At 66.1% G+C, this 55156-nt stretch carries 54 protein-coding genes, 1 tRNA gene and 1 riboswitch (1 of these 56 cut by a window edge); of the genes, 23 read left to right on the top strand and 32 right to left on the bottom strand.

From position 1 onward, the window contains the following. Together polA and D6B98_RS27685 are read left to right on the top strand one after the other, a co-directional pair. Positions 1–2997: the 3' portion of a DNA polymerase I gene (polA, locus tag D6B98_RS27690; RefSeq protein ID WP_126260204.1), read on the top strand. The gene continues 84 nt to the left of window position 1, outside the view; the window shows 2997 of its 3081 coding nt (coding positions 85–3081); its start codon lies off the left edge, out of view; the stop codon is at positions 2995–2997. Between the two features lie 184 nt (positions 2998–3181). Continuing rightward, the gene (locus D6B98_RS27685) at positions 3182–3817 is read left to right on the top strand and encodes a LysE family translocator (protein ID WP_126260203.1); all 636 of its coding nucleotides are present in this window, start codon (positions 3182–3184) and stop codon (positions 3815–3817) included. 182 nt (positions 3818–3999) lie between these two features. Here the strand turns inward: D6B98_RS27685 and D6B98_RS27680 are convergent, their stop codons facing one another. Further along, positions 4000–4626 (bottom strand): glutathione S-transferase family protein, encoded by a 627-nt coding sequence (locus tag D6B98_RS27680; protein ID WP_126260202.1) that lies wholly within the window; start codon positions 4624–4626, stop codon positions 4000–4002. 183 nt (positions 4627–4809) lie between these two features. Here D6B98_RS27680 and pyrE point away from each other — a divergent pair, with 183 nt between their 5' ends. Both pyrE and D6B98_RS27670 read left to right on the top strand, forming a co-directional pair. After that, positions 4810–5373: an orotate phosphoribosyltransferase gene (gene pyrE / locus D6B98_RS27675; RefSeq protein WP_126260201.1), complete on the top strand. Its 564-nt coding sequence runs from the start codon at positions 4810–4812 to the stop codon at positions 5371–5373. Positions 5374–5619: 246 nt separating this feature from the next. Beyond that, positions 5620–6375: a DUF2865 domain-containing protein gene (locus tag D6B98_RS27670; protein WP_164718925.1), complete on the top strand. Its 756-nt coding sequence runs from the start codon at positions 5620–5622 to the stop codon at positions 6373–6375. 116 nt (positions 6376–6491) lie between these two features. On the opposite strand, the gene D6B98_RS27665 is transcribed toward D6B98_RS27670, so the two are convergent. The 6 genes from D6B98_RS27665 to D6B98_RS27640 form a co-directional block, all read right to left on the bottom strand. Further along, positions 6492–6923 carry a hypothetical protein gene (locus tag D6B98_RS27665; protein ID WP_126260200.1) on the bottom strand — a complete coding sequence of 144 codons (432 nt, stop codon included), beginning with the start codon at positions 6921–6923 and terminating at the stop codon, positions 6492–6494. A 119-nt stretch (positions 6924–7042) separates the two neighbouring features. Then, positions 7043–7741 (bottom strand): ligase-associated DNA damage response endonuclease PdeM, encoded by a 699-nt coding sequence (gene pdeM, locus D6B98_RS27660; RefSeq protein ID WP_126260199.1) that lies wholly within the window; start codon positions 7739–7741, stop codon positions 7043–7045. Between the two features lie 119 nt (positions 7742–7860). Further along, positions 7861–10437, bottom strand: a complete 2577-nt coding sequence (locus D6B98_RS27655) for a ligase-associated DNA damage response DEXH box helicase (protein WP_126260198.1) — start codon at positions 10435–10437, stop codon at positions 7861–7863. Between the two features lie 303 nt (positions 10438–10740). Beyond that, positions 10741–11106, bottom strand: a complete 366-nt coding sequence (locus D6B98_RS27650; protein WP_126260197.1) for a nuclear transport factor 2 family protein — start codon at positions 11104–11106, stop codon at positions 10741–10743. Positions 11107–11260: 154 nt separating this feature from the next. After that, positions 11261–11611, bottom strand: coding sequence for a RidA family protein (locus D6B98_RS27645; protein WP_126260196.1), 351 nt, complete (start codon positions 11609–11611; stop codon positions 11261–11263). A 167-nt stretch (positions 11612–11778) separates the two neighbouring features. Further along, complete coding sequence (locus D6B98_RS27640; protein ID WP_126260195.1) at positions 11779–13437, bottom strand: FAD-binding dehydrogenase; 1659 nt, start codon at positions 13435–13437, stop codon at positions 11779–11781. Between the two features lie 265 nt (positions 13438–13702). Between D6B98_RS27640 and D6B98_RS27635 the strand changes: the two genes are divergently transcribed. The 5 genes from D6B98_RS27635 (at position 13703) to D6B98_RS27615 (ending at position 18217) form a co-directional block, all read left to right on the top strand. Beyond that, positions 13703–14224 (top strand): hypothetical protein, encoded by a 522-nt coding sequence (locus D6B98_RS27635; RefSeq protein ID WP_164718901.1) that lies wholly within the window; start codon positions 13703–13705, stop codon positions 14222–14224. A 124-nt stretch (positions 14225–14348) separates the two neighbouring features. Further along, on the top strand, positions 14349–14543 hold the full coding sequence (locus tag D6B98_RS27630) for a hypothetical protein (protein WP_126260194.1): 195 nt from the start codon (positions 14349–14351) through the stop codon (positions 14541–14543). A 24-nt stretch (positions 14544–14567) separates the two neighbouring features. Continuing rightward, entirely contained in the window at positions 14568–15158 is a 591-nt protein-coding gene (locus D6B98_RS27625; RefSeq protein WP_126260193.1) for an SCO family protein, read from the top strand. 160 nt (positions 15159–15318) lie between these two features. Further along, positions 15319–16260, top strand: a complete 942-nt coding sequence (locus D6B98_RS27620) for an ABC transporter substrate-binding protein (RefSeq protein WP_126260192.1) — start codon at positions 15319–15321, stop codon at positions 16258–16260. Positions 16261–16573: 313 nt separating this feature from the next. Beyond that, complete coding sequence (locus tag D6B98_RS27615; RefSeq protein ID WP_126260191.1) at positions 16574–18217, top strand: lysine--tRNA ligase; 1644 nt, start codon at positions 16574–16576, stop codon at positions 18215–18217. A 235-nt stretch (positions 18218–18452) separates the two neighbouring features. Here the strand turns inward: D6B98_RS27615 and D6B98_RS27610 are convergent, their stop codons facing one another. Continuing rightward, a complete protein-coding gene (locus D6B98_RS27610) occupies positions 18453–19064 on the bottom strand; it encodes a TetR/AcrR family transcriptional regulator (protein ID WP_164718900.1) in 612 nt (203 codons plus the stop codon). A 93-nt stretch (positions 19065–19157) separates the two neighbouring features. On the opposite strand from D6B98_RS27610, the gene D6B98_RS27605 reads away from it, so the two are divergent. Together D6B98_RS27605 and D6B98_RS27600 are read left to right on the top strand one after the other, a co-directional pair. Further along, entirely contained in the window at positions 19158–19616 is a 459-nt protein-coding gene (locus D6B98_RS27605) for an ester cyclase (RefSeq protein WP_126260189.1), read from the top strand. Between the two features lie 41 nt (positions 19617–19657). Beyond that, positions 19658–20149, top strand: coding sequence for a DUF3237 domain-containing protein (locus D6B98_RS27600; RefSeq protein WP_126260188.1), 492 nt, complete (start codon positions 19658–19660; stop codon positions 20147–20149). A gap of 71 nt (positions 20150–20220) precedes the next feature. On the opposite strand, the gene D6B98_RS27595 is transcribed toward D6B98_RS27600, so the two are convergent. After that, positions 20221–20874: a S24 family peptidase gene (locus D6B98_RS27595; protein ID WP_126260187.1), complete on the bottom strand. Its 654-nt coding sequence runs from the start codon at positions 20872–20874 to the stop codon at positions 20221–20223. Between the two features lie 213 nt (positions 20875–21087). On the opposite strand from D6B98_RS27595, the gene D6B98_RS27590 reads away from it, so the two are divergent. After that, positions 21088–21432 carry a DUF952 domain-containing protein gene (locus D6B98_RS27590; RefSeq protein WP_126260186.1) on the top strand — a complete coding sequence of 115 codons (345 nt, stop codon included), beginning with the start codon at positions 21088–21090 and terminating at the stop codon, positions 21430–21432. Further along, the gene (locus D6B98_RS27585) at positions 21429–22526 is read left to right on the top strand and encodes a quinone-dependent dihydroorotate dehydrogenase (RefSeq protein WP_126260185.1); all 1098 of its coding nucleotides are present in this window, start codon (positions 21429–21431) and stop codon (positions 22524–22526) included. Before D6B98_RS27590 ends, D6B98_RS27585 begins: the two co-directional genes overlap by 4 nt. Positions 22527–22647: 121 nt before the next feature. Here the strand turns inward: D6B98_RS27585 and D6B98_RS27580 are convergent, their stop codons facing one another. From D6B98_RS27580 to D6B98_RS27560, 5 genes are all read right to left on the bottom strand, one after another. Continuing rightward, complete coding sequence (locus D6B98_RS27580) at positions 22648–24003, bottom strand: MATE family efflux transporter (RefSeq protein WP_126260184.1); 1356 nt, start codon at positions 24001–24003, stop codon at positions 22648–22650. Between the two features lie 2 nt (positions 24004–24005). Next, a complete protein-coding gene (locus D6B98_RS27575) occupies positions 24006–24740 on the bottom strand; it encodes an MBL fold metallo-hydrolase (RefSeq protein WP_126260183.1) in 735 nt (244 codons plus the stop codon). A 19-nt stretch (positions 24741–24759) separates the two neighbouring features. Further along, positions 24760–25065, bottom strand: coding sequence for a DUF6460 domain-containing protein (locus D6B98_RS27570; RefSeq protein WP_126260182.1), 306 nt, complete (start codon positions 25063–25065; stop codon positions 24760–24762). A gap of 274 nt (positions 25066–25339) precedes the next feature. Beyond that, positions 25340–27001: an ATP-dependent DNA ligase gene (locus D6B98_RS27565; protein ID WP_126260181.1), complete on the bottom strand. Its 1662-nt coding sequence runs from the start codon at positions 26999–27001 to the stop codon at positions 25340–25342. After that, complete coding sequence (locus tag D6B98_RS27560; RefSeq protein WP_126260375.1) at positions 26998–28035, bottom strand: ligase-associated DNA damage response exonuclease; 1038 nt, start codon at positions 28033–28035, stop codon at positions 26998–27000. Before D6B98_RS27560 ends, D6B98_RS27565 begins: the two co-directional genes overlap by 4 nt. A 63-nt stretch (positions 28036–28098) precedes the next feature. Between D6B98_RS27560 and D6B98_RS27555 the strand changes: the two genes are divergently transcribed. Both D6B98_RS27555 and D6B98_RS27550 read left to right on the top strand, forming a co-directional pair. Beyond that, complete coding sequence (locus tag D6B98_RS27555; protein WP_126260180.1) at positions 28099–29025, top strand: class I SAM-dependent DNA methyltransferase; 927 nt, start codon at positions 28099–28101, stop codon at positions 29023–29025. Between the two features lie 113 nt (positions 29026–29138). Continuing rightward, positions 29139–30368 (top strand): ABC transporter substrate-binding protein, encoded by a 1230-nt coding sequence (locus D6B98_RS27550; protein WP_164718899.1) that lies wholly within the window; start codon positions 29139–29141, stop codon positions 30366–30368. Positions 30369–30594: 226 nt separating this feature from the next. On the opposite strand, the gene D6B98_RS27545 is transcribed toward D6B98_RS27550, so the two are convergent. The 10 genes from D6B98_RS27545 to D6B98_RS27500 form a co-directional block, all read right to left on the bottom strand. Further along, positions 30595–31446, bottom strand: coding sequence for an amidohydrolase family protein (locus D6B98_RS27545; protein WP_126260178.1), 852 nt, complete (start codon positions 31444–31446; stop codon positions 30595–30597). Further along, complete coding sequence (locus D6B98_RS27540; protein WP_126260374.1) at positions 31443–32426, bottom strand: aldo/keto reductase; 984 nt, start codon at positions 32424–32426, stop codon at positions 31443–31445. Before D6B98_RS27540 ends, D6B98_RS27545 begins: the two co-directional genes overlap by 4 nt. A 102-nt stretch (positions 32427–32528) precedes the next feature. Further along, positions 32529–33461: a sugar-binding protein gene (locus D6B98_RS27535; RefSeq protein WP_164718898.1), complete on the bottom strand. Its 933-nt coding sequence runs from the start codon at positions 33459–33461 to the stop codon at positions 32529–32531. Between the two features lie 96 nt (positions 33462–33557). Continuing rightward, positions 33558–34640: an ABC transporter permease gene (locus D6B98_RS27530; RefSeq protein ID WP_164718897.1), complete on the bottom strand. Its 1083-nt coding sequence runs from the start codon at positions 34638–34640 to the stop codon at positions 33558–33560. After that, positions 34640–35398, bottom strand: coding sequence for an ATP-binding cassette domain-containing protein (locus tag D6B98_RS27525; RefSeq protein WP_126260175.1), 759 nt, complete (start codon positions 35396–35398; stop codon positions 34640–34642). Before D6B98_RS27525 ends, D6B98_RS27530 begins: the two co-directional genes overlap by 1 nt. Before the next feature lie 16 nt (positions 35399–35414). Continuing rightward, positions 35415–36737 (bottom strand): xylose isomerase, encoded by a 1323-nt coding sequence (xylA, locus tag D6B98_RS27520; protein WP_126260174.1) that lies wholly within the window; start codon positions 36735–36737, stop codon positions 35415–35417. Position 36738: 1 nt separating this feature from the next. Beyond that, a complete protein-coding gene (gene xylB, locus D6B98_RS27515; protein WP_126260173.1) occupies positions 36739–38193 on the bottom strand; it encodes a xylulokinase in 1455 nt (484 codons plus the stop codon). A gap of 72 nt (positions 38194–38265) precedes the next feature. Beyond that, positions 38266–39306: a LacI family DNA-binding transcriptional regulator gene (locus D6B98_RS27510; RefSeq protein WP_126260172.1), complete on the bottom strand. Its 1041-nt coding sequence runs from the start codon at positions 39304–39306 to the stop codon at positions 38266–38268. A gap of 96 nt (positions 39307–39402) precedes the next feature. Beyond that, complete coding sequence (locus tag D6B98_RS27505) at positions 39403–39867, bottom strand: GNAT family N-acetyltransferase (RefSeq protein WP_164718896.1); 465 nt, start codon at positions 39865–39867, stop codon at positions 39403–39405. A 49-nt stretch (positions 39868–39916) separates the two neighbouring features. After that, positions 39917–40498: a helix-turn-helix domain-containing protein gene (locus tag D6B98_RS27500; protein WP_126260171.1), complete on the bottom strand. Its 582-nt coding sequence runs from the start codon at positions 40496–40498 to the stop codon at positions 39917–39919. A 170-nt stretch (positions 40499–40668) separates the two neighbouring features. On the opposite strand from D6B98_RS27500, the gene D6B98_RS27495 reads away from it, so the two are divergent. After that, complete coding sequence (locus D6B98_RS27495) at positions 40669–41661, top strand: alpha/beta fold hydrolase (RefSeq protein ID WP_126260170.1); 993 nt, start codon at positions 40669–40671, stop codon at positions 41659–41661. A gap of 5 nt (positions 41662–41666) precedes the next feature. On the opposite strand, the gene D6B98_RS27490 is transcribed toward D6B98_RS27495, so the two are convergent. After that, positions 41667–41740: transfer RNA gene (locus D6B98_RS27490), tRNA-Gly, on the bottom strand. Between the two features lie 171 nt (positions 41741–41911). Here D6B98_RS27490 and D6B98_RS27485 point away from each other — a divergent pair. From D6B98_RS27485 to D6B98_RS27465, 5 genes are all read left to right on the top strand, one after another. Continuing rightward, entirely contained in the window at positions 41912–42490 is a 579-nt protein-coding gene (locus tag D6B98_RS27485) for a methylated-DNA--[protein]-cysteine S-methyltransferase (protein ID WP_126260169.1), read from the top strand. Between the two features lie 10 nt (positions 42491–42500). Beyond that, positions 42501–43340, top strand: a complete 840-nt coding sequence (locus D6B98_RS27480; RefSeq protein ID WP_126260168.1) for a helix-turn-helix transcriptional regulator — start codon at positions 42501–42503, stop codon at positions 43338–43340. 56 nt (positions 43341–43396) lie between these two features. After that, entirely contained in the window at positions 43397–43756 is a 360-nt protein-coding gene (locus D6B98_RS27475) for a VOC family protein (protein ID WP_164718895.1), read from the top strand. Between the two features lie 146 nt (positions 43757–43902). Continuing rightward, entirely contained in the window at positions 43903–44304 is a 402-nt protein-coding gene (locus D6B98_RS27470; RefSeq protein ID WP_126260166.1) for an SRPBCC family protein, read from the top strand. A gap of 112 nt (positions 44305–44416) precedes the next feature. Beyond that, a complete protein-coding gene (locus D6B98_RS27465) occupies positions 44417–44839 on the top strand; it encodes a hypothetical protein (RefSeq protein ID WP_126260165.1) in 423 nt (140 codons plus the stop codon). 95 nt (positions 44840–44934) lie between these two features. Here D6B98_RS27465 and D6B98_RS27460 read toward each other — a convergent pair whose 3' ends face one another. The 4 genes from D6B98_RS27460 to D6B98_RS27440 form a co-directional block, all read right to left on the bottom strand. Then, positions 44935–46374 (bottom strand): MATE family efflux transporter, encoded by a 1440-nt coding sequence (locus tag D6B98_RS27460; protein WP_126260164.1) that lies wholly within the window; start codon positions 46372–46374, stop codon positions 44935–44937. A 345-nt stretch (positions 46375–46719) separates the two neighbouring features. After that, positions 46720–47769, bottom strand: coding sequence for a hypothetical protein (locus tag D6B98_RS27450; protein WP_126260163.1), 1050 nt, complete (start codon positions 47767–47769; stop codon positions 46720–46722). 104 nt (positions 47770–47873) lie between these two features. After that, a complete protein-coding gene (locus D6B98_RS27445) occupies positions 47874–48290 on the bottom strand; it encodes a PAS domain S-box protein (RefSeq protein ID WP_126260162.1) in 417 nt (138 codons plus the stop codon). 260 nt (positions 48291–48550) lie between these two features. Further along, positions 48551–49672 (bottom strand): 2'-deoxycytidine 5'-triphosphate deaminase, encoded by a 1122-nt coding sequence (locus tag D6B98_RS27440; protein WP_430644561.1) that lies wholly within the window; start codon positions 49670–49672, stop codon positions 48551–48553. Between the two features lie 95 nt (positions 49673–49767). Continuing rightward, a riboswitch (SAM riboswitch) is annotated at positions 49768–49847 on the top strand. Positions 49848–49920: 73 nt separating this feature from the next. Here D6B98_RS27440 and D6B98_RS27435 point away from each other — a divergent pair. Beyond that, positions 49921–51108 carry an O-succinylhomoserine sulfhydrylase gene (locus D6B98_RS27435; RefSeq protein WP_164718893.1) on the top strand — a complete coding sequence of 396 codons (1188 nt, stop codon included), beginning with the start codon at positions 49921–49923 and terminating at the stop codon, positions 51106–51108. A gap of 139 nt (positions 51109–51247) precedes the next feature. Here the strand turns inward: D6B98_RS27435 and D6B98_RS27430 are convergent, their stop codons facing one another. The 3 genes from D6B98_RS27430 to D6B98_RS27420 are packed head-to-tail and all read right to left on the bottom strand — an operon-like array spanning position 51248 to position 54288. Beyond that, the gene (locus tag D6B98_RS27430; RefSeq protein ID WP_126260159.1) at positions 51248–52240 is read right to left on the bottom strand and encodes an SGNH/GDSL hydrolase family protein; all 993 of its coding nucleotides are present in this window, start codon (positions 52238–52240) and stop codon (positions 51248–51250) included. A gap of 12 nt (positions 52241–52252) precedes the next feature. Beyond that, positions 52253–53032: an SGNH/GDSL hydrolase family protein gene (locus D6B98_RS27425; RefSeq protein WP_126260158.1), complete on the bottom strand. Its 780-nt coding sequence runs from the start codon at positions 53030–53032 to the stop codon at positions 52253–52255. Then, positions 53032–54288, bottom strand: a complete 1257-nt coding sequence (locus D6B98_RS27420) for an OpgC domain-containing protein (RefSeq protein WP_126260157.1) — start codon at positions 54286–54288, stop codon at positions 53032–53034. Before D6B98_RS27420 ends, D6B98_RS27425 begins: the two co-directional genes overlap by 1 nt. Before the next feature lie 197 nt (positions 54289–54485). Between D6B98_RS27420 and apaG the strand changes: the two genes are divergently transcribed. Next, complete coding sequence (apaG, locus tag D6B98_RS27415) at positions 54486–54878, top strand: Co2+/Mg2+ efflux facilitator ApaG/CorD (protein WP_164718924.1); 393 nt, start codon at positions 54486–54488, stop codon at positions 54876–54878. The last annotated feature ends 278 nt before the right edge of the window (positions 54879–55156 follow it).

Here is a 55156-nt window from a genome sequence, read left to right as displayed (position 1 = left end):
GCCAAACCTGCTGCCAAACCGGTTGCAGCCAAGTCCGCCGGCAAGGGTGACCACGTGTTCCTGGTCGACGGTTCCTCCTACATCTTCCGCGCCTACCACGCGCTGCCGCCGCTGAACCGCAAATCCGACGGGCTGCAGGTCAACGCCGTGCTCGGCTTCTGCAACATGCTGTGGAAGCTGCTCCGCGAGATGCCCGAGGACAACCGGCCGACGCATCTGGCGATCATCTTCGACAAATCGGAGATCACGTTCCGCAACAAGATCTATCCCGAATACAAGGCGCATAGGCCGCCCGCCCCTGACGACCTGATCCCGCAATTCGCGCTGATCCGCGAGGCGGTGCGCGCCTTCGACCTGCCCTGCCTGGAACAGACCGGCTTCGAGGCCGACGATCTCATCGCAACCTATGTGCGGCAGGCCTGCGAGCGCGGCGCCAGCGCCACCATCGTGTCCTCCGACAAGGACCTGATGCAGCTCGTGACCGATTGCGTCACCATGTACGACACCATGAAGGACCGCCGCATCGGCATCCCGGAGGTGATCGAGAAATTCGGCGTTCCCCCGAACAAGGTGGTGGAGGTGCAGGCGCTGGCCGGCGATTCCACCGACAACGTGCCCGGCGTGCCCGGCATCGGCATCAAGACCGCCGCGCAGCTGATCACCGAATATGGCGACCTCGACCAATTGCTGTTCCGCGCCGGCGAGATCAAGCAGCCGAAGCGGCGCGAGGCGCTGCTCGAGAATGCGGAGAAGGCCCGCATCTCGCGGCAACTCGTGCTGCTCGACGACAAGGTCGAGCTCGAGGTGCCGCTCGACGACCTCGCCGTCCACGAGCCGGACGCGCGCAAGCTGATCGCGTTCCTCAAAGCGATGGAATTCACCACGCTGACGCGGCGCGTCGCCGAATATGCGCAGATCGATCCCGCCAATGTCGATGCCGACCCGGGCTATGCCCGCGGCGCCAGTGTGTTCACGCCGCTGCCGCCCTCGGACGTCGTGCCCGCACCGAGGACCGGCACGCCGGCGCAAGCCGCGCCTGGCCGCCCCAACAAGTCGGCAAGCAAGGAGGACAAGGCTGCGAGCCCGAAGGGCGCGCCGATCTCGCTCGCCGCCGCGCGTGAAGAGGCGCTGCGCAAGCTTCCGGTCGATCGCAGCAAGTACCAGGCGATCAAGACGCTTGGGGAGCTCAACGCCTTCATCGCGCGCGTCCACGATGCCGGTCATGTCGCGATCGAGATCAAGGCCAACTCGATCGATCCGATGCAGGCCGATCTCTGCGGCATCGCGCTGGCGCTGGCGCCGAACGATGCCTGCTACGTGCCGCTGGCGCACAAGCAGTCCGGCGGCGGGGCGGGCCTGTTCGACGCGGGCCTCGCGCCGGATCAGGTCAAGCATGCGGATGCGATCGCAGCGCTGCGGCCGGTGCTGGAATCGGCAGGCATCCTCAAGATCGGCTTCGACGTCAAATTCACCGCCGTGATGCTGGCGCAGCACGGCGTCACCCTGCGCAACATCGACGATGCGCTCCTGATCTCCTATGTGCTCGATGCCGGCCGCGGCTCCCAAGCGCCGGAATCGCTGTCCGAACGCTGGTTCGGTCATGCCGTGATGAAGGAGAACGAGCTGCTCGGCAGCGGCAAGGGCAAGATCACCTTCGACCAGGTGCCGATCGACAAGGCCGCCGCGCTGTCGGCCGAGGGCGCCGACGTCGCCTTGCGGCTCTGGCGGGTGCTGAAGCCGCGCCTCGTCGCCGAGCACATGACCACGGTCTATGAGACGCTGGAGCGGCCGCTGGTCTCCGTGCTCGCGCGCATGGAGCGGCGCGGCATCTCGATCGACCGCCAGGTGCTGTCGCGGCTGTCCGGCGACTTTGCCCAGACCGCCGCGCGCGTCGAGGCCGAGATCCAGGAGATCGCGGGCGAGCCGGTCAATGTCGGCAGCCCCAAGCAGATCGGCGATATCCTGTTCGGCAAGATGGGACTATCAGGCGGCACCAAGACCAAGACCGGCGCGTGGTCGACCACGGCGCAGGTGCTGGACGAACTCGCCGAGCAGGGCCACGACTTCCCGAAGAAGATCCTGGAGTGGCGCCAGGTCTCGAAACTGAAATCGACCTACACCGACGCGCTGCCGAACTATGTCAATCCGCAGACCCATCGCGTGCACACGACCTACGCGCTGGCCGCGACCACGACGGGCCGGCTGTCCTCGAACGAGCCGAACCTGCAGAACATCCCGGTGCGCACCGAGGACGGCCGAAAGATCCGCCGCGCCTTTATCGCGACGCCCGGGCACAAGCTGGTCTCGGCGGATTATTCGCAGATCGAGCTGCGGCTGCTCGCCGAGATCGCCGACATTCCCGTGCTGAAGCAGGCATTCCGCGACGGCCTCGACATTCACGCCATGACGGCGTCGGAGATGTTCGGCGTGCCGATCAAGGGCATGCCGAGCGAGATCCGCCGTCGCGCCAAGGCGATCAATTTCGGCATCATCTACGGCATCTCGGCGTTCGGCCTCGCCAACCAGCTCGGCATCGCGCGTGAGGAAGCCTCCGCCTATATCAAGAAATATTTCGAGCGCTTCCCCGGCATCCGCGCCTACATGGACGAGACGCGGGACTTCTGCCGCAGCCACGGCTACGTCACCACGCTGTTCGGCCGCAAATGCCACTACCCCGACATCAAGGCCTCCAACGCCTCGGTGCGCGCCTTCAACGAGCGCGCCGCGATCAACGCGCGGCTCCAGGGCACCGCCGCCGACATCATCCGCCGCGCCATGACGCGGGTCGAGGACGCGCTCGTCGCGAAGAAGCTGTCGGCGCAGATGCTGCTGCAGGTGCATGACGAGTTGATCTTCGAGGTGCCCGACGCCGAGGTCGAGGCGACGCTCCCCGTCGTGCAGCACGTGATGCAGGACGCGCCGTTCCCGGCCGTGCTGCTCTCGGTGCCGCTGCACGTGGACGCGCGCGCGGCGAACAATTGGGACGAGGCGCATTGATCTCTTCCTTCACCTCTCCCCGCTTGCGGGGAGAGGTCGGATCGCTCTTGCGATCCGGGTGAGGGGGTACAGGTCCCACCGCCGAATGCGTAGCGAGATGCTGAATTGTCCTCCGAGCAATTGCGCGATGGTCCGGCACGGCCTCGCATATTAGAACCAGTGCATCTCCCGCACCGGTTCAGCCATGCCCCACACCTCCGCCCTGCTCGGCTTCGCCCTCGTCAGCCTTGGCCTCGTGCTCACGCCGGGACCGAACATGATCTATCTGATCTCGCGCTCGATCACGCAGGGGCCGGCGGCCGGCATCGTCTCGCTCGGCGGCGTCGCGCTCGGCTTCGTGTTCTACATGCTGTGCGCGGCGTTCGGCATCACGGCGCTGCTGCTCGCCATTCCCTTTGCCTATGACGCGCTGCGCTTTGCCGGCGCAGGTTATCTGCTCTGGCTCGCCTGGCAGGCGGTGAAGCCGGGCGGACGATCACCGTTCCAGGTCAGGAAGCTCGCGATCGACAGCCCGCGCAAATTGTTCGCGATGGGCTTCGTCACCAACCTGCTCAATCCGAAGATCGCGATGCTGTACCTGGCGCTGCTGCCGCAATTCATCGATCCCGCCGCCGGCAGCGTGCTGACGCAGTCGATCATTCTGGGCGCAATCCAGATCGCGATCAGCGTCAGCGTCAATGCGATGATCGCGCTGGCGGCCGGCTCGATCGCGCTGTTCCTGGCGAACCGGCCGAGCTGGATGCTGGTGCAGCGCTGGCTGATGGGCACCGTGCTGGCCGGGCTGGCGGTGCGGATGGCGGTGGAGGCGAAGAAGGTGTGAGGCGCTTTCTTCACCCTCCCCTGGAGGGGGAGGGTCGGCGCGCGATCGAGCGGAGCGAGATTGCGTGACGGGGTGGGGTGACGGTCTCTCCCCGTCCAACAGTGCCCGCGTGGAGAGATCACCCCACCCCGCTCGCGCTTCGCGCGATCGACCCTCCCCCTCCAGGGGAGGGTAAGCGAAGCTCAATCCAGCTTCGCCTCCATCCCCCGCTTCACCCCGGGCCGGGCCATCAGGGCCTCGTACCAGCGCTTGACGTTGGGGAAGTCGGCCAGATCAACCTTGTGGCGAGGGTGGCGCCAGGCCCAGCCCAGGATGGCAAAATCGGCAATCGAGAGCTCGCCGGCGACGAAGTCGCGTCCGTCCAGGCGGCGGTCGAGCACACCGTAGAGCCGGCGCGTCTCCGCCATGTAGCGCTTCAGGCCGTAGGCGCGATCCTGCTCGTTCTCGAGCGCAATGAAATGGTGCACCTGGCCCGGCATCGGACCGAAGCCGCCCATCTGCCACATCAGCCATTCGTAGACGGGGATCCGCTGACCAAGCGATTTCGGCAGGAATTTGCCGGTCTTTTCACCGAGATAGAGCAGGATCGCGCCGGATTCGAAGATGCTGACGGGCTTGCCGTCCGGCCCTTCGGGGTCGACGATCGCGGGGATCTTGTTGTTCGGGGACAGCTTGAGGAACTCCGGCGCCATCTGCTCGCCCTTGGTGATGTTGACCGGGATCACCTTGTAGGGCAGCCCCATCTCCTCCAGCGCGACCGAGATCTTGCGGCCGTTCGGCGTGTTCCAGGTGTGCAGCTCGATGGTCATCCCGTTTCCTTCCCGAGGAGGCGTCGCGCCCGATCCGGGCTCTCAACTACTCCAGAAGGTCGCGGCCCCACAACCGGCGGCCGGGGATGGCCGATCCCTGTTGACGAGGGACACACCCTCTGGAATGTCGCTCCCGTCGCGGATAAATTCCGCCTCCTCCAAAAAGCTGTTCGAGGGACCGCCGTGTCGAAATCTGCCTCCCGCGCCCGCCTGTTCGAAATCATCCGCCGGCGCTCATTCGGCCGCGGCGAGGTGACGCTCGCGTCGGGCCGCAAGAGCGATTTCTACTTCAACCTGAAGCCGACCATGCTCGACCCCGAGGGCGCGACCCTGCTCGCCGAGCTGACTTACGAGGCGCTGAAGGACGACAATCTCGATTTCATCGGCGGCCTCGAGATGGGCGCGGTGCCGCTTGCCGGTGCGCTGGCGCAGATCTCCTGGATCAAGGGCCATCCGATCGCAGCGTTCTTCGTGCGCAAGAAGCCAAAGGAGCACGGCGCCAAGCTCGCGATCGAGGGCCTGCCGAAGGGCGAGACGCTCGCAGGCAAGCGCGTCGTGATCGTCGAGGACGTCACCACGACCGGCGGCTCGGCGATGAAGGCGGTGGAATCCGTGCGCGAGGCCGGCGCCAATGTGGTGCTGGTGCTGACCATGGTCGACCGCGAGGAAGGCGCCACCGACACGTTCGGCGCGGCCGGCCTGCCGTTCCGCTCGCTCTACAAGGCCTCGGAATTCTTGAAGGCGTAAGAGAGGACGATTGCTTCTCCGTCGGCATGCCCGAGCGTGCCCCGGCAGCAACGCCGTCCGTGAAGCTGCGCGCGGCCATAAAGAGATCACCGCCTCGTCTTGAAACCGCCTCCACGCAACCGCTCATTTACCATCGCGCATTACGGTGAATCGTGTGCTGGAGACATCGAACGGTCCTGACCGGTTCCGTAGCGTCGGGTGGAGTGAGCTGTGCGTACAGAGTTGTCCCATACGCGGCGTCGCGTGATGCTCGCAGCCGTCATGGTTGCGGTTCCCATGCTTGTGGCCCCGGCCCCGGTTTCGGCCGAAGGCCTGTTCGACTTCCTGTTCGGCGGAATGCAGCGGCCGCAACCACAGCAGCCGAACTCCTACTCCGATCCCTCCACAGGCCAGCAGAATCCGCAATATGTACCGCCGGCACGCTCGGCCGCAGCCGGTGGCTCGGGCCCGGCTTTCTGCGTGCGCAGCTGCGATGGCAAGTATTTCCCGCTGATGCGAGGCATGGTCTCACCAGTGCAGATGTGTCAGGCCTTCTGCCCTGCCACCGCGACAAAGGTCTATTTTGGATCCAGCATCGACGGTGCCTATTCGCAGACCGGCGAGCGCTACGCCGACAGCGAGAACGCGTTCGCCTATCGCAAGGCGCTGCGCGCCGACTGCACCTGCAACGGCCGTGATCCGGTTGGCCTCGCCCCGGTCGATCTTGCACTGGATTCGTCGCTGAAGGCCGGCGACGTGATCGCCACCACCGACGGCCTCGTTGCCTATACCGGCATCCGCGTCGGCAACGACCAGGCCGCGGACTTCACCCCGGTTGCGTCCTATCCCGGCCTCACCGCCCAGGTCCGCGCCCGCCTCGGCGAAATGAAGGTGGCCCCGGTGCGGGCAGAGACGGTGTCGGCAGATGCCCCTGCCGCAGAGATCGTGCGTGAGGCGCTGCCCGATGTGACCGTGCCGAAGACGACGGCGCAGAAACCGGCGAAGCGGGCGGGGTTGGATTAGCCCAAGCTCTCACCACGCCGTCATTGCGAGCGTAGCGAAGCAATCCAGAATCCCTCGACGGAGGCACTCTGGATTGCTTCGTCGCAAGTGCTCCTCGCAATGACGGAGGACGGCGATCACCTCCCGATGATCACCCCGATCACGTTCGGCGCCGCCAGATATTTCTCCTCGATCGCCGCGCGCGCGGCGGCGCGGTTGTCCGGCGTCAACAGGCCGCGCTTCTCGGCCAGGATCATCCAGCAGAAGCCCCACCAGTCGGTCAGCATGCCGTGATCGCCGACGAGGTCGTAGCCCTGCTCGGCCGCGAAGATGCGCGCCTCCGCTTCGTCCAGCGTGTCGAGAAACAGATGATCCTCGGTCGAGAACAGATCGTCGCTGATGTCGTCGATGGTATAGCCCCAGATCGACTGGCACACCGCGTTGAACTCGCGGTCGAACTGGTCGTCGTCGATGCGCTGGCGCCGCGCCGCCTGATGCAGCCGCGACAGCGATCGCGCGAAATCGGCGATCCGGGTGAGGGCGAATTGATCGAAGGCGATGGTGGACATCTAGTCCTCGCAAAGTCTGACAGACGCTAGATATTGTGCCGGCGATGCGCCGAATCACAATGATATATCAAAGACTTGCTAAAGTGTTCTTAATTTGTTCTGAGACGACCCGGAAAATCTCAGGAACAGCGCGAGGCGGCAATGGCGTGGACGCGGCGGTCGCCAAGCAGATGGGCGACGAAGCCATCGGCGGGGAAGATCTTCGCGAATGCGGCGTCGCGGATGCTGAGGCCGCCGGCATAGGCACCGAACGCCGGCATCACCGCGCGCATCCCGTCGGAGGCGAAGCAGCGGCGCTCCATGGAGCGGCCGCGCGCGGACACGCGCGCCTTGGGGTGAAGATGGCCGGCGATCTCGCCGTGCGCGCCGGTCGGCTCGTGACGGAAGGTGATCGGGCCGATCGCGACCTCCTCGGCGACGGTGCCGCCGAGATCAGGCGGCAGCATCGGATCGTGGTTGCCGGAGATCCAGATCCAGTCGCGGCCGCTCTGCAGCGCGCCGACGGCCTCGCGATCGTCCGGCGACAACCGTTCATGCGCCGTGCGGTCGTGAAAGCTGTCGCCGAGGGCGATCACCATTCGGGGATCGTGGCGGGCGATGACGGCGGCAAGACGGCTCAGCGTCGCCAGCGTATCGTAGGGCGGCAGCAGCACGCCGCGCGTGGCGAAGCTGGAGCCCTTTTCCAGATGCAGGTCGGAGACGACGAGCAGGCGCTGCTCTTCCCAGAACAGCGCGCCGGAGAGATCGGCGTGCAGCGCGATGCCTGCGACGTCAACGTGCCGCGTCGAAGTTATCGATACCGCCACACTCTCCGTCATGGCCGGGCTTGTCCCGGCCATCCGCGTTCTTGCCGCGAAGACAAAGACGTGGATGCCCGGGTCAAGCCCGGGCATGACGTGGAGAGAATTGAGCCCCCAAAAAACATTGCTGCAGCAGTCTACGAGATCGCCTCTTTGACGAGCTCGTCAGCCGCTTCGGCCAGGAGCTCGTCTGCAGCTTCGCCATAAACTGACTCGCGGCCGATTTCCAGCATCACGGGAACTGCGAGCGGCGAGACGTGGTCGAGTTCCCGGAGCGTGATGCGCCCCTGGATGCGCATCAGCATGTCGCTGAGGCGGCGCAGATCGAGCAGGCCGGTGGCAGCATCAGCGCGCGCGGCGCGCAACAGGACGTGATCGGCCTGGTGCTTGCGCAGCACGTCATAGACGAGATCGGTCGAGAACAGCACCTGGCGGCGGCTCTTCTCCTCGCCCGTATGCCGGCGCGCGATCAGGCCCGAGATGATCGCGCAATTGCGGAAGGTGCGCTTCATCAAGGCCGACTCGGCGAGCCAGGCTTCGAGATCGTCGCCGAGCATATCGGGGTCGAACAGCGCATCAAGGTCGATCCGGCCGTCGCGGATCATGAAGGACATGTCGCCGAGCGCCCAGACCGCGATGGCATATTCATTGGCGACGAAGCCGAGCGGCCGGGCGCGGGCGCGCTCCAGCCGCCGCGTCAGCAGCATGCCGAGGGTCTGGTGCGCGAGCCGGCCTTCGAACGGGTAGCAGACCAGATAATGCTTGTTGGCGCGCGGGAAGCTCTCGACCAGCAGCTCGCGCACCGCCGGCACTTTGCTGACGTCCTTCTGCTGCGACAGCCAGTCGCGCACCTGCTCCGGCAGGCCGCCCCAGGCGCGGCCGTCATCGAGCAGGCGGCGCACGCGTTCGGCGAGATAGGTCGAGAGCGGAAACTTGCCGCCCATATAGGACGGCACCTTCGGGTCCTTGTCATGCGCGCGCGAGACGTAGACCTGGTCCTCGACCAGGGTCTCGTAGCGCACCACCTCGCCCGAGAACACGAAGGTATCGCCGGGGCTGAGGCCCTCGATGAAGGCCTCCTCGATCTCGCCGAGCAGCCGGCCGCCGCGGGCGATCACGCCGGTCGATCCGCTACCGCCGCCGCGCGAGCGCACCAGCCGCACCTTCAGCATGTCGTCCTCGACGATGGTGCCGACATTCATCCGGTAGCTTTGCCGCACCTTGGGATTGGCGACGCGCCAGCGCCCCTCCTTGTCCTGCTTGATGCGGGCGAAGCGCTCATAGGTCTTGAGCGCGTAGCCGCCGGAGGCGACGAAATCGACGACATCGTCGAAATCCTGCCGCGACAGCTCGGCGTAAGGCGCTGCGGTGCGAACCTCGGCATAAAGCCCGTCGGAAAGGAACGGCTCGCCGCAGGCACAGCCGAGCACATGCTGGGCCAGCACGTCCAGCGCCCCGGTGCGCAGGGGCGGCGTGTCCTGCGCGTTCTCGGCAATGGCGTCGATCGCGGCGCGGCACTCCAGCACCTCGAAACGGTTGGCCGGCACCAGCACCGCGCGCGAGGCCTCGTCGAGGCGATGATTGGCGCGGCCGATGCGCTGCATCAGGCGCGAGGAGCCCTTGGGTGCGCCGATATTGACGACGAGATCAACATCGCCCCAGTCGACGCCGAGGTCGAGCGAAGAGGTGCAGACCACGCCGCGCAGTTTTCCTGCCGACATTGCGTCCTCGACCTTGCGGCGCTGGGCGACGTCGAGCGAGCCGTGATGCAGCGCGATCGCGAGGCCGTCGTCGTTCATGCTCCAGAGATTCTGGAACAGCATCTCGGCCTGGCTGCGCGTGTTGACGAAGACCAGCGTGGTCTTGTTCGCCTTGATCAGCTCGTAGATTTCGGGGAGCGCGTGGCGCGCGCTGTGGCCGGCCCAGGGCAGCCGCTCGCGCGTATCGAGCATCTCGACCACAGGCGGCGCGGCACCGCCGGCGACGACGATGTCGGCTGCTCGCTCCTTGCCGTCGGGCTGCGGCACCAGGAAGCGCGCGAGCTGCTCCGGCTCGGCCACGGTTGCCGACAGGCCGATCGCACGCAGCTGCGGTGCGAGCCGCCACAGCCGCGCGAGGCCGAGCGAGAGCAGATCGCCGCGCTTGGAGGTCACCAGCGCATGCAGCTCGTCGAGCACGATGCGCTTCAGGGAGGAAAACAGGAACGGTGCGTCGTCCGAGGACAGCAGCAATGCAAGCTGCTCCGGCGTCGTCAGCAGCACATCCGGCGGATAGCGCCGCTGCCGCTGCCGGCGCGACACCGGCGTGTCGCCGGTGCGGGTTTCGACCTTGATCGGCAACGCCATCTCCGCGATCGGCCGCTCCAGATTGCGCGCAATGTCGACGGCGAGCGCCTTCAGGGGCGAGATGTAGAGCGTGTGCAGGCCGCCGGTTCGTTGCACGCTGCGGCCGGTGGAGACGAGGCTTTTCTTCTCAGCCGCCTTCCGTTCGGCCGTCTCGGTCGACAGCTCCACCAGCGTCGGCAAAAATCCCGCGAGCGTCTTGCCGGCGCCGGTCGGCGCGATCAGCAGCGCGCTGGCGTCCTCGCGCGCCTTCTCCAGCAGCGCCAATTGATGCGCGCGCGGCGACCAGCCGCGGCCTGCGAACCATTGCTGGAAGCGGCTGGGCAGCAGCGCGGCGGGCTCGGCCGATGCTTGGAGGATACGGGGCGGCACGGCATGACAGGTAAGCCGTGGGGAACGCTTCGTCGAGGGGGTGCGCCCTCCCCCGCCTGCACGAGGAGGGTTATCGCATTCGAAGACTGCCTCTGCGGCCATCCTTCGAGACGCCTGCCTCTGGCGGGCCCTCAGGATGAGGACGGAGTGCGCGGTAGCAGTTTTCAACAACCCGCGATGCCGCTGAGCCTCATCCTGAGGAGACCGCAAAGCGGTCGTCTCGAAGGACGAGGCGTGCGCTCCGATGCCGCTCAGAACCGGATACGACCGCCCTCCCCGCCTGCAGGAGGCGGGCCAGCAGTCTCACGCCCCGGCCGGGACCTGATCGAGAAATCCGGTCACGCTGCTGATGCGGCCGTCCTTCAGCACGGCGAAATCCGTACCCTTGATCGGGCTGTCGCCGCCGTCGGGACCAAGCCCCCACGAGAAGCGGATGCGATCGCCGTAGCCGTTGGGCTCGCCGATCAGGTGGAATTTGAAATCGGGAAAGCGCTGCTGCACGCCGGCGATCAGGGCCTCGATGCCGTCGCGGCCGTCGCCCTTCATCAAGGGATCGACGTAGCTCGCATCACTCGTCCAGTTTTCGCTGAGCAGTTCGCGGCGCCGGCCGGCCGTGCGCTCGTTCCAGAGCTCGATGTAGCGGCGGGCGATGGTGACGGGGTCGGTCATGATGCTCTCCTTCGATGGCGCCGTGTTGTCCGGCTGACCGCACTATCGAAGGTTCACGCGCGAGGATCGATTACCTCGCAGGTCATCGTTGCGCAAAAAAGAGCGCGATGATGTTGTCATCGCGCTCCATCTCGCATGCGAGTTGTTGTGAAGACTACTTCGCGGCAGTCACCATGATCTCGACGGTGTATTGCGGCGCCGCCAGCTTGGCCTCGACGGTGGCGCGCGCGGGGGTGTTGCCGGGCGACACCCAGACGTCCCACACCGCATTCATCTCGCCGAAGGTCTTCATGTCGGTGATGTAGATCGTGGCCGAGAGCAGCTTCGACTTGTCGGTGCCGGCCTTGGCGAGATGGCCGTCGATGGTCGCCAGGATGTCCTGGGTCTGCTTCGTCACGCTTTCGCCGGCGGCCTTGTTGGCGACGACGCCGGCGAGATAGACGGTGTTGCCGTGCACGACGACCTGGCTCATGCGCGGGCCGGTTTCGAAACGCTGGATGCTCATTGGGATCTCCTCACTGGAATGGCGGCCCTGTCTAGCCCAGCACCTCGCACTCTGCCACCCCCGGCACGCATGCGTTGTCCGGCACGCATGCGTAGCCGAACGCGCATGCATTTCCGGGCAGATCTACATCCGAGTCGGGCGATGAGCGGCGCATCGCAGGGTGCGGTTCAGCCCACCGCCTTTGCTGCCGACCGGCCCGCATTGCGGCCCGAGAACAGGCAGCCGCCGAGAAAGGTGCCTTCGAGCGAGCGATAGCCGTGCACGCCGCCGCCGCCGAAGCCGGCGGCTTCGCCGACCGCATAGAGGCCGGGAATGACGCTGCCCTCGCCGCCGAACACGCGGGACTCGAGATCGGTCTCGAAGCCGCCCAGCGTCTTGCGGGTGAGAATGTTGAGCTTGACCGCGATCAGCGGCCCCTGCGCGGGATCCAGGATGCGGTGTGGGGAGGCGGTGCGGATCAGCCTGTCGCCGATATAGCGGCGCGCATTGTGGATGTTCATCACCTGCGCATCCTTGACGTAAGGATTGGCGATCTCGCGGTCGCGCGCCTCGATCTGCGTCCTGATATGCGCGAGCTTGAGGAGGTCGCTGCCGGCGAGCTTGTTCATCTCCGCAACGAGATCCTCGAGCTTGTCGCGTACGATGAAGTCGACGCCATGGCGCTTGAATGCTTCCACCGGCGCCGGCGCGCCCTTGTTGGTGGCGCGGCGCAAGGTCATGCGCCAGCTCTTTCCCGTGAGGTCGGGGTTCTGCTCCGAGCCCGACAGCGCGAACTCCTTCTTGATGATGCTCTGGGTCAGGACGAACCAGGAATAATCGTAGCCCGTCGACATGATGTATTTGAGCTGGCCGAGCGTGTCGGAGCCGGGGAAGAGCGGCGCCGGCAGCCGCGTGCCGGTTGCGTCGAACCACATCGAGGAGGGCCCGGGCAGGATGCGGATGCCGTGGCGCGGCCAGATCGGCGACCAGTTCTGGATGCCCTCGACATAATGCCACATGCGGTCGCGGTTGATCAGCCGCGCGCCTGATTTCTCGGTGATGCCGATCATGCGGCCGTCGACATGCTCGGGCACGCCGGAGATCATGAATTTCGGGGGATCGCCGAGCCGTTTCGGCCAGTTCTGCCGGACCAGCTCGTGATTGCCGCCGATGCCGCCGGAGGCCACGATCACGGCCTGTGCCTTCAGCGCGAACTCGCCGACCACGTGGCGCGAAGAGCTCTTGCCGCGCTCGACAGCGTCGGGGGCGAGGACGGCGCCACTGACACCGTCCACCGTGCCGTTGGTGATCGAGAGCGCGTCGACGCGGTGGCGGAACCTGAAGCTCAGCCGGCCGCTCCTCATCGCCTCGCGCGCGCGGCGCTCGAACGGCTCGACGATGCCGGGCCCGGTGCCCCAGGTGACGTGAAAGCGCGGTACCGAATTGCCGTGCCCCATCGCGTCGTAGCCGCCGCGCTCGGCCCAGCCGACCACGGGGAAGAAGCGATGGCCCATCGCCCGCAGCCAGGCGCGCTTCTCGCCGGCCGCGAAGGCGACATAGGCCTCGGCCCATTGCCGCGGCCAGAAATCCTCGTCGCGGTCGAAGCCGGCGGCGCCGATCCAGTCCTGCATGGCGAGGTCGAAGGAGTCCTTGATGCCGAGCCGGCGCTGCTCCGGCGAATCGACCAGGAACAGGCCGCCGAACGACCAGAATGCCTGGCCGCCAATCGACTGCTCGCCTTCCTGGTCGACCACGATGACGCGCTTGCCCGCGTCGGCAATCTCGGTGGCGGCCACGAGCCCCGACAGTCCCGCCCCGACGACGATGACGTCTGTTTCCTCAGCCATGCACTTCCCCCTCCATGAGTTTCCCCCTGTAGTTGCCCGGATTGAAGCCGGCGGTTGCAACTGAGATCAAGGGTGCGGCGCGTAAGACCTCGTTAACTTGTTCCACTTTGGGATGGTGACCCACCGGGTGCAGCGCGGACGCAACACTGGATTTGAATTTGTTTTGAGTCAGCCAGCCTGCCTAGACAAAACCTCGGTTACGACGGACGCTAGCCGTGCATCACCACCTGACACGCAGATTCGAATTCGACTGGGGCGGGGGCCAATGAAGTTTCTGACGGGGTTGCTTGCGGCGGTTCTGTTGATCGCTGGCATGGGGGCTTCTCACGCGGTGGTTCGGATCGCGGATGACCGCGGTGGCCGGATTGGAACCTACGTCGACAAGTACCAGGACCTGCGTCAATCAGGCGAGACCGTCATCATCGACGGCCTTTGCGCATCCGCCTGTACCATCGTCCTCGGTGCCATCCCGCATGACCGCATCTGCGTGACCTCGAGCGCGACGCTCGGCTTCCACGCCGCCTGGGATTTCGGCCGCAATGGCCGCGCCGTCACCAATCCCGAGGCGACCCAGATGCTCTATGCGATGTATCCCTCGCACGTGAGGCGCTGGATCAGCCAGCGCGGCGGCCTCACCCCGAATATGCTGTTCCTGAGGGGCAAGCAGCTCCAGGCCATGTACAAGCCCTGCTACATGGACGCGCAGGCCTCGACCATCAAGCCGTCGCGCCGGCCTCTCCCGCAAGCGGACCAGATCGAATCCGCCCGGGGCCAGCTGCTGCACTGACGTTCTCGACCTGACTGGATCGTTCTGGCCCGCCGGCGGCGTCTTGCCCGCAGGCGGGCCAAAGCCTATCTGAAGGCTTGGGAACCGGGGGCCTTCGCCCTCGATCGTTGTCTCGATCGTTGTCATGGCTCAACCACTGCACCCGACGCATCCGTTACAGGACAATTCGTCCACTGCCGGCCGGACGCCGTCCGTGCTGCTGTGGGCGGGTGCGGCGATCGGCGGATTGCTGGTGCTCGGCACGCTGGCGCTGTGGTTCCACTACGGCACGCAAATGTTCTTCGAAATGATCAGGACCGGCTTCGCCGCCTGCTTCTGATCCGCGACAGGAAGTTTCCCGCTCATGAGCTCCGCCACCCGTCCGCTGGTGATCGCGACCGCCTTCGCGGCAAGCCTCGTTGTCGGGCTCCTGATCATGTTCTGGGCCATGGGCGGCATCAGCAAGGTGGCGCAGCCGGCTGCGATCGGCGGCCCGTTCCAGCTCACCGACCAGAACGGCAAGGCCGTCACCGACAAGAGCCTCAAGGGCAAGCCGACCCTGATCTTCTTCGGCTACACCCATTGCCCCGACGTCTGCCCGACCTCGCTGTTCGAGATCTCGGAAGTGCTGCGCGTCATGGGCAAGGATGCCGACAAGGTCAATGCCGTCTTCATCTCGGTCGATCCCGAGCGCGATACGCCGGCGACCATCAAGGAATACCTGTCGAGCTTCGATCCGCACCTCGAGGGCCTGTCCGGCGACCCCGCCGAGATCGCCAAGGTCATCACCTCCTACCGGGTCTACGCCAAGAAGATCCCGACCAAGGACGGCGACTACACCATGGACCACACCGCGCTGATCTACCTGATGGACCGCGACGGGCGCTTCGTCTCGCCGTTCAATCTGAAGCGGACGCCGGAAGAGGCAGCGGCTGATTTGAAGAAGTATCTTTGAAGGCTGCGTTCGGGCCCAATTGCTTCCCCATCGTCATGGCCGGGACAGCCCCGGGCATGATGGCCGAGGGACCTTCACCCAGCCACATTCCGCGCTCGCGTTCCCGGCGGGATGGTCTATAACGCCCTCCGATCCCAACGAATTCGTTCATTTCCGGCCGATGGCTCCATCGCAACAGGCGAAATCGACCAAATCTGCCCGTGGCTTGCTGACCGGGCTGGCCGTGACCGCCTGCCTGCTCGCGAGCCTCCCCGCCGCCGAGGCCCAGGCTCCCGCCAAGCGCCCCCCGGCGGCACCCCAGGCCACGCCGCAGGTCCAGGCCACACCTCAGGCCGCCCCGCAGGCGGTGCCCGGCTTCTGGGACCCGCGGCGGCGGCCGGAACGGCCGGACCTGTCGCGCCTGACCGTGATCCGCTTCCTGACCGAGACCGACTATCCGCCGTTCAACTACACCGGCGCCGACGGCAACCCGGCCGGCTTCAACGTCGATCTCGCCCGCAGCCTGTGCGAGGAGATCAAGGTCACCTGCACCGTGCAGATGCGCCGCTTCGAGACACTGGTCGATGCGCTCTCCTCCAACCGCGGCGATGCCATCATCGCCTCGATGGCGGTGAGCCCGCAGCTGCGCGCCCGCGTCGACTTCACCGATCCCTATTATCGCGTGCCGGCGCGCTTCGCCTCGCGCAAGGACGCGGTGATGCCGGAAATCCGGCCTGAATATCTCGAGGGCAAGAAGGTCGGCGTCATCGCCGGCTCCGCGCACGAGGCCTATCTCAAGGCCATGTTCACCGATGCGGAGCTGCATGCCTATCCCAGTGACGAGGCGATGCGCGCCGCCTTGCGCAAGGGCGAGGTCGATTTCATCTTCGGCGACGCCATCTCGCTGGCGTTCTGGATCAACGGCACCGATTCCGGCGATTGCTGCGCCTTCTCCGGCGGCCCCTTCGTCGAGAGCCGCTTCTTCGGCGAAGGCATCGGCATCGCCGTGCGCAAGGGCAACGACGTGCTGCGCCAGGCCCTGAACTGGGCGCTGTTCCGCGTCTGGGAAAAGGGCCGCTACACCGATCTGTGGCTGCGGTATTTCTCGGTGAGCCCGTTTTAGCTGCGCGCTCTTGCGGCGCGCGAGCTGCCGTAGGGTGGGCAAAGGCGCGCAAGCGCCGTGCCCACGTCTTACGAATGGTGGGCACGCTTCTGAATGGTGGGCACGCTTCGCTTTGCCCACCCTACGATTCTAGTTTCGCTGTTTCCTCGCCGTCATTGCGAGGAGCGCAGCGACGAAGCAATCCAGACTGCTGCTGCGGAAACAGTCTGGATTGCTTCGCTTCGCTCGCAATGACGGCGGAGGTGGCTGTCGCCCCGCAAAATTGCATTCTGCCCGGAAATCGCTATTTTCCGCGGCCCGGAGGCCCGTCTTGATGTCCGTTATCGATCCCAGCATGAGTCCGAGCGATCTGCGTGCGCTCGCCGAACAATCCAACGCCTGGCCGTTCGAGCAGGCGAAGGCCATCGTCGCGCGGCTGAAGAAGAGCCCGAAGGAGGAGGTGCTGTTCGAGACCGGCTACGGGCCGTCCGGCCTGCCGCATATCGGCACGTTCGGCGAGGTCGCGCGCACCTCGATGGTGCGGCACGCCTTTCGCGTCTTGACCGAGGACAAGATCAAGACGCGCCTGCTCGCCTTCTCCGACGACATGGACGGCTTCCGCAAGGTGCCCGACAACGTCCCCAACAAGGAGATGCTGACCGCGCATCTCGGCAAGCCGCTGACGCGGGTGCCGGATCCGTTCTCCAACGAGTACCCCTCGTTCGGGCACCACAACAATGCGCGGCTGCGCGCCTTCCTCGATCATTTCGGCTTCGACTACGAGTTCGCGAGCTCGACCGACTACTACACGTCGGGCCGCTTCGACGCGACGCTGCTGAAGATGCTCGCCGCCTACGACAAGGTGATGGAGATCATCCTGCCGACGCTGGGTCCCGATCGCCGCGCCACCTATTCGCCGTTCCTTCCGATCAGCAAGACAACCGGTGTCGTGCTGCAGGTGCCGATGATCCGCCGCGATGTCGCTGCCGGCAAGGTGACCTATGTCGACCCTGATACGAACGAGGAGGTCGAGACGACCGTCACCGGCGGCAGCGTCAAGTGCCAGTGGAAGGCCGACTGGGCGATGCGCTGGGTCGCGCTCGGCGTCGACTACGAGATGGCCGGCAAGGACCTGATCGATTCCGTGAAGCTGTCCGGCGCGATCGCCAGGGCGCTCGGCGCCACGCCGCCCGAAGGCTTCAATTACGAGCTCTTTCTCGACGAGAAGGGCCAGAAGATCTCGAAGTCGAAGGGCAATGGCCTCACTATCGACGAATGGCTGCGCTATGCCTCGCCGGAATCGTTGTCGCTGTTCATGTATCGCGAGCCGAAGGCGGCCAAGCGGCTGTATTTCGACGTCATCCCGCGCAACGTCGACGACTATCAGCAATTCATCGACGGCTTCGCCAAGCAGGACGGCAAGCAGCAGCTCGGCAATCCGGTCTGGCACATCCACAACGGCAAGCCGCCGAAGGGCGACATGCCCGTGACCTTCCAGCTGCTGCTGACGCTGGTGTCGTCGTCGAATGCGGAGAATGCCGAGACGCTGTGGGGCTTCATCGGCCGCTATCGCCCCGGCGTGTCGCCGCAGACGCACCCCAAGCTGGACGCGATGGTCGGTTACGCCATCAACTATTACCGCGACTTCGTCGCGCCGACGAAGCAGTTCCGCGTGCCGACGGACACCGAGCGTGCGGCGCTGCAGGATCTACGCGATGCACTGTCGCAGCTTGCGCCGGACGCCTCGGCCGAGGAGATCCAGAACGTCGTCTACGAGATCGGACGCCGCGAGCCGTTCCTCGACCAGGTCAAGAAGGGCAAGGACGGCCGTCCCGGCGTCACGCTGGACTGGTTCAACATGCTCTACCAGGTGCTGCTCGGCCAGGAGAAGGGCCCGCGCTTCGGCTCCTTCGTCGCCGTGTACGGCGTGCAGAACGCGGTGAACATGATCGACGGGGCGCTGGCGCGGAGCGCGTGAGGCCAGCAAAAAACGCGTAGCCCGGATGAGCGAAGCGACATCCGGGTTACAGATCTCCAGCTCAAATCGACTTCAACACGTAGCGCGGTTATCCTTCTGCACCGGGCGCGCATTCATCGGATTTGCGAACCTCGATCTCGATCGGCGATTGCTGCAGGCCGACCGCGCAAGCCTTGTTGGTCGCGTCGAGATCGCCCCATTTGGCCATCGAGGGCGATCGCAGGATCGAGGGGGTTCACGCCTTGTGGCGAAAGGTCTCCAGCACCGCCGCGACGATCGTCTGTCCGTCTCTGCGCAGCTTTCTGGAATCGTCCGCGTAGGGGAGCAACAGCCCGATCTTGCAGATCATCGCGTCGATCATCCGGCTGAGCAGATCGACATCGTCCGCGTTCAATTCGCCATCGCGCTTCAGCGCCCGCAGTGTCGCGATCAGGAGCGCGGTCGGGTAGGTCTCCTCGATCTCGCGATAGCGCGGCTCGCCGAGCACGGCCTGCGCTTCCTGGATGACGATGCGCGCATAGGCCGGCTCTTCGCAGACGTCGAGATAGGCGTCGATGCCGGCGCTGAGACGATCCCAGATCTTGTGCTGGTTCCGCGCCGCGGCCTCGATCCGGGCGGCCGCCTCGCGCTGCATGGCGACCACCACGGCGTCGAACAGCGCCTTCTTGTCCTCGAAGTGATGGTAGAACGCGCCGCGCGTGACCCGCGCCGCCCGCGATATCGCCTCCATGCCCGCCGCCTGAAATCCATTGGCGGCAAACGCTTCGCGTCCGGCATCGATCAGCGCCTGCCTGGTGGCTTCGCTGTACTCTTCCCGACGACTTCTCGGAGGATCCTTCGCCCGCATCGCGCCCAACCTAAGGCTTGACGCGTTGGTATCAAACCGCATATAACATACACGATGTATGTATTATTCATGTAGAATGCTACGAGGCGGGCCATGGATGGCAAGCGGATGTTCGAACTGGCGGAAAGGCTGGCGATCGCCAAGAGCCGGCAGGATGTCGCTGCGGCGCTGGAAGTCCTGCATCCGGACATGGTGCTGGAGACGCCGGCCTTCGGCACCAGGGCGCAGGGTCTCGCCGAAAACGAGCGCGTCCTGACGCGCTTCTTCAAGTCCTTCCCGGACTATCACGTCGCGCTGGACGGCCACGCCAATTCCGCCGACACGCTGATTTGCTGGGGCACCGCCCGGATGACGATGACCGGTGATCGCTTCGGGGGCGCGCCCAATGGGCGCCGTGCCGAATTGCCCGTGTTCATCGCCTTCGCCTTCCGCGACGACAAGATCGCGCATGAACGCTTCGTCTTCGATCTCTCCGAGCTGTGCGCCCAATCCGGCCTCTCGACCGATGCGGTCAGGCGCAAGCTGTTTGGCGATGCGACACAGGCGGCTTAGCCGCCGGCAAATACCATCCAGGCATCAAGGAGTGCCAGACCATGACCGATCCCCGCGTCAAATCCGTCGGCGATCTCGAGACCCGACATCTCTTCGACATCGTCGTCGATCTCGATCCGCGCCTCAATTTCGGCGCCGGGCCGGTCGGGCAGCGCGTGCTGTTCGGCGCCGCCAAGGGCTCGTTCGAAGGCCCACGCCTGCGCGGCGAGGTGCTGCGGGGCGGCGGCGACTGGGCGTTGTTTCGCGCCGATGGCGCCATGACGCTCGATGTCCGCCTGTCGCTGCGGACGCATGATGGCGAGCTGATCTATATGACCTATGGCGGTCGCTGGGTGACGCCGCAGGCTCTGCGCGCCGAGATGGCGGATCCGGCGCGGCGCACCAGGGTCGATCCCGCCGGATATTACTTCCGCACCAATCCGCTGTTCGAAACCGGCTCGCAGACCTATGCCTGGCTCAATGACATCGTCTGTGTCGGCAAGGGTTATCTCGTCGAGGGCGCCGTCGCCTACAAGATCTTCGAAGTGCTGTGAGACTCGCCGTGGATGCGTTCACTCAGTTGCATCGTGTCGATGCAACGGAAGTCGCCTAACTGCCGCCGCAGTCACTGGCTCGTCCACACAATCCGCGCGATCCACGCCACCTCGCCCGCCGCCATCGTGCGCACGGCTTGCGATGCATTGAGCAATTGCAGCTCCAGTGCCTTCGCGGTACGGCGCTTCAGCGCTGCGATCGTCACTTCGCCCGTCCTGCTTCGCACCACGACGCGATCGCCCTTGCGGATCGGCGCGCCCGGTGAAACCAGCACGATGTCGCCGTGGCGGTAGACGGGCGCAAACTCATCGCCGGAAATCTCCAGCGCGAAGCTGTGGCTATCCTCGGTGGCCGGAAGCGCGGTTTCGGTCCAACCCTTTCCCGAGGGAAGGCCGGTCTCGTCGAAGGCCCCGCTCGCGCCGGCCAGCGCGAAACCGAGCAGCGGGACCGAGCGACCGTCGCCGGCGTCGTCGTCGATCAGCCGCGCGAAGCTGTCGAACGAGGCGTCTGCCGCCGCCAGCGCCTTGGCGATCGATTCGGTCGAGGGCCAGCGCTCGCGGCCGTCCGAAGTAACGCGCTTGGACCTGTTGAAGGTAGTGGGATCGAGCCCGGCGCGCTTGGCAAGGCCGGACGGCGACAGACCGGCGCGCGCCGCCAGCCGATCCAGCGCGATCCAGATCTGGTCGTGAGTGAGTATGCTCTGCGCTTTGGCCTGTCTGACCATGCAAGGTCCAGCCCGTCGCAACTCAGGAAAACTATCCTCAAATCAACCGGTTTTCCGATTCTCGCGCAAGGGGCGGCGATTTCACCGGACCGGAAAGGCTTGAGGTCTTGAGTTCGGCAGAGGCGGCCTTTACGGTCGCGCCGGGGTTCTTGCGGATCCGCACGAGACGAAAAAACCCAAGAGACTCAAAGAGCAAACAGGACTGCGCAAGCGGTGGTCAAGATCTACAAAATCTGTCCGGCCTCGGCCTGGCGTGAGGCGGAACGGCAGGGTGTCTACCGGGGCAGCGCAGATGATGCGCGCGACGGTTTCATCCATTTCTCGACCGCCGAACAGGTTCCCGAAACCCTGCGCAAGCACTATTTCGGGCAGCGCGCGCTGTTCCTGGTGGAGGTCGATGGCGACGCGCTCGGCAGCGGGCTGCGCTGGGAGCGCTCGCGCAATGAGGAGCTGTTTCCGCATCTCTATGGCGAGCTCGATCTCGGCGCCGTGATCGCGGTGATGAACCTCAACACCCGCTCCGACGGCGGCCACGACGTTCCGGAGCTTGCGCCGTGATCCGCGCCTTCGACGCCTTTTCCCTGCCGGTGCTGCGCTGGCTCGATCCGGAAGACGCGCATCGCCTGGCGATCCAGGGCCTGCGCTTCCTGCCGCCGGTCAAGCCGCGCGCCGACGACCCCAAGCTCGCGATGCGCGCCTTCGGGCTCAACTTTCCCAACCCGATCGGCATGGCCGCGGGCTTCGACAAGAGCGCGGAGGTGCCGGACGCGCTGCTGCGGCTCGGCTTCGGCTTCGTCGAGATCGGCTCGGTGACGCCGAAGCCGCAAGCCGGCAATCCGCGGCCGCGGCTGTTCCGGCTCGAGCGCGACGAGGCCATCATCAACCGCATGGGTTTCAACAATGACGGCGCGGACGTCGCGTTGCGCCGGCTCGCCGCGCGCGCGCAGCACGGCGGCATCGTCGGCGTCAATGTCGGCGCCAACAAGGATTCAGCCGATCGCGTCGCCGATTACGTCAAGCTGATCGAGACCTTTGCGCCGGTCGCAAGCTACTTCACCGTCAACGTCTCCTCGCCGAACACGCCGGGTCTGCGCAATTTGCAGGAAGGCGCGCTGCTCGACGATCTCCTCGCCCGCGTGATCGACGCGCGCGAGCGCGTCAGGCAGAAGGCCGGCGACACGCCGGTGCTGCTCAAGATCGCGCCGGATTTGAGTCTCGCCCAGCTCGACGACGTCGTGCAGGTCGCGCGCTCGCGCCGGGTCGACGGCATGATCGTGTCGAACACGACGATCGCGCGGCCGAGCACGCTGCGGGAGGAGACGCGCGCCAGGGAGCAAGGTGGCCTGTCGGGCCGGCCGCTGTTCCGTCTGTCGACGCGGATGGTCGCGGAGACCTATGTGCGCGTCGAAGGCGCGTTCCCCTTGATCGGCGTCGGCGGCGTGGACTCCGGCGGCGCCGCATTGACCAAGATCCGCGCCGGCGCGAGCCTGATCCAGCTCTATTCGTCGCTGGTCTACAAGGGCCTCGGCCTGGTCGACGAGATCAAGCGCGACCTGACCTCGACGCTGCTCCGCACCGGGCGGGATTCGCTGTCCGAGATCGTCGGCGCCGATGCGGCGACGCTCACGGCGGAAGACTGGCCGGGGATGTAAGGCGATGCACTTCGCCTCTCCCCGCTTGCGGGGAGAGGCGGCCGGAATTTGCGAGAGCAAATTCCGGGTGAGGGGGACTCTCCACGAGTCCAACTCTCACTTCCCTTGTCGAGACTCCCCCTCACCCCCGACCCTCTCCCCGCAAGCGGGGCGAGGGAGAAGAGAACGTCGCCCGGAACTGCGCCGGATAGCGCGCCGCCTGCAAGCCTCCGCGCGAGAGGTAGGAGGCCATCAGCGCCCACCACAGCCCGGCATTGCCGAACGATTGCAGCGCCCACCACGTGCCGAGGAAGACCGCGAGCGAAACCAGCATCAGGTTGCGCATCTCGCGCGCCCAGGTCGCGCCGATATAGATGCCGTCGAACCCGAACGCGAACACGCCGGGAATCGGCGCGAGCACGACGAAGGGCAGGAACTCGCGCGCGGCGCGGCGCACGTCATCACTCGCCGTCATGAAATCGATCAAGGCCGGCCCGAACAACGCGAACAGCGCCGCGACGACGATGGCGAAGCCGAGCCCCCAGAACAGCACCAGCCGGGTCGAGGCGGCAAAGCCTTTTGCGTCGCGTGCGCCGAGGGTGCGGCCGCAGAGCTGCTGGGCCGCGTTGGCGAGACCGTCGAGGAAGAAGGCGCTGATGAACAGGAAGTTGTTGAGCACGGAATTGGCCGCCAGCGTGACGTCGCCGGCCTGCGCGCCCTTGGCGGTGAAGAACAGGAACACGGTGATCAGCGCCGCAGTGCGGATCATGATGTCGGAATTCACCGCCAGCAACCGCAACAGCTTGTCGCGGTCGAGCAGAGTCGCGGTGGGCACGCCGAAGCCGCCGTCGGCATAATGGCGGCAGACGATCACACCGAGGGCGAAGCCGACCGCTTCCGAGAACAGCGCGGCGGTCGCGGCCCCGGCGATGCCGGTGTCGTAGACCAGCACCAGCAGGATCGTCGCCACCATGTTGACGAGGTTGACGACGACCTGAAGCAGCAAGGCTGAATTGGCGCGGGCCTGGCCGATCAGCCAGCCGAGGATGACGTAATTGGCCAGCGTGAACGGCGACGACCAGATCCGGATCTTGAAGTAGGTCTGCGCTGCCCGCGTCACACCTTCGCTGCCGCCCATGAGGTCGAACAGCACCGCGGCCAGCGGCAATTGCAGCACGATCAGCGCGGCGCCGATCAGGCCGGCAACGATGAAGCCGCGCGCCAGGATCGCGGTCGGCTCACGCACCTCGCCCGCGCCCAGCGATTGCGCGGTGAAGGCGAGCGTGCTCATGCGCAGGAAGCCGAACAGCCAGAACAGGCAGTCGAAGATGATCGACGCGATCGCGACGCCGCCAAGCAGCGCGGCATCGTCGAGGCGGCCGATCGCCGTGGTCGAGACCACGCCGATCAGCGGCGTGGTCAGGTTGGCGACCATCGCAGGACCTGCGATGGCGAACACGTCTCGCGTGCCAACCCTGGGATGGACGGGCGCGTGCATGGTCAGAATACGACGACCATGCCGTCCTCGGCCGCCATGTAGGGCAACGTCTCGAGGCGCGACAGCATGTCGTCGCTCATATGGGTGAGGACGAGGCGTTTGGCGCCGATGTTTGGCAGATGCTGTTCCAAGGTCTTCAGGCTGAGATGGTTCTTGACCACCTTCTCGTACATATAGGCCTCGGCAATGAAAAGATCGGCGCCATGCGCCAGCGGAATGAGCGTCTCCGTCCATTCGGTGTCGGCGCTGTAGGCGAGCGTGCGGCCCTCGGCCTCGATGCGGTAGGCGAGGAAGGGACCGCCGGATTCGCCGTGCACGACGGGATAGGGCGTCACCGTCACGGCGCCGAAAGTCCGGCCTTGCTCGGGCGCGAGTTCGACGACATCAAGCTCGAAGCGCTGCCTGGTCTTCGAGGAATGCTCGAACAGCGCCTCCATCACCTCGCGCAGCCGCCTCTCGATGCCTTGCGGGCCCGCGATCGTCAGCGGCCGCGTCCGCCGCGAGAACTGCGCGTCGAGCAGCAGGAACGGCAGCCCGGCAAAATGGTCGCCGTGGAAATGCGTGATCAGGATCAGATCGATCTCGTCGCACGCGATCTCCAGCCGCTTCAGCGCCGGCAAGGCCGACGCGCCGCAATCGATCAGGAAATTCGCCGCGCGCCCCGAGACGTGGAAGCAGGTGTTGAGCCTGCCGCCGGAGCCGAAGGCGTCGCCGCAGCCGACGAAACGCAGTTGCATCGGCTGCGGACTCCCAGCCTTACCGGCCGCGCGGCGTGCCGAACACGCGCGACAGCAGCCAGATCGGGATCACGATGACCGCGCCGAGCAGGAAATAGCGCCACAGCCAGTTGATGGTATCGAAGCCGAGATCCCACAGACGCTGGAACAGGAGGCGGATGCTATAGATGATGTTCCAGGGATCGAATCCGATCGCGGCCAGCACGACGCCGACCAGGATCGAGAGCAGGACCAGACGAAACGCGACCGCCAGCGGCGAGCCGCCGAGAAAACGGTTCAGCCCGTCGCTGCGGCCGGCCGGCAAATCTCTGACGTCTTGGACCATCGCAAACTCCTCAGGCGGATTCGACCCCATTATAGGGCACGGCGAGGCACATGGGGAACCCGCAAGCGAGCGTCAATCGGGTTACGGGAGTTTAATTCGGGCAGGCGCGTGCCGCGGGTTGCCAACCTCTCCCGCTTGCGGGAGAGGTCGCGCCGAAGGCGCGGGTGAGGGCTTTCTCCTCTAGGGGATTCCCAATGCGGAGATACCCTCTCCCCGGCCCTCTCCCGCAAGCGGGAGAGGGAGTGCACCGCCATCGCGGCGAGATCGAGGTGCCTCACACTTCAATCTCCGCCGCCTCCGCCTTCAGCATCCGCTCCAACGTCTCCAGCCTGTCCGCCTCCTTCGGCGGCTTGTCCCAGCGCAGGCGGCTGATGCGGGGAAAGCGCATGGCGACGCCGGATTTGTGACGCGGTGAGCGCTGCAGGCCCTCGAACGCCACCTCCAGCACCAATCCCTTGTCGCCCTCGTGCACGACATGACGCACGGGACCGAATTTCTCCGTGGTGTTGCGGCGGACGAAGCGGTCGATCTGCAGCAGCTCCTCGTCGGTGAAGCCGAAATAGGCCTTGCCGACCGGCACCAGCTCGTCGCCGCCCTCGCCCGCGGTCCAGACGCCAAAAGTGTAATCGGAATAATAGGACGAGCGCTTGCCGTGACCGCGCTGCGCATACATCAGCACGGCGTCGATGATGTGCGGATCGCGCTTCCACTTCCACCATTGGCCCTTCGGCCGTCCCGGCAGATAGGGCGCATCGCGCCGCTTCAGCATCACGCCTTCGACGGCGTCCGCATCCTCGCCGGCGCCGGCACTGGCGGGATCGGCGCGCGCGGCGGTCAATGCTTCCCAGCTTGCGAACGGCACGGTGGGCGACAGATCGATGCGGGGATCGTCGAGCTTCTTGATGAAGGTCTCCAGCCGCTCGCGCCGCTCCGCGAACGGCAGCTCGCGCAGATCGTTCTCGTCGTCGCCGAGCAGATCGTAGGCGCGAAGGTGGATCGGAAACTCCTTGATCAGCTTTGGCGAGACGACCTTGCGGTTGAGCCGCTGTTGCAGGACGTTGAAGCTCTGCACGCGGCCCTCACGCAGGATCAACAGCTCGCCGTCGATCGCACCCGGCAGGTGCAGCGACGGCACGAGGTCCGGAAAGCTGCCGGTGATGTCCTCGCCCGTGCGCGAATAGAGCCGCGCCGTGATATGGCCGCGCTCGTCGCGGCCGGCGACGGCCTGCACGCGGATGCCGTCCCATTTCCATTCGGCGATGTAGTCGGCGGGATCGAGCGCGGCGAAATCCGCGTCCTCGATCGCATGCGCCAGCATCACGGGCCGGAACGGCGCGGGATCGCGGTTGACGGGCTTGTCGGCGCGGCCTTCCAGCCAGGCGAACAGGTCGAGATAGGGTGGGATGAGACCCGGCCAGATCAGCTCGACCTCATGCGGATCCTTGTCGCCGAGCGCGGCCGCCGCGGTCTTGGCGAGGCGCGCCGAGATGCCGATACGAAGCGCACCGGTGACGAGCTTCAAGAGCGCCCAGCGTCCGGTCTCGTCGAGCTCGTCAAGCCAGCGCTCGAGCTGCTTCGGCAGCTCGGTCTTGCCGAGCGTGCGCAGCGTGGTGACGACCTCGGTGAGGGTTGGGGGTGGCGGGTTGTTGTGGGCGGCGAGCTCGGCCCGCGGCCACATCAGCGCCACCGTCTCCGAGAGATCGCCGACGTAATCGTAGCTCAATCCGAACAGCACCTCATCGGTGCGCGACGCGATGAGGTCGCGGATCAGGGCCGGCTTGGCGTGCTTGAAGCTGAGTGCGCCGGTCAGCGCGGCCAGCGCGTAGCCGCGGTCGGGGTCGCCGACCTCGCGAAAATAGCCGGTGATCAGCCGCAGCTTGTTGTTGCGGCCGGGCTCGTAGGCGAGACGGTCCAGAAGTTCGGCGAAGCGGTTCATGCCTCAGTCTCACCTTGAACAGGCGTCTCGCTCTCCTCCTCGTCGCCATAGCCGACGAGGTCGAGCGGCTGCGCCTTCAGGCCCTTGCTGCGGCACCAATGCACCAGCGCGTCTTCCTGGCCATGCGTGACCCAGATCTCGCCGGCGCCGGTCGCACCGATCGTGGCGGTGAGGCCGTCCCAATCGGCGTGATCGGAGATCACCAGCGGCAGCTCGACGCCGCGCTGACGCGCCCGGGCGCGCACGCGCATCCAGCCCGAGGCGAACGCCGTGACCGGATCGGGAAAGCGCCGCGTCCACAGGTCTGACGTCGCCGAGGGCGGAGCCAGCGTGATGGTGCCGGCGAGCGCGGCCTTCTTGACGCCCTTCACCGGCCTGAGCTCGCCGAGCTCGATCCCGCGGCTCTGGTAGTAATGCGTGATCGTCTCCATGGCGCCATGCAGGTAGATCGGTGCGTCGTAGCCGGCCCGCCGCAGCAGCTTGATCACGCGCTGCGCCTTGCCGAGCGAATAGGCGCCGACCAGATGCGCGCGCTCGGGAAACAGCGCGACGGAGGCGAGCAGCTTCCTGACCTCGTCGGCGGCATCGCCATGCCGGAACACCGGTAGGCCAAAGGTGGCCTCGGTGATGAAGACGTCGCAGGGCACCAGCTCGAACGGCGTGCAGGTCGGATCAGATGCGTCCTTGTAGTCGCCGGAGGCGACGATGCAGGTCTCCTTGCAGGTGACCGCGATCTGCGCCGAGCCCAGCACGTGGCCGGCCGGGTGAAACTTCACGCGGACATCGCCGAGCCGGATCTCCTCGCCATAGCGGATGGCTTGGGTCGATCCGGCAAAATTCTCGCCATAGCGCAGCCGCATCATGTCCAGCGTTTCCTGCGTCGCCAGCACCGCGCCATGGCCGGCGCGGGCATGGTCGGAATGGCCGTGGGTGATCACGGCGCGCTCGACCGGGCGGACGGGGTCGATATGGAAGCCGCCGGGCTTGCAGCACAGGCCGGCAGCAGCTGGCAACAGGATGTCTTGAGGTCGCATGCCTGATATATAGGCCGCGTTGCCGTCGCTTCGAGTCATTCCGCCCTGCGCTTCCTGGTTCCCATGCCCCTCCGTCTGTTCCTGACCTCTGGCGATCTCATGGCCGACCGCCGCTTCGAATTCGCGCGCGACCTCCAGCTCAAGGGCGATCTGCCCGCGGCCGCCGACCTGCTCGAGCAGGCGATCGAGCTGGCGCCTGACTTCACCTCGGCCTGGTTCACGCTCGGCGAGATCCGGCAGCAGCTCGGTGAGCGCGACAAGGCCATCGCGGCGTTTCGAGAAGCGCGGAGGTCCGATCCCGGCGACCAGCACGGCGCCGGCCTGCACCTGATGCGGCTCGGCGACGCCGAGATGGCGGAGATGCCGAAGGCCTATGTGCAGGCGCTGTTCGACCAGTACGCCCCGCGCTTCGAGCACACGCTGATCAACGATCTCGGCTACCGCGCGCCCAGCCTGATCTTCAAGGCGGTGCTGGCCGCACGCGTCGCTGCGAAGAAGCCGGCCTACTTCAAGCGCACCATCGATCTCGGCTGCGGCACCGGCCTTGCGGCCGCCGCCTTCGCCAAGCAGGTCGATCATTTCATCGGCATCGACCTCTCGCCCGGCATGATCAAGCAGGCGCGCGCCACCAACCTCTACGCCGAGCTCGAAGTCGCCGACATGATCGAGGGCCTGCGTACGAAGAGTGACGCGAGCGCGAACCTGATCGTCGCCGCGGATGCATTCGTCTATCTCGCCGATCTCGCGCCGGTCCTGACCGAAGCAAAGCGCGTGCTCGCATCGGGCGGCGTGCTCGCCTTCACGCTGGAGACGCATGACGGCAGCGGCATCGTGCTCGGCGACGGCCTGCGTTATGCCCATTCGGCGGAATATGTCCGCGGCGCCATCGCCAAAACGGGCCTGAAGCTGCTGACGCTGGAGCCGGCCTCGCCCCGCAACGAGAACAACGAGCCGGTGCGCGGTCTCGTCGTCATCGCCGAGAAAACTTGAGTCTAGGCGCTAGACTGGCGATTTAAGCGTCATTGCGTCGCAAAGCCGTGACTTCCCACTTGCGAGCCGTGCTGCGTTCCCAGCACAATGCGCGCACCAGGGAGAAACAAATAATGACGAAGAATCCATCGCGGCGCGATTTCAGCACTGCCGCGCTCGCCACCATCGCCGCATCCACCTTGCCCGCGCCCTATGTCTGGGCCGCCGAGAAAAAATACGATGCGGGTGCCAGCGACACCGAGATCAAGATCGGACAGACCGTGCCGCATTCCGGCCCCGGCTCGCTCTACGGCGTATTGGGGCGCGTCGGCGAAGCCTATTTCCAGATGCTGAACGAGAAGGGCGGCATCAACGGGCGCAAGATCAAGTTTCTCACCATGGATGATGCCTACAGCGCGCCGAAATGCGTCGAGGCGACGCGGCGTCTGGTCGAGCAGGAGGAGGTGCTCGCGCTGTACGGCTCGCTCGGCACCGCGCCGCAGACTGCCGTGCACAAATACCTGAACTCCAAGGGCGTGCCGCAGCTGCTGCTCAATACCGGCGCGTCGAAATGGAATAATCCGAAAGAGTTCAAATGGACGATGGCGGGCCTGCCGCTGTATCCGACCGAGGCGCGCATCCTGGCCCGCCACGTCGTCAGCGTGAAGCCGAACGCCAGGATCGGCATCCTCTACCAGAACGACGATTTCGGCCGCGACTTCCTCGGTCCCTTCAAGAAGGTGCTGGCGGATGCCGGCGGCACCGCGCAGGTGATCATGGAGCAGACCTATGATCTCACCGAGCCGACCGTCGATTCCCAGCTCATCAACCTCTCGAAGTCCGGCGCGGACGTCTTCTACAACATCTCCACCGGCAAGGCCTCGTCGCAGTCGATCCGCAAAGTCGCCGAGCTCGGCTGGAAGCCGCTGCAATTGCTGTCGGCGGGCTCGACCGGCCGCTCGATCCTGAGCGCGGCGGGCCTCGAGAACGCCACCGGCATCGTCGCCATCCGCTACAACAAGGAGGTCGGCCTGCCAAAATGGGAGAAAGACCCCGACGTGATGGCGTTCGAGGAATTGCGCAAGAAATACACGCCGGCGATCGATCCCGACAACACCATCGCCTTTGCCGGCTACGGCCAGGCCGCCACCATGGGCGAGATCCTGCGCCGCTGCGGTGACGATCTCACCCGCGCCAACGTGCTGAAGCAGGCCTCGACGCTCGCGGGCTTCCACTCGCCCTACTTCCTCGACGGCGTCACCTACAGCTACACGCCCGAGGACTACACGCCGATGAAGACGCTGTTCATCTCCACCTTCACCGGCAAGGACTGGGACATCTCCGACAAGCCGATGTCGGAGTAAGCGAGGGCGCGGATCTACTGCTCCTCCCGTCCGCTCGCTGCAGGGCGATCGCATTTGAGCCAGGTTGCCCTGCGGCCATCCTTCGAGACGCCCGCTTTAAGCGGGCTCCTCAGGATGAGGAACGGAGTGCGCGTCGGTCGCTTCAACAGGCGGCAATGCCGCTTAGCCTCATCCTGAGGAGCGCGCCCTTGCGCGCGTCTCGAAGGACGAGGCGCGCGCTCAGGCCCTACGCTGCGATCGCCAGTCGATAGGCCCGCGCCGCATTGACACCAAAAGCCTTGTCCCGCACCTGCGGGCCAAGCTTCGCCAAGCAGGCTTCCAGCGCGCTCTTGATCTCGCCGTAGCTTCCCGCAAGCAGGCACACCGGCCAGTCCGAGCCGAAGATCAGCCTGTCGTCGCCGAAACAGCTTGCGGCGTGGGCGACGAACGGAAACAGGCGCTCCGCATCCCAGTCATTCCAGGCCGCTTCCGTCGCGAGCCCCGAGATCTTGCACCAGACATTGCCGCAGGTCCCGAGCGCTTTGATGCGGCCGGACCATTCAGAGCTGCCGCCGTCGGCGATCGGCGGCTTGGCCGCGTGGTCGAGCACGAAGCGCGCTTGCGGAAAGGCCTGCGCGGTTGCGATCGCGGCGGGCAGCTCGCGGGTGCGGACGAGAAAATCGTAGGCAAGATCATGCGCGAACAATGCCGTGAGCCCGCGCTGGACGTCCTCGCGCAGCAACCAATCGGGGTCGGCTTCGTCATGCACCTGGTGGCGGACGCCGACGAGCTTGTCTCCGCCCGGCAAGCCGCGCAGCCGGTCGAGCGTGTCACCGAGCGCGCCGTCGGTCAGGTCGGCCCAGCCGACGACGCCGATCACCGACGGCATGGCATGGGCGATGCGCAGGAATTCCTCGGTCTCCTCGAGCGAGGAGCGGCATTGCACCAAGATGCTGGCATCGATGCCGTTCGCCTTCAGCAATGGCGCCAGATCAGCCGGACCGAACGCGCGACGGATCGGCGCGAGCTCGTCCGCCGCCATCCAGGGATAGTCGGCGCGCGCCGGATCCCAGAAATGCTGGTGGGCGTCGATGATCATGCCTTAGCTCCAGTCGGCAGCGGCGCGCGCGCATCGACGAGGTTTTGCGCACGCAGCTCCTGCCAGAACGCGGCCGGCACGGCCTTCTCCGACATCGCGATGTTGTCGGCAACCTCGCCGGCGTTGCGCGCGCCCATCATCGCGACCGTCACCGCCGGATGCGCCATGCAGAACTGGAGCGCGGCGGCCTTCAGCTCGGTGCCGTGCTTGCGGCAGAGCCCGTCGAGCTCCAGCGCCCGCGCGACGAGCGAGGCATCGGCGTCCTGATAATTGAACTTTGCGCTCGTGTGCGGGTTGGCCAGGATGCCGCTGTTGTAGATGCCGCCGAGCAGGATGCCGATGTTCTTGGCCGTGCAGACCGGAAACAACGCATCCAGCGCACCCTGGTCGAGCAGCGTGTAGCGCCCGGCGAGCAGGAAGCAGTCGACCGGCACGGCTTCCGCGAAGCGAGCCGGCATCTCCGACTGGTTCATGCCGGCGCCGATCGCCTTGACCGTGCCGTCCTCGCGAAGCCGCTGCAGCGCGTGGAAGGCCCCGGCGACCGCCTCATCATAATGATCGTCGGGATCGTGCACCAGCAGGACATCGACGCGATCGAGGCCGAGGCGGCCCAGGCTTTCCTCGACCGAGCGCATCACGCCGTCATAGCTGAAATCGAACACCGGCCGCTCGCGCGGCGTGCCCTTGTAGTGCTCGTCCTCGGCGGCCGCGCCTTCGGGCACGCGCAGCAGGCGGCCGACCTTGGTCGAGATGGCGTAGGACTCGCGCGGCTGTTGCCGCAGGAAGGCCCCGAGCCGCCGTTCGGCGAGCCCAAAGCCGTAGAGCGGCGCGGTATCGAAGAACCGCACCCCGAGCGACCAGGCACGCGCGATCGTCGCCTCCGCGTCGGCATCGCTCACAGGACTGAACAATCCGCCGAGCGGGGCGGAACCGAGGCCGATTGAGGTGACGTCGAGCGAGCCGAGCCGCGACCGTTTCATTCCCATTGCCTTGTCTTCATTCCAACAGTCCAAATCATCTCTCCCGCTTGCGGAAACCGCAAGCGGGAGAGGCACGCAGGCGCCCGGGGCTGGCGGGCGCTCCTACTTCAACATCTGCGCGACGTTGTCCTTGGTGACGAGATCGAGGCCGGTGTAGACGATCTCCGGCACCTTCTCGCCCTTCTTGATGGCGAGCAGCGTATCCATGGCCTTCTCGCCCATCTCGAACGGACGCTGGCCGACCAGCGCATTGGCATAGCCGTCGCGCAGCAGCTCGAGCTGCATCTTCAGCGTATCGGCGACGACAAGGGTGAACTTGCCGGAATCGATATCCTTCTTGTTCCTGCTGGCGAAAGCCTTGAAGCCCTCGGGCGCGAACATCGGCCAGCCGCCGATGGGTACGATCGCGGCGAGATCGGGGGTTGCGGTGCGCATGTCCGTCATCTGCTGCACCGCCAGCGCGGGATCGTCGTTACAGAAGGTCGGGGACCCCGCGACCTCGGTCCATTTCGAGCCCTTCAGCGCCTCGCGCACGCCGTCGACGCGCTCGGCGAGATTCTTGGCGCCGGGCCCGCCGGAGACCATGGCGTATTTGCCGCCGTCGGGCCGCATCTTCAAGAGTTGCTTGCCGAGCGCGACGCCGAACTCCTTGTTGTTGGTGCCGATATAGGCGAGGCGCTTGGACCCGGGTGCGTCGGCATCGAAGGTGATGACGGGGATGCCGGCGGCGGTCGCCGCCTCGATCGACTTGGTCATGGCCGCGACGTCGGCGACCGAGATGGCGAGACCGTCGACCTTCTGGGTGACGAAGTCCTGGATGATCTGCGCCTGCGTCGCCGGCTCGTGCTCGACCGGCCCCTTGTAGATGCACTCGATGTTGCCGAGCTCCTTGGCTCGCTTCAGGCAGCCGTCGCGCGCGAAGTCGAAGAACGGATTGTTCATCGCCTTCGGCACGATGACGAAGCGGTAGTTCGCGGCGAATGCCGGCGTCGCCATCATCGCAACCGCGATGCCGGCAAGAAGAAGTTTCCTCATTGTTTCCTCCACTCTTGTTTGGTGCCCGTCCTTTTCAAATTCGTCCGGGAAGCGGACGGGCGGCGTTTTCGTTGCCTTCCCGAGAACGACGTCAATTCAAGTCATCCGCGAGCGGATGCGGTCGACCAGCACGGCCAGGATGATGATCACGCCGACCAGCGTCTGCTGCCAGTAGGAGGACACCTGCGCCAGCACGAGGCCGTTGCGGATCACCTCCAGCAGCACGCAGCCGACGATAGCGCCGAGCGGACCACCGATGCCGCCGGCAAGGTTGGCGCCGCCGATGACGGCGGCCGCGATCACGTTGAGCTCGTAGGAGGTCGCCATGTTGGCCGGCGCCGACCCGAGCCAGCCCGAGATGATGATGCCTTGCAGGCCGGCGGCGAGCGCGCAGATCACATAGACCTCGATCTTCACCCGCACGACCGGGATGCCGGTCAGCTCGGCCGCCTTCTCGTTGCCGCCGAGCGCGAAGACGTGGCGGCCGAACGAGGTGTGGTGCAGCACCACGGCCATCGTCAGCGCGAGGATCATCAGATAGATGAAAGGCACGGGCACGCCGAGCACGTCGCCCGAGGTCGCGGCATAGAAATAATCGGCATCCGGCCCGCCCGGAAAGCTGCCGCGGCCGTTGGAGACGACATAGCCGAGCCCGCGCACGATCGAGAGCATGCCGAGCGTGGTGACGAAGGGCGACAGGCCGAGCACGGCGATGCAGAAGCCGTTGACGAGCCCGGCGATCAGCGCCACGCCGAGACCGGCCATGACCGAGACCAGCAGGATCAGCCCGGGCACGTTGGCCAGCACGGTCTTGCCGTCGGCCGCCATGTGCACGAACAGGGCGCCTGCGGGCGAGCCGGGCGCCGACAGCTCGGTCATGACCATCGAGGTGATCATGGCGGAGAAGCACATCATCGAACCGACCGAGAGGTCGATGCCGCCGGTGATGATCACGAAGGTGACGCCGAGCGTGGCGATGGCGATGAAGGAGAAGTTCTTCGCCACGTTCTGCATGTTGCCTTCAGTGAAGAAATACGGGCTGGCGAAATGCATGATCACCAGCAGCACCCCCAGTGCGAGCAGCACGTAGCCGGTCTGCGAGGCGAAGATGCCGCGCTGCCACCATTTGATCCGGCCCACATTGGTGAAGCTGATCGGGGATTCCATGGGCATAGCCATCACGCCGCCTCCTTCGCGCCGGTGATCAGGGCGGTGACTTCCTCTGGCGAGGTCTCGTGGATCGGCTTGTCGGCCCGCTTCTCGCCGCGGCGCATGACGATGACGCGGTCGCACACCGCGAACACGTCGGGCATGCGGTGCGAGATCAGCATCACGGCAACCCCTTGCTCCTTCAGCCGGTGAATCAGGCCCAGCACCTGCTCGACCTGACGCACCGAGATCGCGGCGGTCGGCTCGTCCATCATCACCAGCCGCGCGTTGGAGAGCCGGGTGCGCGCGATCGCAACCGCCTGGCGCTGGCCGCCGGACATCTGCTTGACGAGATCGTCGGGGCGCGTCTCCGAGCGCAGCTCGCCGAACAGCTCCAGCGCCCGTGCCGCCATCGCCTTGTGGTCGAGCAGCGCGACGGGCCCGAATCTCCGCTTCAGCTCGCGGCCGAGGAACACGTTGGCCGCCGCCGTCAGATTGTCGGCGAGCGCGAGGTCCTGATACACGACCTCGATGCCGACCGCGCGGGCATCGACGGGCCGGCTGAAATGCACCGCGCTGCCGCCAAACCGGATCTCGCCATGGCTGGGGCGGAAATTGCCGGCGATGATCTTGACCAGCGTCGACTTGCCCGCGCCGTTGTCGCCCATCAGGCCGACCACCTCCCCCGGCATGACATGCAGGTCGACGTCGTGCAGCGCGCGGATGGCGCCGAATTCCTTGCCGATGCCGGTGAGCTCGAGGACCGGTGTCGTGTCAGCATGTGCCATCAGCGGTCTTTCTCCCTCAGACATGGCGATTGACCAGCGATTCCAGATATTCCTGCCGACCCGAGCGCGGCTGCGGGTCGAAGCCGGGCTGAAGCGCGCGGTCGGCGAGATCGGCGAGCGAACGCTGGCCGGCGAGAATCGCCCGGCCCTCGTGGCCGGACCAGCCTTCGTAGCGCTCGGCAAGCGGTGTGGTGAGCACGCCGGCGTCGACCATGTCGGCCGCGGCGAGGAAGGCCCGCGCGCAGGCATCCATCGAGCCGACATGGGCGTGGATCAGATCGTCGGGGTCGATCGACTGGCGGCGGATCTTGGCGTCGAAATTCAGCCCGCCCGAGGTGAAGCCGCCGCGGTTCAGGATTTCGTGAAACACCAGAGCCAGCTCCGGCACGTTCATCGCGAACTGGTCGGTATCCCAGCCGAGCAGATCGTCGCCGCGGTTGATGTCGAGCGAGCCGAACACGCCGAGCGCCTCGGCGAGCGCGACCTCGTGGTGGAAGGAGTGGCCGGCGAGGATGGCGTGGTTCTGCTCGATGTTGAGCTTGACGTCTTTCAGCAGGTCGTAACGTTCGAGGAAGCCGTAGCAGGTGGCGACGTCGAAATCATATTGATGCTTGGTCGGCTCCTTCGGCTTCGGCTCGATCAGGACCGGGCCTTTGAATCCGATCTTGTGCTTGTGCTCGACGACTAGCGAGACGAAGCGGCCGAGCTGGTCGAGCTCGCGCTTGAGATCGGTGTTGAGCAGCGTCTCGTAGCCCTCGCGCCCGCCCCACAGCACATAGTTCTGGCCGCCGAGCCGGTGCGTCACCTCCAGCGCGGCGCGGACCTGGCCGGCAGCATAGGTGAAGATCTCGGGGTCGGGATTGGTCGCCGCACCGGCCATGTAGCGGCGATGCGTGAACAGGTTCGCAGTGCCCCAGAGCAGGCGGACCTTGCTCGATGCCATCTTCGCTTCGAACAGATCGGCAATCGCGTTGAGATTGGCGACGGACTCGGCGAGCGAAGCGCCTTCCGGCGCCGCGTCGACGTCGTGGAAGGTGAAGTAGGGCACATCGAGCAGGCGGAACAGCTCGAACGCGACATCGGCCTTGGCCCGCGCCTGTGCCATCGCATCGGTGCCGTGATGCCAGGGCCGCAGGAACGTCTCGCCGCCGAAGGGGTCGCCGCCCGGCCAGCAGAACGAATGCCAATAGCAGACCGCAAAGCGCAAGTGATCCTCGAGCCTGCGGCCATGGACCATGCGGTCCTTGTCGTACCAGCGGAACGCGGGCGCCGGTCCCGCGTCCTGGCCGGCAAAGGCGACAGGTGCGCTTGCATCGAAGAATTTGGCTGACGCATTCACTTTAGGGAGACTCCTTCAATGCGGGATAAAGCTCGCGCCACCGCCGATAGGCTTCGTCATAGGCGGCAGCGAGGGAAGCGCGGGGCGTGAAGCTCGCGAGCCGCCGCGGGCGGGTGCAGACCGCCACCGGTCTTTCGCCGGTGGCAGCGAGCCTGCCGAGCCGCGCGGCGCCGAGGGCCGCTCCCACCTCGCCCTCTTCGACGCGGTGAACGGGAATGCCGAGCACGTCGGCGCAGATCTGTGCCCATAGCGGCGAGCGCGAGCCGCCGCCGACGAGATCGACCTCGGCAATCGGCCCGCTCGCCGCGCTCAGCGCCGCCAGATTGTCGCGCGCGGCAAAGGCGACGCCTTCGAGCACGGCCTGGACGATCTGGCTGCGGCCGGTCGCGCCGCGCAGACCGACAAAGGCGCCGCTCGCGGCGGCATCGTTGTGCGGCGTGCGTTCGCCGTCGAGATAGGGCAGGAATCTGATCGGGCTGGGCGCATCGACGCGCGCGCCGAGGGGCGCCAGCAGCGTTGCGGCCGGCACCTCCATCACGCCGGAGAGCCAGGCCAGCGAAGCGGCAGCCGACAGCATCACGCCCATCTGATGCCAGAGGCCGGGCAACGCGTGGCAGAACGCGTGCACGGCCGACGCCGGCGCCGGCGCGAAGCGATCGGTGACGCGGAACAGAACGCCGGACGTTCCCAGCGACAGGAAGGCATCGCCGGGCGCGATCGCGCCGAGCCCGATCGCGCTCGCCGCATTGTCGCCGGCGCCGCCCGCGACCACGACGTCCTTCCTCATGCCCCAGCGCTGAGCATAATCCGGTGCGAGCACTGCGCTCGCCGCGCTGCCCTCGACGAGGCGCGGCATGTGGTGGAGGTCGAGCCCGGTGGCGTGCAGCAGCAAGGCCGACCAGCGCCGCTCGCCGACATCGAGCCACAGCGTGCCGGCGGCATCGGACATGTCCTCGACCATCTCGCCGGTGAGGCGATAACGCACATAGGCCTTCGGCAGCAGCACCTTTGCGACGCGCTCGAAAATCTTCGGCTCATGCCGCGCGATCCACAGCAGCTTCGGCGCAGTGAAGCCCGGCATGGCCAGATTGCCGGCGATCGCGTGCAGCGATGGACAGCGCCGCTCCAGCACCGCGCATTCGGCCTGCGAGCGGCCGTCGTTCCAGAGGATCGCCGGGCGCAGCGGCTTGCCGTCCTCGTCGAGCAGCGTCGCGCCATGCATCTGGCCGGACAGGCCGATGCCGGCCACCTGCGCAATCTCGCGCGGATGGCGGGCCGCGAGATCGTCGACCGCGCCGATCGTCGCATCGACCCAGGAATCGGGGTCCTGCTCGGACCACAGCGGCGCCGGATGCGACAGCGCGAGGTCGCGCGCGGCGTTCGCGACGACCGCGCCGGCTTCGCTCACGAGCACCGCTTTCACGCCGGACGTGCCGATGTCCAGTCCGAGATACAAATCGTCCTCCCTCTTTCCTCATTTGCGCTGCGCGATCTTGACGTCGCGCTTTTCGCCACGGCCCTTCGATAGCTAGGGCAGATTGTCCCGCATCACGATGTCGATCCTGATCTTCTCCTGTTCGCGCAAGATCGGCTCGCCGCGGGCGAGCGCGAGCAGCACGCGCACGGCGGCGCGCGCTTCATGTCCGGGGTTCTGCGAGATCGCGGCATCCATCACGCCTTGCAGCAGCAGGCGGCGCGTCAGCACGGTGACGTCGTGACCGACGAACACCACCTTGTCGCGGCCGGCATCGCTCAACGCCTTGGCGACACCTTGCGTGCCGGCGCCGACGTTATAAAGGCCGACGATGTCGGCATGCCTGGCGAGCAGCCGCGCCAACAGCTGCTCGGAGCGATCGTCCTCATCGCGCCCTTCCAGCACCGGCAGGACGCCGAGACCAGGGAATTCCGAGGCCATCACCTGGTTGAAGCCGAAGATGCGTTCGGCATGGTCGCGCAGGCCCTGCGAGCCCGCGACGATCGCGACCTTGCCGGACTTCTGGCCGACCAGTCGTCCGACCAGCGCGCCGGCGGAGCGGCCCGCCGCGATGTTGTCGATGCCGACATAATGGTGGCGGCGCGACGACGGCACGTCCGACACCAGCGTCACCACCTGGGTGCCGGCATCGACGAGGTCGTTGATCGCGGCGCGAACGCTGGGGTGATCCAGCGCCACCACGGCGACGCCGTCGTAATCGCCCGAAAGCGCCTCGAGCGAGGCCGCAAGCACGGAAGGGTCGAACACGTCGGTTGCGACCATCTCGACGCCGAGGCGGCGGGCCGAGAGCCAGCCGGACATCTCGCCGAGATAGGCCTCGATCTGCTGCATGAACGGGTTCGGCCCCGACGGCATCACGAAGGCAAAGCGGCGGGCGCGGCCGCGGGCGAGCTCGGCGGCGGCGACGTGGGGCTGGAACGAATTGCGCTCGATCGCCGCCTTGACGCGCCGCACCGTCTCGGGCCGCACGCCCGGCCGGTTGTGCAGGACGCGGTCGACCGTCGCGAGGCTGACGCCCGCCTCACGGGCGATGTCTTTCAGCGTCAGCGCGCTCGCGGTCAGGGTCTCGGCCATGGTTGAAGGCTAGCAGAGGTGTTTTGAGGTACGCAACTCATTTTGAGAACAGGACTGCAATTTCGAGCTCGGTTGACCCAAGCACCGCGCCGGCAGTCAGCCCTGCGTCAGATCCAACGTCAGAAAAAGGCTATTGGGATCCTCGACATAACCTTCGAACGGGCCGCAAGGGACGAAGCCGTGGGCCCGGTAAAGCGCATGCGCCGGCTTGAAATAATCCCACGAGCCGGTCTCGAGGCTCAGCCGCGTCAGGCCGCGCGCGCGGGCCTCCACGATGATGTGGCGGAGCATCTGGCCGCCAAAGCCGCGCCGCCGCGTGGTCTGAAGCGTATGCATCGACTTCACCTCGCCATGGACGGCCGAGAGCGTCTTCAGCGCGCCGGTGGCGACGAGCAGCTCGCCGTCCCAGCCGGTCCAGAATGCGACATCGCTGGCGCGAAGGCCCGCCAGGTCGAGCGCATGCGCGCTGCCCGGCGCGGTCTGGGCCCGCGCGGACGTGACGTGATGATCGAGCAGCGCGACGACGCGCGGATCGAAGGTGTCGCCGGTGCGAATCTGCATCGCCAGCCTCATTTCAAGTTTCGTCCGCGGGCGCCCGCGATCATCGACATCACATCTTCCCGTAGGAGGAGCCGCGCCGCGTGATGATGACGTAGCGCGCGTCCTGCCTGGTTTCGTTCTCGAAGGTCACCGCACGCATCACGTCGAAATCCAGGCAGTCGCCCTCGCGCAGGCGCACCGTCTTGGCGTCGATGTACACGGCGATCGCGCCCTCCAGCATCAGCAGCTGCTGGGTGAAGGCGTTGCGGCCCCAGGGGCTGTAGGAGACGCGGGAGCCGGCCGGAAGGTCGACGACGATGATCTCGATGCCGCTGGCCGCATCCGGCGGCGAGGCATGACGCCGGCGATAGCCGCTGTCGGGATCGCGCCAGTGCGGCTGGTCGGCGAGCCGCACCAGCCGCTCCGGCGGCTTCTCGGCGAGCGCGACGACGTCGCTGAGCGTGACATCGAGCGCCGCGCAAAGCTTGTTGAGCAGCGCCGCCGTCGCACTGCTCTGCGCCCGCTCCACCCGCCCGATCATGGCCCGGCTGACGCCGGAGCGGCTTGCCAGCTCGTTCAACGTCATGCCCGCCTGCGTCCTCAGCGTCTTCAAGCGGCGACCGATCGCACGGTCGAGTTTCTGCTGGTCCATCGGCTCTCATCTAGACATCCCCCGGCGCAGGGACCGCACCCACCGGGCAAGGGAAGCTTAGGGCGGGCGCGGCGTGCGTGCCGGGAGCGGGAGGCTAACATATTAGAATCTTTGCGCAGCCTGCAGGGCAGATTAGGATACGCCAGCCGCAATGACCGGGAGGCGATAACATGAGCGGACCGACGCAGCGGATGATCAAGGCCAACGGCATCAGCCTCAACGTCGCCGAGCAGGGCAAGGGGCCGATGGTGCTGCTCTGCCACGGCTTTCCGGAAGGCTGGTACTCGTGGCGCCACCAGATCGAGGCGCTGGCATCGGCCGGCTACCATGCGGTCGCGCCCGACATGCGCGGCTATGGCAAGAGCGACCGGCCTGAGGCGATCGATCAGTATACGATCCTCCACATGGTCGGCGATCTCGTCGGCGTGCTCGACGCCTTCGAGGCGAAACACGCCGTCATCGTCGGGCATGATTGGGGCGCCACGATCGCCTGGCACACGGCGCGCCTGCGGCCGGATCGCTTTCGCGCCGCCGCCATCCTCAGCGTACCCTATCGGCCACGAAGCCCAGTGCGGCCGACGAGTGTCATGCCGCAGACGGCGGATGCGCAGTTCTATCAGCTTTACTTCCAGGAGCCGGGTGTCGCCGAAGCCGAATTCGAACGGGATCCGCGCGCAACACTGGGCGCCATGCTCTATGGCGGCTCGGGCGAGGGAGCGGCCGCGATCCGCGCCAATGCCGAGCGTCAGGGGCGGACCGCTGGCGCCGGCATGGTCTCGCGCAAGGACGGGATGCTGCCGAAGGTGCAGGTGCCACTTCCGTCGTGGCTGAGCGCCGCCGACCTCGACTATTACGGCGCCGAATTCGCCCGCAGCGGATTTCGCGGACCGCTCAATTACTACCGCAACATCGATCGAAACTGGGAACTGATGGCGGCCTTCGAGGGCGTGAAGGTGACGGTGCCCTCGCTCTTCATCGCGGGCGACCACGACATGGTCCTCGCTTTCCCCGGCAGCACCGAGCTTCTCGCCAACATGAAACAATGGGTGCCGCAGCTGCGCGAGATCAGGATGCTGCCTGGCTGCGGGCACTGGACGCAGCAGGAGCGGCCGGCGGAGGTCAGCACGGCGATCGTGGAATTTCTGCGAAGCCTGCCGAACTAAGGGCTTGGAGCGGGCGAAGGGAATCGAACCCTCGTATGCAGCTTGGGAAGCTGCCGTTCTACCATTGAACTACGCCCGCGGATGCGCTTCGCGCCCGTCTTGATTAGCCGAGACGGCGCCTGCCGCCAAGCGGTTTGGCGCGCCCGGCCGGGCGGTTCTTAACGTCCTGATAAGATTCCAGGTGCGCCGGATTGTGGCGGTGTTATGATCGGATGTCTGGGGCGAAACGTGCACTGAGTGGGGCGTGTGCATGGTGGGGCGCGGCTATTCGATATTCGACACGGCCATAGGCCGCTGCGGCATCATCTGGAGCGGCACAGGCGTCGTCGCCGTGCAATTGCCGGAAGCGCGGGAGATCGACACCCGGCGCCGGATATTCCAGGTTCATCCCGAGGCGCGCGAACAGCGGCCGTGCGAGAACGCCGAGCTTGCGATCGAGGGCATCACAGCCCTGCTGCAGGGCGGCGATCCCGATTTTTCCGAGGTCAGCCTGGATGCTGGCGGCGTGTCCGGCTTCAACCGGCGCGTCTACGAGTTCGCCTGCTCGATTCCACGCGGCGAGACGCGCACCTATCACGAGGTCGCCAAGGCGCTGGGCGCCTCAGGCGCGGCGCATTCGGTGGCGCAGGCGATCGCAAAAAATCCCTACATGCTGATCGTGCCCTGCCACCGGGTGCTGGAGGCCGGCAGTTACACCGACCGGCTCTCGCCCTTTGGCGGGGTGATCTCCAAGCGGCGGCTGCTGGCGCTGGAGGGCGCCCATCCCGTCGCCAGCAAGACGCTGTTCGAGGTGCTGCTGCCCGTTGCTCCGCCGAGGCCGTCCACCTAGATAAGGCGGCATGGACGCGACCACATTGCTGACGTCACAATCGATCACGGTCTGCGAGTTCCGTTGCGATGCGGGACCGGACGACACGCCGTTTGCCGAATGCCGCACCGGGCATTCCATCGCCTATGTCCGCTCGGGCAGCTTCGGCTGCCGTTGCCGCGCCGGGTTCTTCGAGCTGGTGGCGGGCTCGATGCTGGTCGGCGCGCCCGGCGAGGAATACACCTGCACGCATGAGCATGTCAGCGGCGACGTCTGCCTGGGATTCTTCTTCAGCGAAGACATGGTCGATGCCCTCAATGGGCGGCGCGAGATCTGGCAGGTCGGCGCCACGCCGCCGCTGCCCGAACTGATGGTGCTGGGCGAGCTCGCCCAGACGGCGGCAGATGGCAACAGCGACATCGGCCTCGACGAAGTCGGCCAGATCCTGGCCGGCCGCTTCGTCGACCTGGTCTCGGGCAAGCCGCGCAAGCCGGCCACGCCCAATGCGCGCGATCGCCGCCGCGCGGTGGAGGCCGCACTGTGGATCGACGACAATTCGCATGAAGGGGTCGATCTCGAACAGGCCGCAAAGCAGGCGGGCCTCAGCCCGTTCCACTTCCTGCGGCTGTTCTCGAGCGTGCTCGGCGTCACCCCGCATCAATATCTGGTACGCTCGCGGCTGCGGCACGCGGCACGGCTGCTCGCCGACGATGACATCGCCGTCACCGATGTCGCCTATGACGTCGGCTTCGGCGATCTCTCCAACTTCGTCCGCACCTTCCACCGCGCCGCCGGCGTATCGCCGACCAGGTTCCGCCAGGCCTCGAAGGGGATGCGCAAGATTCTCCAAGAGCAGCTTGCCCTCAACTGACTAGCTTCGTCTCCGGCGCGCGCCAGTTTCGGCGCGCTTTGCACATGGAGACGAACATGTACGACCACATCGGACTTCGCGTTGCCGACCTCGACGCCGCGACGCGCTTCTACACCGCGGTGCTGGCGCCGCTCGGCTACGTCCTGTGCTCGAGCGGCGACGGCTATGCCGGCTTCGGGCCGAAGGGCGAACCGGCGCTGTGGCTGCACCTCGACAAGGGCCGCAAGGCCGACGGCGCGCACATTGCGTTTCGCGCCGGCAGCCATGACGCGGTCAAGGCGTTCCACAGCGAAGGGCTGAAGAGCGGCGGCCGCGACAATGGCGGCGCCGGACCGCGCAAGGATTACAGCCCGACCTATTACGCCGCGTTCCTGATCGATCCCGACGGCAACAATGTCGAGGCGGTTTGTAGCTAAGCGCTCTGACCGCTGGCTCCGTCATTGCGAGGAGCTCTTGCGACAAAGCAATCCAGACTGTCGCCGCGGAAACATCTCTGGATTGCTTCGCTGCGCTCGCAATGACGGCGTGTGTGGCCCCCCCGACATCATCAAGGGAACTTCCCATGGCCTCCATCCACAATGATATCCCCCTACCCGCCCCCGCGCGCGACGTCTGGGACGCGGTGCGCGACTTCGGCGCGCTGCATGAACGGCTGGTGCCCGGCTTCGTCACCGCCTGCACGCTCGACGGCGATGCGCGCATCGTCAGCTTCGCCAACGGCTCGGTGGCGCGGGAGGTGCTGGTCGATTGCGACGACGCGCGGCGGCGTCTGGTCTACGCCATCAGCAACGAGCGGCTGAAGCACTACAGCGCCTCGGTGCAGGTGATCGCCGACGGCGAGACGCGTTGCCGCCTGGTCTGGACCATCGACATGCTGCCGAACGAGCTTGCGTCTTACGTTCAGGGACAGACCAGGGACGCGGTCATCGCGATACGAAGGGCGTTTCCACCTGCCGCGGCCTGACCGCCCTCTGTGAGTTTTCTCACAGAGCTCCGCCCTCGCCGGCCGCAATCATGGTCGCGTGCGTCCGGTTGGCTCCGCTCTCCCGGCGGGCTGCGCACGCGAGGAGCATGTCATGAGAGGTGCGGACAAGGTGATCTGCCAGGCAGCCGCCGTGCTGCTGCTGTTTTCCGCCGCAAGCACGCCTGCGAAGGCGCAGCTCGCAGGATTCGGCGGAGGCGGGGCCGGCGGCGAGGACATGATGACCCAGATGGCGCCGATGCTGGAGATGATGAAGGCGAAGATGGGTAAGCGCCGCTTCGCCATGATGATGCAGACCATGGGGCCGATGATGAGCCGCATGATGGAGAACGGCGGCGGCGGGCTCGGTGGCATGATGGGCGGCGGCTTCGGCGCGCCGAACTACGGCGGCTACATGCCGATGGGCGGTAGCGGCTATATGCCGACCGGGCTCGGCGGCATGGGCGGCGGCGACATCATGGGCATGCTCGGCGGTGCCGGCGGCGGCAGCGGCCATCGCCGCCACAGGCATCGCTAAAGCATGATCCGGAAAAGTGCGCAGCGGTTTTCCGAAAAGATCATGCAAACAGCAACCTAAAGCGCGATGACGATTCATCCTAATCGCATCGCGCTTTAGTCGGTGGCACCCGATAGCGCTGGTCTGATCGCGGGCGTGCTCGCGCGCGGTCCCCAGCGCGTCAGCACGACGCTGGAGGATGAGAGCAGGCCGAGCACGACCATCGAGCTCGCGGCCAGCCAGAAAAAGCTCTGCGCGGTGGCCTCATGGGTCGACAGCCACCAGCCGACCGCCGAGATGTAGACCAGCCGCGCCGTCTGCGCCAGCACCGGCCCGATCACCTTGGCCGCGCCTTGCGAGGAGAAATACATCGTCGTGGCGATGCCGAAAAAGGCGTAGAACGGCCCGACCGTCGAGAGATATTGATGGCTCGCCGCGCGCACGGCCGCGCTGTCGGTGAACATGTCGATCCAGAGATCGGGGAACATCGCAACGACGCAGGCCGGCGCGCCGACGGCGACGAAGGCTGCCGCACTGGCAATCCAGGCGATGCGCCGGGCGCGCGTGATGTTGCCTGCGCCGATCGCCATCCCGACCATCGGCACACAGGCGATGCCGAACGAGAACGCGATCGAGGTCAGCAGGAATTCGAGCCGCGCACCGATGCCGTAGCCGGCCAGGATCGTGGTGCCGAACTGCGCCAGCATGTGGGTGAAGATCGAGATCGTCAGCACCGATTGCAGCGGCGAGAAGCAGGCGATGGCGCCGACCTTCAGGATGTCGAAAAACATCGCCCATTGGATGCGCAAGCCGCGCAGCTTCGGTGTGACGCGCGCGCGGCCGGAGAACAGGTACCAGCCCATGATGCAGATGTTCATGGCATAGGCGATCAGCGCGCCGGCCGCGACGCCGTGCATGCCGAACTGCGGCACCGGGCCGAGCCCGAGGCCGAGCGTGCCGCCGAGCACGATCTGCCAGGCCGCGGAGTTGAGGATCAGGAACGAGGGCAGCTTCATGTTGCCGGTGCCGCGCAGCACGCCGGCCATGGTGTTGAGCAGCCAGGGCAGCACGGCGCCACCGAAAAACACCTGCGTGTAGGCGACCGCATGCGTCAGCACATCGCCGCGGCCGCCGAGCATCTCGAGCACTTTGGGGCCGAAGATCAGCATACCCAGCATGAAGACGAGGCCGAAGCTGATGCCGATCAGCATCGCGTGCGCGGCGAGCGTGCCGGCGCGCTCGCGATCGCCGGCACCGAGCGCGCGCGCAATGGCGGACGCCACCGCGCCGCCCATGGCGCCGCCCGACATGGTCATGGTCAGGATGATGGTCGGGAACACCAGCGCCATCGCCGCCAGCGCCTCGACCCCGAGCCGGCCGATATAGGAGGTTTCCGCGATCACCGTGCAGGTGCCGGCCGACAGCGCGATCGCGTTGGGCCAGGCGAGGCCGAGCAGCGTGCGCAGGATCGGTCCGTCGGTCAGCGCGCTTCGCACCGGCGGCGGCGGCAGCGGACGCTCTTGCTCATCGACCGGGATTTCGGCGATGTCGGACATGTCCTCTCCGGGCTCGGGCGCCCTTGGCGGCGCGGCAATGCTTGGGTGTGGCAATCAATTTGTTCGCGCGGGGCGCGCCGGGAGGCTTGTTAGCACGGCCATGGCCGATTCCTCCTGCGCCTGATGCAGGCGTGCCCTGCGGCAGCGCATTTCGATGGATGGAATTGCGGCTCTCTCATCTCCCTCTCCCCGCCTGCGGGGAGAGGGTTGGGGTGAGGGGGAGTCTCCGCGAGGACGGTGAGAGTTGGGCTCGCGGAGAGTCCCCCTCACCCGGATTGCATCTTCGATGCAATCCGACCTCTCCCCGCAAGCGGGGCGAGGTGGTAACCGCTGCGGCACTGCCGTCTATCCGATCGTCCAGACGAATGGCGGGCGGCAACCAGCGGCGGGGCGCATATGCACGGCGATATGCCGCCCGCAGCCTGCGGCGAGGCCTTCGAACAGCCCCTCCAGCACCTTGGCGCAGGCCGGATGATAGTCGGCAACGTCGTCCATCAGCTTCCACGTCTCCTGACGAACCTCGAAGGCGCTTTCGGATCGTGCGGTCTCAACCGCATCATCCTGCGCAGCAAGCAGCGCATTCAGGAACGCGGCGAATTCGCTTGCCCCGCCGCGGCTCATCGCCAGCGCGGCGGCGACGTCGTCAAAGTATTGCATCCCGATCAGCTTGCCGGTGAGGTGCAGCAAGTAGCCGGCGTCTTCAGGACCGAACAGCTGCACCATCACGGGCGCCGCGGTGCGCACATATTCCATCGCGTAATTGCGATAGGCTTTTTCCAGGCGCGGTTTCGGCCAGCTCGCCACGGGAAGCGCTGGCGCCGTCTTCGCATCGAACAGCGGCGCTTCGAGATGGCGTGCGAACACCAGCCGCTGGTCCAGCTCGAGCGGATGATCGTATTGGTGGTAGTATCCTTCCAGCCCGTCCTGGCCGTCGACGCTCTGCTTGGTGCAGACGAAGCCGAGCCTGAGATCGCCGAGGGCTGCGCCATTGTTGGCGTGCCAGCCGCGCAGCATCGCGCGCGACACCTCGCCGGGCACACCGCAGATCGCGGTGCCCTTCCAGATCCAGCGCGGCGGCGGATAACGGATCCAGGCCTTGGTGTCGCTCTCGTACATGTATTCGACATGCACGCCGCCGATCCAGTTGGAGAGGTAGTGATATTGCGCGGCCGCCACCGCCGGCGGCAGATGATCGATCCCGAGCTTCCTCAGGCCCGGCAGGAAACGCTCCTGCTGCTGGCGGCGAAACACGCGGAAGACGAACTCGGCGGCGTCAGCCGTGCCGCGCCGTGTGACGACGGTGAGGATGAGGCCGGTGAAAAAAGCGTGATAGAGGCCGGCGACCGCGCGCCAGCGCTGCCATTGGGCTTCCTGCGCGGCGTCCAAAGCGGCCATGTTCGCTCCCGATCGTTGTTTCGATCGAGTGTGTCACCACGCCTTGCGGCAGGCAACATCACGCCCATGCAGGGCTCCCTGCGCGGCCGCCCGCCAATTCCGCATCACGAAGTTTGCGGCGGCGCCTTGGCGGCGCGCTCACGCTCGACCCGTTCGGTGACATCGCGCGCCATCGCCACGGACCCGAGGACGTTGCCGCCGGAATCCCGCACCAGGGCGAACGTCATCTCGATGTAGAGCTTGCGTCCGCTCTTGTGCAGCGCGCGGGTCAGCGTCGGCCTGCCCGCAAGCTTCATGCTGCCGCTGGCGAGCGCGGCCTCAAACCCCTTCCAGTGCGCGGCGCGCAGATGCTCGGGAATGATCAGATCGAGATTCTGGCCGAGTGCTTCCGCAGCGGAGAAGCCGAACAGGGCCGTCGCGGCACCGTTCCAGCGCATGATCGCGCCCGAGCGATCCGAATAGATCAGCGCATCCGCAACGTTTTCGGCGATCCTTGCGTCGAGTTCGGAGGGATGGCTCATGTCATTTCCTTCGCCATAGTCCGCGAGCTTGCCTGGCACTCCGACACACATTCGGTGTCATCGCCCGCCTTGTGCGCACTTGCGCACTGGGGCGGGCGATCCAGTATTCCAGAGGCCGCAGTGATTGAGCCGATAGGCCGCGGCGTACTGGATGCCCCGGTCCCGGCTCCGCCAAGGCTACGCCGAGGCCCACGGAGTTGCTCGGCGCGCCGAAGCTTCAGCGAAGGCGGCAAGCCGGGGCATGACAGTAGGATGTGCCGCTACACCCGAAAATGCTTCGATAGTTTGAGACCCTGGGCCTGATAGTTCGAGCCGATGCGCTGGCCGTACATCGCGTCGGGGCGGGCCAGCATCTTCTCGTAGACGAGACGGCCGACGATCTGGCCGTGCTCGAGGATGAACGGCACTTCGCGCGAGCGCACCTCCAGCACGGCGCGCGAGCCCTGCCCGCCGGCGCCGGCATAGCCGAAGCCGGGATCGAAGAATCCGGCGTAATGCACCCGGAATTCGCCGACCAGGGGATCGAACGGCACCATCTCCGCGGCGTAGTCGGGCGGCACCTGCACGGCTTCCTTCGAGGCGAGGATGTAGAACTCGCCGGGATCGAGGATCAGGCTGCCGTCGGGACGGGCCGACATCGGCTCCCAGAAATCTTCCACCGCGTAGCCGGAGCGGCGGTCGACGTCGACCACGCCGGTATGCCGCTTGGCGCGATAGCCGACGAAGCCGCTCGCTTTCTCGCCGGACAGGTCGACGGAGACGGCAACGCCGCCCGACAGATCGGCATCGTCGATGTCGACGAGGCGCTCGGCGGCATGCAAGCCGTCGAGCTCGTCGGCGTTGAGGATGGCATCGCCGGTGCGGAAGCGCACCTGGCTGAGGCGCGAGCCCTCGCGCACCAGCACCGGGAACGTCTTCGGGCTGATCTCGGCATAGAGCGGACCGTGATAGCCGGCGCCGATCATGTCGAAGCGGCGGGTGCCGTCGGCGATCACGCGGGTGAAGACGTCGAGCCGGCCGGTGGAGCTCTTGGGGTTCGCGGCCGCGACGATCTCCGGCGGCAGCGCGAGGCTTTCCAGCAGCGGCACGATGTAGACGCAGTTGGTCTCCAGCACCGCGCCGTCGGCGAGGCTGAACTCGTGCAGCTTCAACTCGTCGATGCGCTCGGCGACGGTGGCGCCGGGACCGGGCAGGAAGCTGGCGCGGACGCGATAGGCGATGTCGCCGAGACGCAGATCGAGGCTCGCCGGCTGGATCTGGCTCTCGACGAAGTCATAGGCGGGCAGGATGAGGCCTGCCTCCGCCATCGCCGCGATCATGCGGTCGGGCAGGATACCATTGGCGTCGGGCGCGACCGTGAACGTCAACCGGGGGGTCCTCATCAGGGTCAAATGCATCCGGACATGCCGGAAATACAGGTCTTTTACGGCTATCCGATGGACGCCTTGACGGAAAGGGCATTGCCGAATATGAGCATCACTTATCCCGTGGTGATTTGAGCCGGCCGGCTTGCAGCCACGTTAAATAAGTCGCTAAACAGGCCGGGGACCTCTGTGATCCCGGCCCGTGGAGATATCCAGGCCGGTTTTTTTGTGACCGTTTCGCATTCACGGTCATGTCGGAGGGTCCTATGTCGAAGTCGCCTGCTGCTTACCGCCCCGAAACCCGCCTGGTTCATTCCGGCACCCTGCGCTCGCAATTTGGCGAGACGTCGGAGGCGCTGTTCCTGACCCAGGGCTATGTCTACGACACCGCCGAGCAATGCGAGGCGCGGTTCAAGGGCGAGGACCCCGGCTTCATCTATTCGCGCTATTCCAATCCCACCATCGCGATGTTCGAGCGCCGCATGATCGAGCTCGAGGGCGCCGAGGCCGCCCGCTCGGCGGCGACAGGCATGGCCGCGGTGACGACCGCGATCCTGGCGCCGCTCAAGGCCGGCGATCACGTCGTCGCCTCCCGCGCGCTGTTCGGCTCGTGCCTCTACGTCATCCAGGACCTGTTGCCGCGCTACGGCATCGAGACCACGCTGGTCGACGGGCTCGACCTCGACCAATGGCAGCGCGCGCTCCGGCCCAACACCAAGACGTTCTTCCTGGAGAGCCCGACCAACCCGACGCTGGACGTGCTCGACATTCCCTCGATCGCCGAGATCGCGCACAAGGGCGGCGCGCGGCTCGTCGTCGACAACGTGTTCGCAACCCCGATCTGGCAGAGCCCGCTGGCGCTCGGCGCCGACGTCGTGGTCTATTCCGCGACCAAGCATATCGACGGCCAGGGCCGTTGCCTCGGCGGCATCATCCTGTCCTCGGAAGCCTTCATCGCCGAGCACATCCACAATTTCATGCGCCAGACCGGCCCGTCGATCTCGCCATTCAACGCCTGGGTCCTGCTCAAGGGCCTGGAGACGCTGGGCGTGCGGGTGCGCGCGCAGACCGAGACCGCGGGGCGCATCGCCGAGGTGCTGGCGAGCCACCCGAAGATTTCGCGGCTGGTCTATCCCGGCCGCGCCGATCATCCGCAGGCGGCACTGGTGAAAAAGCAGATGCGCGGCGGCTCGACGCTGGTCGGCTTTGAGGTCAAGGGCGGCAAGGCGGCCGCGTTCCGCGTGCTCAACGCGCTCAAGCTTGCGAGGATCTCGAACAATCTCGGCGACGCCAAGAGCCTCGTCACGCACCCGGCCACCACGACGCATCAGCGCCTGAAGCCGGAAGACCGCGCCGCCCTCGGCATCGGCGAAGGCTTCATTCGCTTCTCGGCGGGGCTCGAGCATGCCGATGATCTGATCGAGGATCTGACGGCGGCGCTGGAGAAGGCGTAGGCGGCGAAGGTCTCGTAGGGTGGATTAGCCCTGCGACTGCGCGAAGCGCAGTTCGCACGGCGTAATCCACCAACTTCGTTCGGCACTCGTTGATGCATGGTGGGTTACGGCTTCGCCTAACTCACCCTACGGCACCTCGTCACATCGGCCGATACGTCCGCACGTCCACCGGCACGTTGACGCCGAGCCTGATCTGGCCGACCGAGCGGATGATGTCGTCGCCGAGCAGCTGGGCGAAGCAGGCATAGCCCCAATCGTTCATGTGCAGGCCGTCGGCGATCACGAAGCCTTCGACCGGAATGGCCTGCTTCTCGTGCCAGTCGCGCATCACCTCGAAGCGCGGGAAGATTCCGACGTGGCGGAGCTCGGCGACCTTGCCGAGCAGCTTCACCATCTTGCCGGCGCTCTCGGCGCGCTGGTTGACGGCCGGCGAATATTGCGGATCGACCAGCACGATGTCGGTACCGCCCGCGGCCTGGATGCGGCTGATGCCGTCCTCCACCATCTTGGCGGTTTCGGCGGGATCGAGATTGCGCAACACGGCGTTGGTGCCGACCTGCCAGATCACGAGATCCGGATGCATGTCGATCACCTGCGTCTGAAGGCGCTTCATCATCTCGGGCGCGTCCTCGCCGCCGACACCGGCATTGATGACGCTGATGTCGGCGGTCGGATAGTGCCGGCGCAGCTGCGCGGCGAGACGATTGGGGTAATTGAACTCGGGCGAGCTCGCGCCGAACCCTTGAGTCGACGACGAGCCGAACGCGACGATGACGACGGGCAGCCCCGCGACGAGCTTGCCAGCAACGTGCGGCAGCGAGCCCATCGCCTTCGAACCGTCCTTCGGCGACTGGCAGGGCACACGGTTGAAGATGTCGCTGGCGGATTTGGCGGCCTGCTTCACCTTGTCGATGGCGCGCGCCGTGATGCCGCGCTGCTCGGGCGAGGTCGCGGCGACGGTGGTCTGGGAGGGGGAAGCGGGAGCGGGATCAGCCGACTGCGCGGGGGCGGGTGTCGCCTGTGCGGCTGCCGTCTGGGCATGCGATGGCGAGGCGGGCATCAGCAACAACAGCGCTGCGGCTGCAGGCGCGGCCAGCCATGCCGTCGGGCAAAAAGGGCGGAGAGAACTCATTAACGCTAGACCTCAATTTTGCTGCTGGGCCGGCTCCAGACGGGCTGCATCAAACACGAACTGTGCCAACGCCCGGCCAAGGCAGTCATGGACCTGCTTCGCCAGCTCGGGCCCGCGGGACGGGCTGAACAGGTCGAACTGACCCTGGTCATTCCACTGCCGCATGATCGCGAAGCGATCGAACAGCGGGATGTCGTGCTCCTGCGCCACCACCCGCATGTTGTCGAGATAAGGTGGCGCCGAGATCATGGTCTCCGTACGCGGGCTGTATTGCAAGTTCATCAAGACGACGTCGGCCCCTGCCTTTTGCAGTGCAACAACCCCCTCGGTCACCGCGCTACGAAATTCGTCGGGATCGATGGATCGGATAGCATCCACGGTCCCGGTCTGCCAGATCACCAAATTAGGCGTTTTTGCTTCCATCAGCTTAACGAAAGTGGACGCGGTCTCCTCTGCCGTCTTCTTGCTCTGTATTTCTACGGAGACGTGCACCACCTCGGACGCCGGCAGCTTCTCCTTGAGGATCGCCTCCATTCGCGCCGGATAGGAGCTGCTCTCCGAGGACGGAATCGTGGTCGAGCGGCTGCCGATGACCAGGATGTCGAGTGGCTTGCCGGCCTTGAGCACGTCGGCGACCTTTGGCAGCCGGCTTTCGCTGGTGAGCAGATAGGACGGCAGTTCGCAGGCTGCGGGCGCATTGGAGGCGGCAGGCGCAGCATCGCCCGCGCGCGCCACAGGCGCGGCGAGGCTACCGCATAGCAGGATCAGGCTCAGGAGAACCTTCGCCTTCATCAGCCCCCTCCCGCCAGATCGGCATTGCCGACGGCGTTTTTGGTCTTCGCACCGCTCTTGTCAGCCACGCGCTTGTACCACGAAATCACCCAGGCCACCCCCCACATGATCAGCACTCCGGACAGACTAATCAAGGCATGCATGGCCGCGCCGCCGGAGACTTCGGCGAGGATGAAATGGCCGGCAAAGGCCAGGAAGACGCCGAGGCAGAAGATCTCGAGGGAATGCTGCCCACATAGAATCAATGGTCGCAGCCAGCGGGATTTCAAGCCCGGCCAATCCCGGGGCAGGAAGCGCACGGTGAGCGCCGCCAGCGCCAGGAAATGCGTGAAGCGGAGCACGTCCAGATCGGTCTTGTCGATCGGATACATCCACTGCTCGATTCGCTTCGGCATGAACTGGGAGAGCTGCGGCACGTACCAGGTCAGCGTCACGTAGAACGCCGCGACGAGATAGGCGATCGAGATCCACATCGTCACCGGCGAAGCCAGGATGCGCGACATCCGCCGCGCACCTCCGAGCGCGCACCATGCACCGAACACGAACAGCAATTGCCAGGCGAAGGGATTGAAGGCCCAGAAGCCGTTCGGATAGGCCGACAGATAGAGATCATATTCCCAGGTCACCGCGTAGAGCACGACCGAGAGGCCGAGCGTGACGTCGGGCCGCCATTTCATCGACCACAGGATCAAGGGCAGCGCCAGCATCAGCACGATGTAGAGCGGCAGCACGTCCATGTTGACGGGTCGGAAGCGGAGTAGCAGCGCCTGCACGATGGTGACGTCGGGCTGCTTGAGGAAATCCATGATGCCCATCTCTTCGGTGTAGAGCGGGTTCTCGAAGCTGGTCGCGACGTAGGAGATTTCGGCGAGGAAGATCGTGAACAGGAAGACGTGGGCGACGTAGATCTGCCAGACCCGGCGCAGGATGCGCGCGGTGGCGATGACGACGCCGCTCTCCAGCATCGCCCTGCCGTAGACGAAGGCGGCGGTGTAGCCGGAGATGAAGATGAAGATCTCGGTGGCGTCGCTGAAGCCGTAATTGCGGATCGTGAACCAGGTCAACAGGCTGGACGGCAGATGGTCGATGAAGATCAGCCACAGCGCGAGCCCGCGGAACAGGTCGAGCCGAAGCTCGCGCTCGCCGATGGCGGGCAGCGTGATGGCCGGCGCCCGCGCGCGCGCCTTGGTCCCTGCGGGTCTGGCCTCCGCGGTCCCCGCGATCGTCGATCCCGTCACTTGGTCGGCAATGGTCATCCGGGGCCTAGAAACCCTTCCGCAAAACGCGACGTTGAGAGAATGTAAGGGTCCCGCCGTCGTCTCGCAAAGCGGCCCGGATCATTCAAGGGAATCTCCCTCTGGGGTGTCCTTCCCTTCGAATTCTGGCGGGACGATGTCGCCAAAGCCGTCTGTGGCGTTTGGTTCCCGGGACGGATTTGGCTATTATAGCAACCATGTACCGCGCCGTGACCCGCCAGATCGAAGTAACCGTCGAGCCGAACTTTGTTCCGGAGCAGTCGTCGGCCGACCGCTCGCGCTATTTCTGGTCCTACACCATCGTCATCACCAATTCGGGCGAGGAGACCGTGCAGCTCAAGACGCGGCACTGGATCATTACCGACGCCTCCGGCCGCCAGCAGGAGGTGAAGGGCGAGGGCGTGGTCGGCGAGCAGCCGATCCTGGCCCCCGGCGAGCGCTTCGAATACACCTCCGGCGTCCCGCTCTCGACCGCCTCCGGCTTCATGACCGGCCGCTACCAGATGGTCAGCGAAAGCGGCGAGCGCTTCGAGATCGACGTGCCGGCGTTCTCGCTGGACAGCCCGGACAGCAAGCGGGTGTTGAATTAGGGACCTCGCTGTCGTGTCCCGGACAAGCTGCAACGCGCAAGCGTTGCTGCGCAGCAAGTAGGATGGGTAGAGCAAAGCGAAACCCATCGTCTCCCATCCTCGCGGAAGCGTGATGGGTTTCGCTTCGCTCTACCCATCCTACTGCAACTGCTCAATCCGTCATCCTGAGGTGCGAGGCATGGGATGCAACGCGTCCCATGGGGAGCCTCGAAGGATGAGCGGCCCGGATGCAGCCGGGCCGTCGCCCTTCGAGGCTTGCTCTACGGCGCGATGCGCCG

The organism is Bradyrhizobium sp. LVM 105, from assembly GCF_003957705.1.
In the GTDB taxonomy this organism is placed as follows: domain Bacteria; phylum Pseudomonadota; class Alphaproteobacteria; order Rhizobiales; family Xanthobacteraceae; genus Bradyrhizobium; species Bradyrhizobium frederickii.
This window is presented reverse-complemented; position numbering and strand designations above follow the sequence as displayed.

What these genes read in the sequence shown, in the direction of transcription:
- D6B98_RS27530 (WP_164718897.1), bottom strand. Translation starts at nt 34,640, where the DNA reads ATGGCTATGCCCATGGAATCCCCGATCAGCTTCACCAATGTGGGCCGG.
- D6B98_RS27420 (WP_126260157.1), bottom strand. Translation starts at nt 54,288, where the DNA reads ATGACCATTGCCGACCAAGTGACGGGATCGACGATCGCGGGGACCGCG.
- D6B98_RS27645 (WP_126260196.1), bottom strand. Translation starts at nt 11,611, where the DNA reads ATGAGCATCCAGCGTTTCGAAACCGGCCCGCGCATGAGCCAGGTCGTC.
- D6B98_RS27425 (WP_126260158.1), bottom strand. Translation starts at nt 53,032, where the DNA reads ATGAAGGCGAAGGTTCTCCTGAGCCTGATCCTGCTATGCGGTAGCCTC.
- D6B98_RS27500 (WP_126260171.1), bottom strand. Translation starts at nt 40,498, where the DNA reads ATGGACCAGCAGAAACTCGACCGTGCGATCGGTCGCCGCTTGAAGACG.
- D6B98_RS27480 (WP_126260168.1), top strand. Translation starts at nt 42,501, where the DNA reads ATGGACGCGACCACATTGCTGACGTCACAATCGATCACGGTCTGCGAG.
- D6B98_RS27570 (WP_126260182.1), bottom strand. Translation starts at nt 25,065, where the DNA reads ATGGTCCAAGACGTCAGAGATTTGCCGGCCGGCCGCAGCGACGGGCTG.
- D6B98_RS27670 (WP_164718925.1), top strand. Translation starts at nt 5,620, where the DNA reads ATGCTCGCAGCCGTCATGGTTGCGGTTCCCATGCTTGTGGCCCCGGCC.
- D6B98_RS27465 (WP_126260165.1), top strand. Translation starts at nt 44,417, where the DNA reads ATGAGAGGTGCGGACAAGGTGATCTGCCAGGCAGCCGCCGTGCTGCTG.
- D6B98_RS27540 (WP_126260374.1), bottom strand. Translation starts at nt 32,426, where the DNA reads ATGAAACGGTCGCGGCTCGGCTCGCTCGACGTCACCTCAATCGGCCTC.
- D6B98_RS27565 (WP_126260181.1), bottom strand. Translation starts at nt 27,001, where the DNA reads ATGAACCGCTTCGCCGAACTTCTGGACCGTCTCGCCTACGAGCCCGGC.
- D6B98_RS27445 (WP_126260162.1), bottom strand. Translation starts at nt 48,290, where the DNA reads ATGAGCCATCCCTCCGAACTCGACGCAAGGATCGCCGAAAACGTTGCG.
- D6B98_RS27505 (WP_164718896.1), bottom strand. Translation starts at nt 39,867, where the DNA reads ATGCAGATTCGCACCGGCGACACCTTCGATCCGCGCGTCGTCGCGCTG.
- D6B98_RS27595 (WP_126260187.1), bottom strand. Translation starts at nt 20,874, where the DNA reads ATGGTCAGACAGGCCAAAGCGCAGAGCATACTCACTCACGACCAGATC.
- D6B98_RS27485 (WP_126260169.1), top strand. Translation starts at nt 41,912, where the DNA reads ATGGTGGGGCGCGGCTATTCGATATTCGACACGGCCATAGGCCGCTGC.
- D6B98_RS27510 (WP_126260172.1), bottom strand. Translation starts at nt 39,306, where the DNA reads ATGGCCGAGACCCTGACCGCGAGCGCGCTGACGCTGAAAGACATCGCC.
- D6B98_RS27470 (WP_126260166.1), top strand. Translation starts at nt 43,903, where the DNA reads ATGGCCTCCATCCACAATGATATCCCCCTACCCGCCCCCGCGCGCGAC.
- D6B98_RS27630 (WP_126260194.1), top strand. Translation starts at nt 14,349, where the DNA reads ATGGCTCAACCACTGCACCCGACGCATCCGTTACAGGACAATTCGTCC.
- D6B98_RS27640 (WP_126260195.1), bottom strand. Translation starts at nt 13,437, where the DNA reads ATGGCTGAGGAAACAGACGTCATCGTCGTCGGGGCGGGACTGTCGGGG.
- D6B98_RS27650 (WP_126260197.1), bottom strand. Translation starts at nt 11,106, where the DNA reads ATGACCGACCCCGTCACCATCGCCCGCCGCTACATCGAGCTCTGGAAC.
- D6B98_RS27665 (WP_126260200.1), bottom strand. Translation starts at nt 6,923, where the DNA reads ATGTCCACCATCGCCTTCGATCAATTCGCCCTCACCCGGATCGCCGAT.
- D6B98_RS27605 (WP_126260189.1), top strand. Translation starts at nt 19,158, where the DNA reads ATGGATGGCAAGCGGATGTTCGAACTGGCGGAAAGGCTGGCGATCGCC.
- D6B98_RS27625 (WP_126260193.1), top strand. Translation starts at nt 14,568, where the DNA reads ATGAGCTCCGCCACCCGTCCGCTGGTGATCGCGACCGCCTTCGCGGCA.
- D6B98_RS27545 (WP_126260178.1), bottom strand. Translation starts at nt 31,446, where the DNA reads ATGATCATCGACGCCCACCAGCATTTCTGGGATCCGGCGCGCGCCGAC.
- D6B98_RS27635 (WP_164718901.1), top strand. Translation starts at nt 13,703, where the DNA reads ATGAAGTTTCTGACGGGGTTGCTTGCGGCGGTTCTGTTGATCGCTGGC.
- D6B98_RS27430 (WP_126260159.1), bottom strand. Translation starts at nt 52,240, where the DNA reads ATGAGTTCTCTCCGCCCTTTTTGCCCGACGGCATGGCTGGCCGCGCCT.
- apaG (WP_164718924.1), top strand. Translation starts at nt 54,486, where the DNA reads ATGTACCGCGCCGTGACCCGCCAGATCGAAGTAACCGTCGAGCCGAAC.
- D6B98_RS27555 (WP_126260180.1), top strand. Translation starts at nt 28,099, where the DNA reads ATGCCCCTCCGTCTGTTCCTGACCTCTGGCGATCTCATGGCCGACCGC.
- D6B98_RS27575 (WP_126260183.1), bottom strand. Translation starts at nt 24,740, where the DNA reads ATGCAACTGCGTTTCGTCGGCTGCGGCGACGCCTTCGGCTCCGGCGGC.
- D6B98_RS27600 (WP_126260188.1), top strand. Translation starts at nt 19,658, where the DNA reads ATGACCGATCCCCGCGTCAAATCCGTCGGCGATCTCGAGACCCGACAT.
- pdeM (WP_126260199.1), bottom strand. Translation starts at nt 7,741, where the DNA reads ATGACGGAGAGTGTGGCGGTATCGATAACTTCGACGCGGCACGTTGAC.
- D6B98_RS27685 (WP_126260203.1), top strand. Translation starts at nt 3,182, where the DNA reads ATGCCCCACACCTCCGCCCTGCTCGGCTTCGCCCTCGTCAGCCTTGGC.
- D6B98_RS27615 (WP_126260191.1), top strand. Translation starts at nt 16,574, where the DNA reads ATGTCCGTTATCGATCCCAGCATGAGTCCGAGCGATCTGCGTGCGCTC.
- D6B98_RS27535 (WP_164718898.1), bottom strand. Translation starts at nt 33,461, where the DNA reads ATGAGGAAACTTCTTCTTGCCGGCATCGCGGTTGCGATGATGGCGACG.
- D6B98_RS27435 (WP_164718893.1), top strand. Translation starts at nt 49,921, where the DNA reads ATGTCGAAGTCGCCTGCTGCTTACCGCCCCGAAACCCGCCTGGTTCAT.
- D6B98_RS27580 (WP_126260184.1), bottom strand. Translation starts at nt 24,003, where the DNA reads ATGCACGCGCCCGTCCATCCCAGGGTTGGCACGCGAGACGTGTTCGCC.
- D6B98_RS27450 (WP_126260163.1), bottom strand. Translation starts at nt 47,769, where the DNA reads ATGGCCGCTTTGGACGCCGCGCAGGAAGCCCAATGGCAGCGCTGGCGC.
- D6B98_RS27475 (WP_164718895.1), top strand. Translation starts at nt 43,397, where the DNA reads ATGTACGACCACATCGGACTTCGCGTTGCCGACCTCGACGCCGCGACG.
- D6B98_RS27680 (WP_126260202.1), bottom strand. Translation starts at nt 4,626, where the DNA reads ATGACCATCGAGCTGCACACCTGGAACACGCCGAACGGCCGCAAGATC.
- D6B98_RS27460 (WP_126260164.1), bottom strand. Translation starts at nt 46,374, where the DNA reads ATGTCCGACATCGCCGAAATCCCGGTCGATGAGCAAGAGCGTCCGCTG.
- D6B98_RS27620 (WP_126260192.1), top strand. Translation starts at nt 15,319, where the DNA reads ATGGCTCCATCGCAACAGGCGAAATCGACCAAATCTGCCCGTGGCTTG.
- D6B98_RS27495 (WP_126260170.1), top strand. Translation starts at nt 40,669, where the DNA reads ATGAGCGGACCGACGCAGCGGATGATCAAGGCCAACGGCATCAGCCTC.
- D6B98_RS27440 (WP_430644561.1), bottom strand. Translation starts at nt 49,672, where the DNA reads ATGAGGACCCCCCGGTTGACGTTCACGGTCGCGCCCGACGCCAATGGT.
- D6B98_RS27560 (WP_126260375.1), bottom strand. Translation starts at nt 28,035, where the DNA reads ATGCGACCTCAAGACATCCTGTTGCCAGCTGCTGCCGGCCTGTGCTGC.
- D6B98_RS27550 (WP_164718899.1), top strand. Translation starts at nt 29,139, where the DNA reads ATGACGAAGAATCCATCGCGGCGCGATTTCAGCACTGCCGCGCTCGCC.
- D6B98_RS27610 (WP_164718900.1), bottom strand. Translation starts at nt 19,064, where the DNA reads ATGCGGGCGAAGGATCCTCCGAGAAGTCGTCGGGAAGAGTACAGCGAA.
- D6B98_RS27525 (WP_126260175.1), bottom strand. Translation starts at nt 35,398, where the DNA reads ATGGCACATGCTGACACGACACCGGTCCTCGAGCTCACCGGCATCGGC.